This window comes from Brevundimonas sp. (assembly GCF_027487935.1).
Taxonomy (GTDB): Bacteria; Pseudomonadota; Alphaproteobacteria; order Caulobacterales; family Caulobacteraceae; genus Brevundimonas.
In genome coordinates this window covers 1-55,699 of record NZ_JAIYCP010000030.1, presented here as the reverse complement: position 1 = coordinate 55,699, position 55,699 = coordinate 1, and the positions used below count along the sequence as shown (strand labels likewise).

Here is a 55,699-nt window from a genome sequence, read left to right as displayed (position 1 = left end):
TCGCCCCAGCAGATCTCGGCCTTCACCCTCGGCAAGATGAAGGAGGCCGCTGAGGCCTATCTCGGCGAGACCGTGACCCAGGCCGTCATCACCGTTCCGGCCTATTTCAACGACGCCCAGCGTCAGGCGACCAAGGACGCCGGCAAGATCGCCGGTCTCGAAGTCCTGCGCATCATCAACGAGCCTACGGCAGCCGCCCTCGCCTATGGACTGGACAAGAACGACGGTCAGAAGATCGCCGTCTACGACCTCGGCGGCGGCACCTTTGACGTCTCGATCCTCGAAATCGGCGACGGCGTGTTCGAGGTGAAGTCGACCAATGGCGACACCTTCCTCGGCGGCGAGGATTTCGACCTGCGCCTGGTCGACTACCTGGCCGACGAGTTCAAGAAGGAGCAGGGCGTCGACCTGCGGTCAGACAAACTGGCCCTGCAGCGCCTCAAGGAAGAGGCCGAAAAGGCCAAGAAGGAGCTCAGCTCCACCAGCCAGTATGAGGTCAATCTGCCGTTCATCACCATGAACGCCTCAGGCCCGCTGCACCTGAACATCAAGCTGTCGCGCGCCAAGCTGGAGGCCCTCGTCGAGGACCTCGTCCAGCGCACCATCGAACCCTGCGCCAAGGCGCTGAAGGACGCGGGCCTCAAGGCCTCGGACATCGATGAAGTGGTCCTCGTCGGCGGCATGACCCGCATGCCGATGGTCCAGGAAGCGGTGAAGAAATTCTTCGGCAAGGAGCCGCACAAGGGCGTCAACCCCGATGAGGTCGTGGCCCTCGGTGCCGCTGTTCAGGCCGGCGTCCTTCAGGGCGACGTCAAGGACGTGCTGCTGCTGGACGTGACCCCGCTGACCCTGGGCATCGAGACCCTGGGCGGTGTCTTCACCCCGCTGATCGAACGCAACACCACCATCCCGACCAAGAAGAGCCAGACCTTCTCGACCGCTGACGACAACCAGTCGGCCGTGACCATCCGGGTCTTCCAGGGCGAGCGTCCCATGGCGGCCGACAACAAGGTTCTGGGCCAGTTTGACCTGATGGGCATTCCGCCGGCACCGCGCGGCATGCCGCAGATCGAGGTCGCCTTCGACATCGACGCCAACGGCATCGTCCATGTCACGGCCAAGGACAAGGCGACCAACAAGGAACAGTCGATCCGAATCCAGGCCAATGGCGGCCTCTCGGACGCCGACATCGAAAAAATGGTCAAGGAAGCCGAGGCCAACGCCGCCTCCGACAAGGCCCGCAAGGAGATGGTCGAGGCGGTCAACGCCGCCGACAGCCTGATCCACTCGACCGAAAAGGCCATGGCCGAGCACGGTGACAAAGTCGGGGCCGACGAGAAGGCCGCGATCGAGACCGCCCTGGCCGACCTGAAGACGGCGAAGGACGGTACGGATCCGGAAGACATCCGGGCGAAGACCAATACCCTGGTCCAGGCCTCGATGAAGCTGGGCGAGGCCATGTACGCCTCCCAGCCGGGCACCGGCGACAGCGATGACGCCACAGCCACCGCCGACGACGGCGTGGTTGACGCCGAATTCGAGGAAGTCCCGGGCGACGACGACGGAAAGAAGAGCGCGTAAGCCACTCCGTCTCCTCCCCGTTGCGCAGCAATGGGGAGGGGGACCGCGAAGCGGTGGAGGGGTAACCGCTCCGGATGCGGGACCGAAAAGGTTCGTGCGACGGGACCAAACCCCTCCACCACGCTGCGCGTGGTCCCCCTCCCCATCGCAAAGGGCGACGGGGAGGAGACAGCTTGCATCATCGGACCGGGCACCCATGTCAGCCCGGATCAGCCGATCCGGCCCGTCGCCCGGGAAGAGGCGTCGACCGGCGGCAGGGTAAGGGGACGAACGCCACATGGCGACGCGTGACTATTATGAGGTCCTGGGGGTCGAGCGGACCATCGACGCCGCCGGGCTGAAGTCGGCCTATCACAAGCTGGCGATGCTGCACCATCCTGACCGTAACGGCGGGTCCGAGGACTCCATGGCCCGGTTCAAGGAGATTTCCGCAGCCTATTCGGTGCTGTCCGACGAGCAGAAGCGGGCTGCCTATGACCGGTTCGGCCATGACGGGGTCAACGGCGGCGGCGGGTTCGGCGGCCAGGGCCAGGGCTTCACCGACGTCAACGACATCTTTTCCCAGGTCTTCGGCGACGCCTTCGGCGATGTGTTCGGCGGCCGCGCCGGCGGCGGGGCGCGCCAGAACGGTCCGCGCCGCGGCTCGGACCTGCGCTACGACCTCGAGATCACCCTGGAGCAGGCCTACAAGGGCTCCGACGTCGAGATCGCGGTCCCGACCACCGCCGCCTGCGAAACCTGCGAGGGCACCGGAGCCCGCAAGGGTGCCAAGGCGACGACCTGCTCCACCTGCCAGGGCGCCGGCCGTGTGCGCTCGGCCAACGGCTTCTTCCAGGTCGAGCGGACCTGTCCCCATTGCGGCGGTCAGGGCTCGCGCCTGGCGGCTGCGGACACCTGCACCGGCTGCGCCGGTCATGGCCAGGTCCGCAAGAACCGCAAGCTGCAGCTCAAGATCCCGGCCGGAGTCGATGACGGCTCGCGCATCCGCCTGTCGGGCGAGGGCGACGCCGGGACGCGCGGCGGCCCGCGCGGCGATCTTTATGTCTTCATCTCGGTAACGCCCCACGAACTGTTCGAACGGGACAATCTCGACCTGCTGGTCACCGTGCCCGTACCCATGACGACGGCGGCCCTCGGCGGCGAGATCGAGGCACCCTGCCTGACCTCTGAGGCCTGCGACGGCCGCTGCCGTGCACCCGTCAATGTCCCTGCCGGGTCCCAGACCGGCAAGACCGTCCGGATCAAGGGCAAGGGCATGCCGCATCTCAACGGCAAGAACCGCGGCGATCTGGTGGTCGAGCTGTTCGTCGAGACCCCGACCGATCTGACGGCCCAGCAGAAGGCCCTGCTTCAGGAGCTGGCGGCCTCGCTGGGCGAGAGCCAGACGCCGAGAAACTCGTCCTTCACCGGCAAGGCCAAACGCTTCTGGGCCGACATTCTGGGCTCGGACACACCGCAGTAGCCGCCGTCACCCTCGGGCTTGACCCGAGGGCCAGACCGTCAGGTCCGCCGTCGATCGTCTGGCGGACAGCAGCGGGAGGGCCCTGGCCGGCGCACAGCTCGCCGCCGCATCTGATCCTCGGGTCAAGCCCGAGGATGACGGTTGTGGAGAAACGCTTCACAATGCGAGTGAACTGACAGGGGTCCGAATTGAGCGCCATCTTTCACGCCGGCATCTCGGGAGCCCGCGGCCGTATGGGCCGGGCGGTTTCGACCGTTCTGGACGCGCGCGAGGACGTGGTCGTCGCGGCCCGTTTCGACCGGGGCGAGATGCCCGACCTGTCGCTGTGCGACGTGATCATCGACTTCTCGACCCCGGACGCCTCGGTCGAGCTGGCCCGGACCTGCGCCGAACGTGGCGGCCCGGGCCTGGTCATCGGCTCGACCGGACTCACGGCTGAACAGGAGGCCGAAATCCACGAGGCGGCCGAAAAGATCGCCATCGTCCGCAGCGGAAATTTCTCGCTGGGAGTCAACATATTGATCGGGCTGGTGGAACACGCGGCACAGCGGCTCGATGCGGCCGACTGGGACATCGAGGTTCTGGAGACCCACCACCGCCGGAAGGCTGATGCGCCGTCCGGCACTGCCCTGATGCTGGGTGAGGCCGCCGCCAACGGCCGCGACGTCGACCTGGCCGACGTCCGCTCCGCGCCTTACGACGGCATCACCGGGGTGCGGGAAACCGGCAGGATCGGCTTCGCCTCCCTGCGCGCCGGCGGCGTCATCGGCGAACACACGGTGCTGTTCGCCTCGGAAGACGAAACCCTGACGCTCAGCCATTCCGCCATCGACCGGTCCCTGTTCGCCAAGGGTGCCGTCGCCGCCGCCGCCTGGGTCCGCAGCCGCAAGCCGGGCCTTTACGACATGCAGGATGTGCTGGGGTTTCGTCAGGCCTGACGGGAGACCCGGGGGCCCTAGCGCCCCGTAGAACCGAAGCCGCCTGTGCCGCGCGCGGTCTCGTCCAGGGCGGCAACCTCGACGAGGGCCGCCTGCGCATGGCGGGCGATCACCATCTGGGCGATGCGTTCGCCGCGGCGGATCACGAACGGCTCCTGTCCATGATTGATCAGGATGACCCCGACCTCGCCGCGATAGTCGCTGTCGATCGTGCCGGGTGAATTCAGACAGGTCAGGCCGTGCTTCAGCGCCAGACCCGAGCGCGGCCGCACCTGGGCTTCAAAACCGGCCTCCAGGGCGATCTTCAGGCCGGTGGGGACCAGGGCCCGGGCCCCCGGTTCCAGGGTCACCGGCGCGTCTTCCGGCACCGCTGCGCGCAGGTCCATCCCGGCCGAGCCGCCGGTCTCATAGGCCGGCAGGGGCAGGCCCTCGGCATGGGGCAGGCGTTCGACGCGGACGGTGGTCATGCGGGCGCGGCTCTCAGGACTTGAAATGATCGGCGATGCGGGCGGCGAGCTTTCTCGCCACCTCGGCCTTGGACTGGCGCGGCCAGGTCTCGGCGCTGCCGGTGCGGGTGAACAGGGTGACCGTATTGCCGTCCGCCCCGAAGACGTCGTCGGAGACGTCATTGCCGACGATCCAGTCGCAGCCCTTGCGCGACAGCTTGGAGCGGGCATTGGCCTCGAGGTCGGTCGTCTCGGCGGCAAAGCCCACCACCAGTTTCGGCCGCTTCTTCCCGGGCGCGGAAATGCCCGCGAGGATGTCGGGGTTTTCGATCAGGGACAGGGACGGCGGACCGCCCGGAGCCTTCTTGATCTTGCCCGAGGCGACGCCGTCGACGCGCCAGTCGGCGACCGCCGCGCTCATCACGGCAATATCCGCAGGCAGGGCCGCCACCACCGCGGCCTGCATCTCCCGCGCCGTCTCGACCCACACCCGCTCGACGCCGACCGGCGCAGCCAGGGCGACAGGGCCGGACACCAGCGTCACCTGCGCGCCCAGTCGGGCCAAGGCTTCGGCGATGGCATAGCCCTGTTTGCCGCTGGAGCGGTTGGTCAGGCCCCGCACCGGATCGATCGGCTCGAAGGTTGGACCGGCGGTCACCACGGCCCGGCGCCCGGCCAGGGGACGCCCGTCCGGACCGGCCAGCAAGGCCTCGATCGCGCCCAGGATCGCCGCCGGTTCGGCCATCCGGCCGGGCCCGAACTCGCCGCAGGCCATTTCACCCTCGTCGGGTCCGACCACGGCCACACCGTGGAAGCCGTCAAAGGCCTTCAGCCGCGCCATATTGGCCTGCACCGCCGGATGCAGCCACATGCGCACATTCATGGCCGGGGCCAGCAGCACCCGCTTGTCGGTGGCCAGAAGGGTGGTCGAGGCCAGGTCGTCGGCCATTCCGTTGGCCGCCTTGGCGATCAATCCCGCGGTCGCCGGCGCCACGACCACCAGATCGGCCCAGCGCGACAGCTCGATATGGCCCATGGCCGTCTCGTCGTCCGGCATGAACATTTCGCTGCGCACAGGATGGCCCGTCAGGGCGGCCAGGGACATCGGGGTCACGAAGGCAGCACCGGCTGCAGTCAGTACGCTCATGACCTCCGCCCCGCCCTTTTTCAGCAGGCGCACCAGCTCCAGCGCCTTGTAGGCGGCGATTCCGCCGCCGACGATCAGCAGGATCTTGCGTCCGGACAGCGAGGCTGGGGTCATGTCGACGGTCTAGCGACGGGACCGGGCGGCGTCGAGAGGGGTCCCGGCAATCAGGAACATTGCACGAACAGATGACCTGTGGTTATCTTCATATCCGTCCAGCACAACCAAGGGAGAGCATCATGGCGAACGGGCAGGGCAGGATATGGATTGCGGCGGCGTTTTTGGGGCTGACCGCGTGCGGCAATGGCGGCTCGGCCGTAGAGACCCGGGATCGGTCGGGCGACGGGTCGGAGGCAGCGCTCACGGCGGCCGGGGCCGGGGCCAGCCCCGAAACGGAGGGCACGAGTGTCGCGCGGGAAGGGCCGCAGCCCGGCCTGACCGCCAACCGGCGCGAAACGGTCGACGCCAAGGCCGCGCGGCTGTTCGAGCGAAACGGCGCCGATTTCGGCGCAGCGACGGCCGAGGACTATCTGGCCAAGGTCCGGGCCTTCACGACCCGTCCACCGGCCGGAACAGAGCGGGTGGAGCGCCCCAATGGCGACGTGCTTCTGTATCAGGCGTCGACCAACACCTTTGCCGTCGTATCACGCGACGGCATCGCCAAGACCATGTTCAAGCCGCGCGACGGCGCCGCCTACTGGGCCGAGCAGAAGGCTGCCGCTCCGGAGTTCGGGCGACGACGGGCGGAGCCTTCGGGGGAATAGCCGCCGGATCGGGGGAGGGTCAGGCCTCGTCCGTCTCGCTGCGATCAGCCAATTCGCGGATCAGCTCCAGGGCCAGCTTCTGCTGTCGGGTCGACAGCTGGGGAGCCAGACGGCTGATCTCGATGGTGTAGCGGGTGGCCGGAAAGTCGTGCTCGAAATCACCACCGCCCTCGGCCATGCCCGCGATCTGGGCGCCGGTCAGGCCTTCGAAGAAATAGCCGATGTCGACCTTGAAGAACCTTGCGATGTCCCAGAGTTTGGATGCCGAAATCCGGTTGGCACCTTTTTCGTATTTCTGGATCTGCTGAAACGTCAGGCCGAGGGCCCGACCCAGATCGCTTTGATTGTATCCGAGTGCGAGACGCTTCTCGCACACACGCCGACCTACATGCCGGTCTACGGGATGAGGACCATCCTCGCCCTTACCTCTCGCCATCGTCCGCTTATCCTTCGGTTTCATCGAGCCGAGCCTGAATGCGCTCGCGATTCGTCCGTGTCACCAAAAATTGCAAAAACGGCCTCGCCACGCACAGCAACGGTTGAGCAATCGGCCCCGCCGCGCGCGTTAGGCGTGAAATTTTGCCGGCATGGGACGAATCAACCGGCCGGGTCGGCCCGCCGGAGACCGCGCATCCGGGCCCACGGCACGGCGGTCGCCAGCCCGGCCAGCACAGCCAGCCAGAACAGCAGGTCACCGAAGCGCCCGTAGAGCGTCTTCGTCGTCGGCCTGGGCAGCCGGGCGTCGATGACACCGCTCTCGCCGGGCTCCAGCCGCTGATCGTCGATCACCCGCCCCCAGGGATCGATCATGGCGGAGACGCCTGTGGGCGTGGACCGCACCACCGGCAAACCTGTCTCGATGGCCCGGTAGCTGGCCAGGTTCAGGTGCTGGATCGGCCCGGAGCTGCGGCCGAACCAGGCGTCGTTGGAGATGTTGACGATCCATTCCGGTCGCCCGGCGGCGGCAGGCGTGAAGCCCGGATAGAGGCTCTCGTAACAGATCAGCGGTTGCGCCCGCGGCGCACCCGGAATGTCGATGGGCGCCGGACGGGGGCCCGGGCTGAAGTCGGTCGGCATATGGGTCAGGCTGCGCGCGCCAAGGGCCCCCAGAAGGCCGCCCGCCGGCAGGAATTCGCCGAACGGGACCAGCCGGTATTTGTCATAGACGGCGCTGATCCGGAGCCCGTCGCCGCCCTCGTCCGTCAGCACGAACAGGCTGTTGAAATAGCGCTCGTTCCCGGGCGCCGAGGGATCGGCAAGACCCCGTCCCAACCCCATGATCAGGCTCTGACCGGGCTGAACCGCGCGGGCGATGGCCGCTGCCTCGGGCGAGTCGGGCGCGAATACCCGGTTGGCCGAAGCCGGCAAGGCACCCTCGGGCCAGATGATCAGATCGGGCAGGGCTGCGCCCGGTCGGGCGGTCAGATTGACGTAGCGGTCTACGATGCCGCGATAGGCTTCAGGCGTCCATTTGGATTCCTGGTCCACATCGGCCTGAACAATGCGAACCACGGTCGCGGTGAGCTCCAGCCTGGCCTGCGCCAATCGCACCGCCCCGCCGATCACCAGACCCGCGAGGGCGAGGGCACCCAGCGCCGCCGCCGCGATACGCTCCTTGCGAGGACCCGCGCCCAGCAGAGGGCCGAAGGCCGACGCCGCAGCCACGGTGACGAAGCTGAGACCGTAGACCCCGGCCACGGCCGCGAACTGTGACGCTGCCGAGCCGGCCTTCCAGCTGGCACCCGCCGGGTTCCAGGGGAAGCCGGTCAGGACGTGACCGCGCAGCCACTCCAGCAGGCAGAACAGGGCGGCGAAGAACAGGGCCCGCCTGACCCCGCCCGGCAGGAACCGACGGTAAAGGGCCGTCGCCGTGCCCCAGAACAGGCCGAGGCCGATCGGCAGAAGGCTGGCCGCAAAGGGTGCCATCCAGGCCTGGGCCGGATTGATGAGGAAGGCCTCAGCCACCCACCAGCAGCTGATGAAGAAATAGGCGAAGCCGGCGAGCCAGCCCATCCAGAAGGCACCGCGCACCGAGGTCGCGCGCTCGGCGAGGAACATCAGCAGGGCATAGCCGAGCAGGCCCGGCAGGAAGCCGAACGGCGGATGGGCCAGGGCCGTCGCCGCGCCCGCCGCCAGCGCCAGGCCGATCCGGCCGAAGCGCAGGATCAGCCGCGCGCGCGGCCCGTCATCATCAAGCGTTGCCGTGAGCAGGGTCATGGGGCCTGTATGGGTCCGCGACGCCAAGGCTGGCAAGAAGGGTTCGCTCCTCCGCTTCCATCGCCTCGGCCTCGACCTCTTCGACATGGTCGCGACCCAGCAGGTGAAGCACGCCGTGGACCGTCAAATGCGTCAAATGATCCGCCAGACTCTTGCCCTGCGCCGCTGCCTCGGCGGCACAGACACCAAGGGCCAGCACCAGATCGCCCAGATGCGGCGCAGCGCTTTCCGCGGCCGGAAAGGACAGGACATTGGTCGGCCGGTCCCGGTCACGGAAACGGAGGTTGAGATCGTGAATGGCCGCATCGTCGGTCAGCAGGACGACGACATCGCCCTCGACCGCCCCCAGGGCCACAGTGGCCGCCCGCTCTACCACGGCGACCGCATCCGGCAGGGCGACGGTCCAGGCCTCGTCCTCGATCTCGACCTCGATCACAGGTCGGGGTCCTCGAGATCGGCGGCCGGGCGCCGGCTGGCCGCGTCGGCGTCATAGGCCCGCACAATCCGCTCGACCATGGCGTGCCGGACCACATCCTGGGCCTCGAACCGCTGGACCCCGACACCCTTGACGTCCTCAAGGATGCGCAGGGCGTGCTTCAGGCCGGAATCCCGCGGATTCAGCAGATCGACCTGGGACGGGTCGCCGGTCACCACCATGCGCGCGCCCTCACCCAGCCGGGTCAGGACCATCTTCATCTGCAGCCGCGAGGTATTCTGGGCCTCGTCGACGATGACATAGGCGTGGGCCAGGGTACGGCCCCGCATGAAGGCGATCGGTGCCGCCTCGATCTCACCCTTGTCGCGCCGCCGGCGCACGTCATCAGGGCCGAGGATGTCGTTCAGCGCCTCCCAGATCGGAGCCAGATAGGGATCGACCTTTTCATTCAGGTCGCCCGGCAGGAAGCCCAGCTTCTCGCCCGCCTCGACCGCGGGCCGGGTGATGACCAGCCGGTCCACCTGTCCCCGTCGCAGCAGGGAGGCGCCGTAGGCGGCCGCGAGAAAGGTCTTGCCTGTCCCGGCCGGACCGACACCGAAGGTCAGTTCCCGGCTGGCGAGCAGGGCCAGATAGTTGGCCTGGGCCGCCGTCTTGGGCGCAATGGCCCCGCGTCGGCCGACCGGCAGGGCGATGGCGTCGGGGACCATACTCCCCTGCCCTGCCCGGGGCTGGGCCATGGCCGCCCCCAGGGCCGTGCGGACATCGGCCTCGGTGATCTCGGCCCCTGTGTCGGCGCGGTCAGCCAGGGTTTCGATGACCCGTTTGGCCTGGGCCCGGTCGCGGGCCGAGCCGTTGATCGAAACGCCGCCACCGGGGGTCTCGACCAGCACCTTGAAGCGGTCCTCGATCAGGGCCAGGTGACGGCTGCCGGGGCCGATGACGGCCCGCAGGGCGAGGTCGCCGAGGGCCAGGAACTCACTGTCACGCGCCATGGACAGGCTCTTGCGGCACCGCGCCCGCCGAATGAGACGTCGCCGCTGCGGGACGACCGGGTTCAGCGAGGCGGCCCTTCAGCGAATTCTGCTGGCCGTGCTCGATCTCTACAGGAACGATCCGGCCGATCAGATGATCGGCGTCATCGACATGCACGGACTGCAGCCAGGGTGAGCGGCCGATGGCCTGGCCGGGCTGACGGCCCCTCTTCTCGAACAGGACATCCATGGTCCGTCCGGCCATGGCGACGTTGAAGGCGGTCTGCTGTTCCCACAACAGGGCCTGGAGCGCGTGCAGGCGTTCGCGCGCAACCCCGGCCGGCACCTGGCCGGCCATGCCGGCGGCGGGGGTGCCGGGACGTGGCGAATACATGAAGGAGAAGGCCGAGGCGTAGCGGACGCGCCGGACCAGATCCATGGTCTGTTCGAAATCGGCGTCGGTCTCGCCGGGGAAGCCGACGATGAAATCCCCCGACAGGGCGATGTCCGGCCGCGCCGACCGGACGCGATCAATCAGCTCGAAGTATTTCGCCCGTCCATGCTTGCGGTTCATCGCCCGCAGGATGCGATCGGAGCCGGACTGAACCGGCAGGTGCAGCCAGGGCATCAGGGCCTCCAGCTCGCCATGGGCCGCGATCAGATCGTCGCTCATGTCGTTGGGATGGCTGGTCGTGTAGCGGATCCGGTCGATGCCCGGGATTTCCGCCAGCGCATACGCCAGCCGCGCCAGGGTCGAGGGTGCCCCGTCGGCCCCCTCGCCGTCATAGGCGTTGACGTTCTGGCCCAGCAGGGTGACCTCGCGCACCCCCTTCCCGGCCAGCTCCCGGGCCTCGGCCAGCACCGCCGCCACCGGCCGCGACCATTCCGCCCCGCGGGTATAGGGCACGACGCAGAAGGTGCAGAATTTGTCGCAACCCTCCTGCACGGTCAGGAAGGCGGTCGGACCATCGACGCCACGGGCCTGCGGCAGTGCGTCGAATTTGTCGACCGGGGCGAAGTCGGCGCCGATCCGCTCGCCCCGCGCCCGTGCGGTTCGGGTCAGCAGTTCGGGCAGTTGATGATAGGCCTGCGGGCCGACCACCAGATCGACGGCCGGCTGCCGGCGCATGATCTCCTCGCCCTCGGCCTGGGCGACACAGCCGGCCACGGCGATGGTCATGGCCCCCTGCCCTGCCGCAGACCGTTCTTCCTTCATCGCCCGCAGCTTGCCGAGTTCGGAATAGACCTTTTCGGCCGCCTTCTCGCGGATGTGGCAGGTGTTCAGGATGACGAAATCGGCACCCTCGGCCGTATCCGTCGTCGCATAGCCCAGCGGGCGCAGCACATCGGCCATGCGCTCGCTGTCATAGACATTCATCTGGCAGCCGTAGGTCTTGATGAACAGGCGTTTGGGCGCGACCTGCGGGTCCTGCGGCGAGGTGAGGGTATCGGTCATGGGGCTGGGTAAATAGCGCGACGAGGCGCGGCAAGCTACCGGAACGAAGCGCCAGGCCGCATCAGGTCACCAAGACGGAGCCTTCTGACCGCAGCCAGCCTCAGACGTCCAGCTTGTCCGGATCAACCCGGCGTGCGGTGCGGCTGAAGATCAGGCCCTCACGCTTGGACGGCTCGGCCCCGGCGATGGCCTTGCCGTAGAGCTCCAGCTTGTGGCCGATCAGTTCAAACCCCAGCCGCTCGGCGATTTCGGTCTTCAGCCGTTCGATCTCGGCGTCGAAGAATTCGATGACCTCGCCCGTGCGGGTGTCAATCAGATGATCGTGGTGGTCGTCACCGGCTTCCTCATAGCGGCTGCGACCATCGCCGAAGTCGTGTTTCTCGACCACGCCGGCCTCTTCGAACAGCCGGACGGTGCGATAGACGGTGGCGATCGAGATATGGGGGTCGATGGCGGAGGCGCGGCGGTACAGTTCCTCGACGTCCGGATGGTCGTCGGCGTTCGACAGGACGCGGGCGATCACCCTTCGCTGCTCGGTCATGCGCATGCCGCGGTCGGCGCAGAGTTTCTCGATCCGGTCCATGGCGGCAGAATAGGCGGGCAGGCCGCCCTAGGGAAGCTTCACCGGCAAGTTTAGGGCCAGGATCAACGCATCCTGCCGACCACCGTCAGGGCGGGCATAGTATCCCGGGCGGCGACCGGCTTCGGAGAAGCCTGCCCGGGCATAGAGCGCAAGCGCCGCGGCGTTGTCGTCAGCGACCTCGAGGAACAGCCGCGCCGCGCCCCGCGCCGCCGCGCCGGCCACCCCCTCACGGACCAGCCGGGCCCCGAGACCGCGCCGACGGGCCCCCGGGCGGACGGCCAGGGTCAGGATCTCCGCCTCATCGGCGACGGTGCGCAACAGGATGAAGCCGTCCGGCTGCTCGACCGCGAAGACCCCGGCCTGGGTCAGCAGGTCGGCCAGGGCCGCGGCGTCCCACGGCGCCGGAAAAGCCGCCGCATGGATCCCGGCCAGACGCTCGGCGGTGTCGTCGTTCATGGGGTCCCGGCCGGTCCGCGGGCCTGTCCGGGCAGGCGGGTGGGCGGTTTGGCGTCGGGCGCGCGCAGATAGAGCGGGCGCGGCAGGGCCAGGGCCGGATCCGCGGCTGCCGCGAGTCGGGCCAGGGCGCCGGGGTCCGGCCCCTCCAGGGCCATGACCGTCCGGCCCGCAGCGACCTCCGCAAACAGGACAGCGCCGGAACCGACCAGGATCGCCCCGTCGGCCAGGGTCGCAATCCGGTCCGCCGCCGCCTCGAGCGTCAAGGCCTCGGCCGGGCCGTCGGCTGCGCGATCGCGCCAGAAACGCGCATAGACCTGTCCGCGCCGCGCATCGATCAGGGCCGCAACCTCGGGAGCCTCGCCGGCTGACGCCGCGAGCGCATCCAGCCCCGAAAGGCCGACCAGGGGCCGGTCCAGCGCTGCGGCCAGGCCCTGGGCGAAGGCCAGGCCGACCCGCAGGCCGGTGAAGGAGCCGGGTCCGACCGTCACCCCGATCCGGTCAAGTTGGGCGAACGACACCCCGGCCGCGCTCGCTGCGTCGCGTGCGAAACCGGCGATACGCTCGGAATGACCCTTGGTCATCGGCTCGGACCGCAGGCCCAGACAGGACGCGCCCGCGCTGTCGACCTCGAACACCCCGACCGTGCACAGGCCGAGCGATGTATCGACGACCATGAGTTTCATGACGCCCCCCCGGGGCTACAGACTTTCAGGCCTCGCGGGCCAGGCCATGAACGATCCGGGCCACCGCCCGGCGAAGGTCGCGGTTCCCGATCCGGGGAAACTCTGCGGCCACGGTGCGGCCTTCGGCCGTGGCCGTGATGGTGCGCATCTGCCGCCAGCTGTCGTCGGCCGCACCGCGGGCCGTCTCGACCGGGGGGAAGAAGGTCTCGACCGAGGTTCCGAGAACCGTCGCCGCCCGGTGCAGGCGCGAGGCGGAGATGCGGTTCTGGCCGGTTTCGTATTTCTGGACCTGCTGGAAGCTGATGCCGAGCTGCTGGGCGAGTGCGCTCTGGGACAGGCCCAGCGCCGACCGCCGCAGCCCGATGCGCGCCCCGACATAGACGTCGACCTCGTCCCGTCCGCTGATCCTGGCCATGGCTGTCTCCCCGCTCCCTTTCGAGCGCAGATCGTTTCATGGAAACGAAAACGTTGCAAGATTTTCGTTTCATCACGGCTCCAGCCGGGCCGTGACGGCGGAGACGATCCGGGTGTCGGAGCGGGCGATCCGCTCCCGGGTCCCGAGGCCGCCGGGACCGCCGCGAACGGTCAGGGTCTCGGCGTCAGCCTGCTCATAGACCCGCACCCGAAGCGCACCGTCCGCCATTTCGATCACACAGCCCTGGTCACGGCGAGGCCAGCGACCGGGCTCATATTCCACGACCACGCCCGAAACCCCCCAGGGGGCGAGGTCGTCATTCGACAACGGCAGGCGTCGGATCGGCCCGGCCGCATGGACAAAGGGTCGGCCCTCACTGGCCATGCCGGGAAGGGCGGGAGCCTCGAACAGGGCCAGATCCGCCGGTGTCGCGTCGAGCGCCGCCGTCAGCCGACGCTGGACGTCGGGACGGAACAGGCCGGATCGTTTGCCGGTTTCGTACAGGCCCCAGCCCTGGCTCGTCATGCCGGCCCTCCGGCCCGCCTCGGCCTGGGAGAGTGCACGGTCACGTCGCAGGGCAGCGAGGGCTTCGCCAAGACGCCGGACGTCGCTGTCACTCTGGAAACGGGGCATGGGCCGATGATGGCGCCGACCGGCCCCGGAAGCGAGGACAGATTCGTTTCAGGCGCGATCGCGCCAAGGCCGTGAGCCGCGGCGTGGCGAACGACAGCGCGTCAAAAAGTCAGATCACCTGTTCGACCGAGGTCACTTCCGGGATGTAGTGTTTCATCATCTGCTCGACCCCGGATTTGAGGGTCGCGGTGGAGGAGGGGCAGCCGGCGCAGGCCCCGCGCATGCGCAGGGTCAGCACCCCTGTCGCCTCGTCAAAGGCGTCGAACAGGATATCGCCGCCGTCCTGGGCCACGGCCGGGCGGACGCGGCTGTCGAGCAGTTGTTTGATCTCGAGCACAATCTCGGTGTCCTCGCCGGCTGCGGAGGCGGCCGCTGTCGATCCGTCGCGCAGCAGCGGTGCCCCGGAGACGAAATGATCCATGATCGCCGCAAGCACCGGCGCCTTCATCACGGCCCAGTCGGGCCCCGAGGGACTCCGGGTGACGGAGACATAGTCATAGCCGAAAAAGACACCCGCCACGCCGTCCAGCGCGAACAGGGCCTCTGCGAGGGGCGAGGCCTCGGCCTCCTCACGGTTCACAAAGTCGCGCGGATCGGACGCGACATCGCGCCCGGGCAGGAATTTCAGCGCATTGGGGTTCGGGGTCGGTTCGGTCTGGATGAACATGGCGCTCAAGTGCACTCGCGAGGCGGTGGGTTCAAGGGCGGAGGCGTGGTGGGTGGCTAGTGGCTAGTGGCTAGTGGCTAGTGGCTAGCCGACGCCAGCATCCGGCTTGGAAAACAAGTCACGCAGGCCGTAACTGCCGATCACTAGCCACTAGCCACTAATCACTCGCCACCTTCCCTACGCCAGATCCTCGATATCCGCCTCGGTCAGGTCACCCGGCACAATGGTCACCGGCATCTTGCGTCCGGTGAAGGCTGCGCCCTGTTTGACCACGGCCGAGACCAGGGGGCCGGGACCGCGCCCGCCGCCACCCGCCGCCAGAACCAGAATCTTGATCTCGGGGTCCTCGCCGACGACCTTGCGGATGGCGTCCTGCGGCTCGCCGCGCTCGATCAGCAGCACAGGCACAGAACCGGACCGTTCCGCGGCTTCACCGGCCCATGTGTTCAGTGAGGCCTCGGCCTCGACCCGCGTCTGCCGTTCGATCTCCTCGCGGACGCCGGACCAGTGGGCATCGGAGGCGGCGGCGGGGATGACACGCAACAGGGCCACGCGACCGCCGGTCGAACGCGCCCGCCGGGCGGCATAGCGCAATGCCGTCCCGAACTCCGGACTGTCATCGACGACCACCAGAAATTTGCGCGGCATCAACCTCTCCCTCGGCCCCGCACGCTAGCAGAAGCCGAACGCGGACGCGAAACGCCGGGCCGACGACCGCTGCCCGACAGGACGGCCTGCTCAGTTGGCTGACGCAGCGATCTCGCGGATGACGCTGTTGGCAATGGTCAGCTTGGCGAAGGTCCAGCCCGTGCCGGAGGCGACGATCTCGTCCACCGAGGCGCGCAGACCCTCGACGATCTCCAGACGGGAGCCGATCCAGGCGTCAACCGCAGCCTCGGCCGCCGCCTCACCCGATCCGGCCGACAGGGTTGTGCTCGCGGCCACGGCCCGGGTCAGGGTCATCTGCTCGACCATCAAATCCTCGATCAGACGCCGGACCGCCAGACGGTCGAAATGATCCGCCGAGGGGACTGCGCCTGCGCCGGCCCGCAGCCGGTCGAAGTCGAAGGCCGCGCCGACCTGGTGATAGAGGGCGGCCATGGCCGGCTCGGGCCAGCCCGCCTGCCGGGACAGGTCGCCGATGTCGGCGGTCGCCACCAGCGGCCGCAAGAGGCCGACGTTCCGGGCCATGGCCTCCGGCGCGCCGAGGCTGACGAAGGTCTGGACCCGGGCCTCGAGACGGCTCTGCTCGAAGCGCGACAGGACCGAACCACCGACGGCGCGCAGGGCGTCCGCGGCCGGCTGATAGGCGCCGATCAGGGCCCGCACGGTCGCGCCGGGCCGCACCGCGCGACGGGCCAGCCAGAAGGTCTGGCGGCGGAGCACGGTCGAAATCTCCTGATAGAGGGCTGTCTGGGCCGCCGCCGGGATTTTCAGGTCCAGGGCCGAAACCTCGTCCCACGCCTGGTCCAGCCGGAAAATCTGGCGCGACGCCTCGAAGGCCAGGACCATGGCGGCCGTGTCGCAACGGGCCGACTGGCGCAGCCGCTCGGGGAAGGTCGGACCGCACATGTTGACGATCTCGTTCGACAGGATCGTCGAGACGATCTCGCGCCGCAGGCGGTGGCGCTGCATGTCGGCCTCGAATTTCGCCAGCGGGGCCGGGAAATAGCGCACCAGGGTCTGTTTGAAGAAGGCGTCGTCCGGGGCCGCCGAGGCCACGATCTCGTCGAACAGCTCCAGCTTGGAATAGGCGGTGAGAACGGCGAGTTCGGGCCGGGTCAGGGCCTGGCCGGCGAGCTTGCGTTCCGCCAGTCTTGCGTCGTCGGGCAGGCCCTCGACCTTGCGGTCCAGCCGGCCCCTGGCCCCCAGCCACAACATGAACTGCTGCTGGGCGTCGAGGGCACCGGGTCCGTCATCCTCCTGAAGCGAAACCGCGAGGGTCTGGTCGTAGTTGTGCGCCAGGACCTTGAGGCCGACCTCATCGGTCATGGAGGCCAGCAGGGCGTTGCGGTCGGCGACCTTGAGGGCACCGGAGGCGATCGCCGCCCCGGTCAGGATCTTGATATTGACCTCGTGGTCGGAGCTGTCGACCCCGGCCGAGTTGTCGATAGCGTCGGTGTTGATCCGGCCGCCGCTGAGCGCAAAGGCGATCCGGCCGGCCTGGGTCAGGCCGAGGTTGGCACCCTCGGCGATGACCCTGGCGCGCACCTCGGCACCGTCGATGCGGATGGCGTCATTGGCCTTGTCGCCGACCTGGGCGTCGGTCTCGTTCGGCGCCTTCACATAGGTGCCGATGCCGCCAAAATAGAGCAGTTCAGCCGGGGCCTTGAGGATGGCCTTCATCAGTGCGGCTGGATCGAGCACATCCTCCTGGATATCGAGCGCGGCCTTGATCTCCGGGGTCAGCTGGATCGACTTGGCCGAACGCGGGAAGATGCCGCCGCCCCTGGAAATCTTCGAGCTGTCGTAGTCCTGCCATGACGAGCGCGGCAGTTTGAACATCCGGTCGCGCTCGACCCAGCTGGTCGCCGGATCGGGATTGGGGTCGATGAAGATGTCGCGGTGGTCAAAGGCGGCGACCAGTTTGATCGCCTTCGAGAGCAGCATGCCGTTGCCGAAGACATCGCCCGACATGTCCCCGACCCCGACCACGGTGAAGGGTTCGGACTGGATGTCCTTGCCCATCTCGCGGAAATGGCGTTTGACCGCCTCCCAGGCGCCGCGGGCCGTGATGCCCATGACCTTGTGGTCGTAGCCGACCGAGCCGCCCGAGGCGAAGGCGTCATCCAGCCAGAAGCCGTAGTCCGCCGAAATCCCGTTGGCGATGTCCGAGAAGGTGGCCGTGCCCTTGTCGGCGGCGACGACCAGATAGGGGTCGTCACCCTCGAACCGGACCACCGACGACGGCGGCACGACGGAGCCGTCTCCGGCAATATTGTCGGTGATGTCGAGCAGGCCGGACAGGAAGGTCCTGTAGGCCCGGATGGCCTCGGCCTGCTGGGCATCGCGGTCGCCCCCGGCGCGCACGATGGCCGCCAGGTGTTTGGGGAAGAAGCCGCCCTTGGAGCCGACCGGGACGATGACGGCATTCTTGACCTGCTGCGCCTTGACCAGTCCCAGCACCTCGGTGCGGAAATCGTCACGGCGGTCAGACCAGCGCAGGCCGCCCCGTGCGACCGGGCCGAAGCGAAGATGCACACCCTCGATATGCGGGGCCCAGACGAAGATCTCCCGGAAAGGCTTGGGCAGGGGCAGATCGGCCAGTTCGCGCGAGGCGATCTTGATCGAGATATGGGCCTTGGGCCGGCCGCCGGGGCCGGCCTGATAGTAGTTGGTGCGTTTGATCGCCTGAACGAGCAGGACCATCCGACGCAGCGCCCGGTCGTGGTCGAGGCTCTTCACATCCTGCAATTGGGCGTTGATCGTCTCGACCAGCGCGCCCACGGCGGCCTCGCGGCTGGCCGCATCGCCCCCCGTCGCGGGATCGAATTTGGCCGCGAACAGGGCCAGCAGGCCCCGGGCCACAGCCGGATAGTCGCGCAGCGCCTCTTCCTGCACCGCCTGGCTGGGGTCCAGCCCCGTCTGCTGGCGATAGCGGGCGAGGGTCCGCACCAGCGCCGCCTCGCGCCAGTCGACGCCCAGCTCCAGCACCAGACGATTGAAGCCGTCGCTTTCGGTCAGACCGGTCCAGACCGCCGAAAAGGCCGCCTCGAACGGGCCCTTCACATCCGCGAACTGAAGATCGTTGCCGCGCGGATCCTCCAGCAGGAATTCATGCACATGGATCTCGGCCTCTCCCGCCGGACGCAGGGCGTGGCCCCATTCCTCAAGCGTCTTCAGCCCCATGTCGGCGAGGATCGGCAGCACGTCCGAAAGCGGCACCGCAGCACCGCGGCGATAGAGTTTGAAGCGGAAATTCAGTGACCCTTCGCCGTCCAGCCGGAAGGCGCGAACCGCCACCGGTTCGCCGCCGTCGGCCAGGCCGCTGTCGTTCAGGGAATCGACCGCCTGCAGGTCCCGCACGGCCTCGGCCGCATCATAACGGGCGCGATAGGCGACATCGAACGCCTCGGCCCACCGGGCGCTGAGCGGCCCGACGGCGACATCGTCCACATCGGCGCTGCGCAGGGCGCTTTCGAACCGATCGATCCAGCTGCGGCCGGCCTCGGCGATTTCAGCGTCGAGCGCGGCCTGATCCGGGCACGGATGGTCTCCGGGGGTCACGCCGATGATGTAGTGAATCCGGACCAGGGGCTGGTCCGAAAGCTGCGGATACCAGGCCGAAAGCCGCCCGCCCCAGGCCCGGGCGAGGATGGCCCCGATCCGTTCACGGACAGAGGCGTCGAAACGCTCGCGCGGGATGAAGGCGAGCACGGAGACAAACCGGTCGAAGGGGTCCTGGCGGGTGAAGGTCTTGATCCGCGGACGGTCATGCAGATGCAGGATGCCGAGCGCGATGCCGAGCAGCTCGCTCTCCCCGATCTGGAAGAGTTCGTCGCGGGGATAGTTTTCGAGAATGTTCCGGAGCCGCTTCTCGCTGTGACTCCCGGCCACCTTTCCGGCGCGGGTCAGGGCGTTGGCGACCTTGCGCCGGACCAGCGGCACCTGGGTCGCCGTCTTGTCATAGGCCTCGGCGGTGAAGAGGCCGACGAACCGGGTCTCTCCGGAGGGCCGGCCATCGGGGCCGAACCGCTTGACCCCGATATAGTCCATATAGGCGCGGCGATGGACGCGGGAGCGGACATTGGCCTTGGCCACGGTCACCGGCTCGGACAGGTCCAGCTGCTTCTTCATGGATTTGGTCAGCACGGCCGGCTCATTGGCGCGGCGCAGCACGGTTCGCTCGGGATCGGCCAGAACCCCCAGACCGACCCCCGCCTGCGACAGGGGCGCCTCAGCCTGATAGCCGCCGTCCTTGCTGCGCGGGTAGTCGTAGTCCCGGGCCCCGAGAAAGACGAAATGGTCGTCCTCGAGCCATTTCAGGAAGTCGATATGCTCCGCCAGGACATCGGGCGCGACCCCATGAGGGTTGGCCTCAAGATGGGCGATCGACCGATGCATCAGCGCCGCCATGCCGGCGTGGCCTTCCACCGCACTGGACACGTCCTTCAGGGTCAGGGCCACGCCTTCGCCGAGGGCATCGCGCCGCTCCTGCGGCAGGGGATCCATGACCACGATGATGGTGGACTCGCGCCCGCCGTCTTCCGGAGTGACCGGATGGTACATGGACCGGACCGTCACGCCGGCGTCGGCCAGCTCGCCCATGACGCTGTCGACGAGAAACGGCCGGTCGTCCTGGATGACGATCAGAACATCATAACCCAGCGGGACACCCTCCACGCTGTGAAGCGGCGACAGGGTGATGCGCGCGGGTTCGCCGTGGGCCCGGCCCTCGGCCCCGCGCCAGGCCATGGCGAGCAGGCCGGCCATGTCGCGCCCGCACAGGTCGGGCGTCTCGTCGGCGGCATAGTCTTCCCAGGCCTGACGCAGGAAGTCCTTGCCCGCGCCGGCCAGTGCGCCGGGGGACAGCTGGTCGAAGCTGGCTTCCAGCGCCTCCAGGGTGATGGCCTGAGGATGCGCGGGGGCCGTTTCGCCGGACATGGGCAGGTCTCTTGTGGACGCGACCTCTCAAACAGGTCGCCGGAGATAGGGGGCAGACTAGGCCGCTTCGCCGCTTCGGCAAGGGGTCTGTCCAGGCCGCGCTGACCAGCGCCGTCCCGCGCGCCACGGAAACCCCCAAAACAAGGGTACCGGACCCGTTTCGGAAACCGGCGCGCCAAAGGCCTCGCCACCCAAGGCCGGAAACGACAAGGCCGCCGAACTTGCGTCCGGCGGCCTGCTTCGGACCGACGCCCAGGAGGGGGGGGGTGGCACCGATCCGTAGCGCCGCAGCTTGGGGGAGGGGAGGGGCTGCAGCGACCTTTTGGAAGTAGGCGCCGGTTGTGGCCAATCAAGGGCAGCGGAGGGAACTCACCCCACCCGGGGCTGTGGCGGGTTGACGCGGCCCCGCTTCGATCCCGGGGCAGCCTCTTCCTCGTCGGCATAGGGCTCGCCGTCGCCGGACAGGAGGATCGCCATCCAGCGCGAACCCTTGAACTCGGCCAGGATGGCCATGGCCATGACCGCCAGCGGCGTCGACAGGAACATGCCGACCACGCCCCAGAGCTGACCCCAAAGCGCCAGGGACAGCAGCACCACCACCGGGTCGATATTCTGGTTGTCGCCCTGCATGCGCGGCTGGATCAGATTGCCGCTGATGAACAGGATGCTCTGGAGACCCACCAGCAGGATGGCGGCCGGCCAGTAGCTTTCGAACTGGACCAGGGCAAACATCGGCGGCGCAAGGCCGGCCACCGCCCCGCCCAGGACCGGAATGAAGCCCACGACAAAGATGACGAAGGTCCAGAACTCGGCATTCTGCAGGCCCACCGCCCGCATCAGCAGCCAGGCCGCGGCGCAGATCATCCCCCCGGTCACGGTCTGGACCCAGAGATAGCCCTCGACCCCGCCCCGCACGCGATCGAACACCCCCATGGCCTCGGACCGGGCGGCGCGCCCCGGGAACAGGGCCACAATCTTGCGTCGGAAACCCAGCTGGGCCGCCAGCAGAAAGCCGAGATAGACGAGCACGAAGAAGGCGCTTGAGAGCACGCCCGAAGCCTGGCTGGCCGCCTCGGTCAGATAGGCGCGGATATCGAGCTGGGCGATCAGCTGGGTCGCAGTGGGGGCCGTATCGATCCCGAACAGCTGAGAAACGTCGATCAGGATCTGGTCGATGCGGGGCCCGAGGCGGGTCGACACCCCGGACGCCTCGCTGAAGAAATTCAGGGCCCCGTTGGTGATGATGGCGATGGAGGCGAAGAAGCCCAGCACCACCAGCAGCAGAGCGGCGACACCGGCCCAGCGACCGGGGACGGCGGTGCGGGTTTCGATACCCCGCTTCAGCCCGTCGATCATGATCATCAGGAAGATGGCCATGGCCAGGGGGGTCAATATGCCCCTGAGCCAGTACAGGGCCGCACCGGCGGCCACGACGGCGATCAACACCAAGGCGTTGCGGGATACAGTCGAGGAGGGAAGGCTGATCGGGGGTTTCATAGCCGCATCGTCAAGGTCCGGGCCGTCGGCGTCAATCCAGCCTTGAACCATCCGCGCGGCCGGTAGAGCATGAGCGCCGCCCCCCGCCCGGAGTTCCCCCGATGACTGATGGTGCCGCCGCTGCCCCCGGCCTGTTCCTCGGCCAATCCGCCGACAGCGGGGCCGACAGGCCCGAACAGCTTCTGTTCCACCGCGCCAACCGTCATGGCGTGGTCGCCGGCGCCACCGGCACCGGCAAGACGGTCACCCTGCAGATCATGGCCCAGGGCTTTTCGGATGCGGGCGTTCCGGTCTTCTGCGCCGATGTGAAGGGCGATCTGTCGGGTATGTGCGTGCCGGGATCACCGAACGAGAAGCTGCTGGCCCGGGCCGCCTCCATGGGGCTGACTCTGACGCCGAAAGCCGCACCCGTGGTGTTCTGGGACCTGTACGGCCTCAAGGGCCACCCGATCCGCACCACGGTCAGCGAGATCGGTCCCGTGCTGCTGGCCCGCATGTTGAACCTCAATGAGGTGCAGGAAGGGGTGCTGTCGGTCGTCTTCCATGTCGCCGATACCGAGGGCCTGCTGCTGCTCGACCTCGATGACCTGCGCAGCATGCTGGTCCACGTCGGGGAGAATGCCGAACGGATCGGCCGCGAGGTCGGCAATGTCGCCCCCGCCTCGATCGCCGCCATCCAGCGCTCCCTGCTTCAGCTGGAACAGCAGGGCGGCAAGGCCTTCTTCGGTGAACCGGCCCTGCGGCTGGAAGACATGATACGCACCGGCCTCGACGGCCGGGGGCAGGTCAATGTGCTGGACGCCACGAAGCTGATGAGCAGTCCGCGCCTGTATGCCGCCTTCCTGCTCTGGCTTCTGTCGGAGCTGTTCGAACAGCTGCCCGAGGTCGGCGACCCGGAAAAGCCTCGCCTCGTCTTCTTCTTCGACGAGGCCCATCTGCTGTTCAACGACACCCCTGATGCGCTCCGGGAAAAGGTCGAACAGGTCGTGCGCCTGATCCGGTCCAAGGGAGTCGGGGTCTATTTCGTCACCCAGAACCCGGCCGACATTCCCGACAGCGTCCTGGCCCAGCTGGGGAACCGCATCCAGCATGCCCTGCGGGCCTACACCCCGGCCGAGCAGCGCGGGCTGAAGGCCGCGTCCAACAGTTTCCGCCCGAACCCGGCCTTCAACACCGAAGAGGCGATCCAGGGACTGGGCGTGGGCGAGGCCCTGGTCTCGACCCTCGACGAGAAGGGCGCGCCCAACATCGTGACCCGCACCGCCATCCGTCCGCCCGACAGCCGCCTCGGCCCCGCCACCGATACCGAGCGCGCCGCCGTCATGGCCGCCAGCCCGGTGCGCGGCCTGTATGAGACCGTGGTCGACCGGGACTCCGCTTCGGAAATCCTTGCCGCCCGCCGCGGTGAGGCCGATCAGGCGACGGCCGAGGCGAAACTGGCGGAGGCCCGGGCGAAAGCCGACGCCCTGGCCGCGAAGGACGCGGAAAAAGCCGCCGCCGCCCGGGAGAAGGAACAGGCCCGCCATGAGCGCGAGGCTGCCCGCGCCCGCGCCCCGGCCCGGCGCTCGTCCCGCGAAACCCCGATCGAGGCGGTGACCAAATCGGTCCTGCGCACGGCGGGCAGCACGATCACGCGGGAACTGCTGCGGGGCCTGCTCGGCGGGTTGCGCCGGCGATGACGTCCGACCAAAAACTCAATCAGCCAACGACACTTCAGCGAGCGACCAGTGGTCGGCTCGGTGGCATCAGTTGGCGAGCCCTGCTGGCCCAAGATGTCAGGGCCGGGGCGTTACCAGGCCTGGTCTTGGTCGGATTGCTGGTGGCGGCGTTCATCGGGCAATGGTTCATCGGAGGCCCTGAGCAACTCGGCCTGTCGCGGCAGGCGGTGTCGGAGGGGCGATGGCTGACCCTTGCGACCCACGCCGTCACTCACGGCGGACACCTGCACCTTTGGATGAACAGCGCCGCCATCTTGTCCATGACCTTACCTGTCAGGCTGCTCGTCGGCAGCGGGGCGGAAGGTTGGTGGCGCTATCTGTCGCTGCTTGTTGGCGCGGCGATCTTGTCGGCCGCCATGTTCCTGCTGATTCACCCGAACGACGGCATCCCAATGGTCGGGGCGTCCGGTGCGATCTGCGGCCTTTGGGGTTTACTGGTCAGAAGCGATTTGGAAACGCGGAGGCTTCGGCCACTTTTGTCCAAGCCTGTGATGATCGGGATGGGCGAATTCGCCATCACCAATGGCGTACTCTTCGCCATTCTCTTCTTCGCCGCGCGCTCAACAGGCTCGCAGGGAGGTTTGGCTTGGGAAGCTCATCTTGGGGGCTTCCTGTTCGGTTTGCTCTTGGCACCCCTCTTCGTCAGAAGGCTCAGTCTCTCGGAACCAGCCGCCACATCCTGAGCGGATGGCGGACCGCACCCGCCTCTTCACCCGCTGCGTCGCCTCGACCCATGTAGAAGTCGGCTCTCACCGGACCGCGAATGGCCGAGCCGGTGTCCAGGGCCACGACCAGCCCCTGATAGCTGGCCCGGGCCCCGACCAGATTGCCGCCGTCGGCACTGATCCAGACGAGGTCGCCATAGCGCCAGTGGGCGGGGTCGACGGCGATCGAGCGACGGGCCGTCAGGGGGATGCCGGCCGCCCCGTTTGGCTGGCCGCCGTCATCGGGGTCCATGGCGAAGAAGATGTAGCGGGGGTTCAGGGCCATGACGGCCCGGGCCTCGGGCCCGCGATGGGCCTCCAGCCAGGCGCGGATGGCCTCGCCCGAGGTGCCGTTGGCCGGCAGCAGCCCCTGGTCCGCCATCGGCCGGGCAATGCCCGTAAAGGGCTGGCCGTTGTCGGCGGCATAGGCGGCACGGGCGGTCGAGCCGTCTTCGAAGGTCAGATAGCCCGAGCCCTGGATCTGCATGAAGAACAGGTCCTCGGCCCGCATCCAGGCGAGGGCGTCGGTCGGCGGCGCGGCCTCGATCTCGGCGCGCACGGCCCCGACGGTGCCGCGGGTCCAGCCTTCGGGACGGGGCCGGACGGGCATGTCGAACTCGGCGTCCGGCGTCCGCCGGGCGGCATATTCGGGCGCGAAATAGGACGTCAGCAGGCCCGGCCTGCCGTCCGCCGTCCCGGCCGCCACGACGGTGAAGCCGCTCTCGAGGAAGGCGCGCGCCAATGAGGGTGTCACCGGCCTCGAGGTCTGTTTGATCAGCATGGCCCGATTGCACTGGGTCCGCGAGGCGGCGTCGCGGGCCACGGTGCAGCCGACGGCCCAGGCCTCGAAGGCGGCCAGATGGTCCTCGTCATTCCAGCCGGGCAGGGTCGCCGGGCTCAACCCCTCGGGTGCTGGAGCTGGAGCTGGAACCGGAACCGGAGCGGGAGCCGGGTCGGGTATCGGTGCGGGAACGGCCGGGGCGGGCTCCGGCGGAACCGGTCGGGCGACGGGCGTCGAGGCGCAGGCGGCGAGCGTCAGGGTCAGGCCGACAAGGACGGCCGTTGCAGAAAGACCCCGACGGCGTGCGCCGTCCCTGATCATGCAGAGGCGGGTTCGGTGCGGGCCAGGACCCAGTTGGGATCGCTGGCGCCGAGGGTGCGTTCAAAGGTCCACAGCTCGGCGACCCGACGTTCCTCGATCTGGGGCTCGGCAGCGGCGTCGGCAGTGGTCACCGTATTGCGCAGTTCGGCCAGGAAGCGAACCTTGGCGGTAGCCCGGTTCTCCTCGGCCGAGGCCTCCTCCAGATCGGCACGGGCCGGCTGCAGGAATTCGACGACCTCTGTCTCGCCGCGGGTCTCACGGGCCGCGATGCCCGCTTCGAACGAGTCCATGACCGTCGGGGTCAGCAGGGGCTTCAGCGTCTCGCGGTCGCCGCCGGCATAGGCGCGGACGATGGTCTCGTGCGCCTGGCGCGCGCCCTCAAGGAAGCGAACCGGGTCAAAGGCCGGGTCACGCGCCTTCAGCCCGGCGATCGAGGCCAGGGTGACAGCATCCAGCACGTTCGGGCGACCGGCTGGCTGGTCCGACGCGGCCGCCGTCGGGCCGGGTTTTGCGCGGGCGTCCTCCTCCGGCTGACGGCCGACCTTCTTGCCCAGCACATTATAGAGCTGGAACAGGACCACGGCCGCGATGACGGCGAAGATGACGATCTGGATTTGAACCGGCGGCACTGGCGAACCTTGATGGGCGAACGGCGAGGGGACCCGACGCAACAACAGACGATTAGGGACTGATATGGGGACGCGCAACCGGAACCGCCCTTCCGGCAGGCGAGCATCGTTGCCGCACCCTGCGCCTCGTGCTAGTCGCCGCGCCTTCACGGTGTCTCAATCCGACACCGCCCACTCTTCCGGACAGACCGACCGATGACCGACGCCGTGCCTCCTTCCGACGCCAAGACCGCCGCCCCGCAGGGTCCGGTCGGTCCCGGCTTCCGCATCGTCGCCCAGTACGTCAAGGATCTGTCCTTCGAGAACCCGAAGGCCCCCGACAGCCTGCGCGTCGAAGGCAAGCCGGCCATCGACATGGGTGTCGAAATGAACGCCCAGGGCCGCCCTGACGGCCTGTTCGAAGTCGATCTGCGCCTCACCATCAAGGCGACGACCGACGCCATGACCGTGTTCAACGTCGAGCTTCTGTACGGGGGCCTGTTCGCCCTGCAGGGCGTGGCCGAACAGGATATCGAGCCGCTGCTGCTGATCGAATGCCCCCGCTACCTGTTCCCGTTCGCCCGCGAAATCATCACCCGTGCGACCTCGGACGGCGGCTTCTACCCGCCCTTCATGCTGGATCCGATCGATTTCGCCGGCATCTATGTCGCCCGCCAGCAGTCGATCGCACGCGGACCGGCCGAAACCGGACAGGCCTGAGGATCGGGGTCTGGTCTACGACCGCTCTTCCAACTCCAGCCCATACCCCTGCCACAACGACCGGTCCTTCAGAGTGGCCTGCAGGAAAGCCTGATGCGCCGCCCGTTCGGTCTCGCTGGTCCGCACCGGCAGAGGCCGCGGGCGAGGGCCATGGCCCTGGGCGGCCACCGCCGCCGCCGCGGCAACCGTGGCGCGTGAAGCCGACAGGTCCAGCCGGCGTTCCTTGCCGCCCTTGAGCTCCAGATAGACTTCGGCCAGCAACCGGGCATCGATCAGGGCCCCGTGCAGGGTGCGTTCCACAAGCGAGACCTTGAACCGCTTGCACAGGGCGTCCAGCGAATTGGCCATGCCGGGAAACCGGGTCTGGGCCAGTTTCAGCGTGTCGATCCAGCGATCCTCGGGGAACAGCGGCCGGCCGCAGCGGCCAAATTCGTGATCGATGAAATTCCGGTCAAACTGCGCATTGTGGGCGATGATCGGGGCGTCGCCGATGAAGTCGCACAGGTCGATGACGATTTCGGCGAATCTCGGCGCGTCCTTGACCCGGTCGTCGGTGATGCCATGCACCCGGATGGCGTCGGCGGGGATCAGGCGATCGGGATTGATCAACCGGTGAAACGTCCGCCCGGTCGGCAGCAGATCCTCGATCTCGATACAGCCGACCTCGATCATCCGGTCGCCGGTACGGGGGTCGAAGCCGGTGGTTTCCGTGTCGAGGACGATTTCGCGGGACATGGACCCTTACTGCGTTGGTTCGCCGGTTTGCGGAAGACTGCGCCGGGGCGGCGTCCACCCTTCGGCCAGAACCATCCCCACGATTTCGTCGACCCGCGCCCGGGCCGCTTCCAGCCCCGCGCCCGTATCGATGACGAAGTCCGCCCGGCGACGCTTCTCCGCGTCGGGCAATTGGCGCGCCAGGATGGCCTCGAACCGTTCGCGGGTCATGCCGGACCGGGCCAGCACCCGTTCTGCCTGAACGGCAGCCGGGGCCGTCACGACCACCACCGCATCCACAGCTGCATCACCGCCGGTCTCGAACAGCAGGGGAATATCCAGCACGGCCAATCTCACACCCCGGGCCTCGGCCGCGGCCAGGTCCGCCTGCCGGCCGATCAGGACCAGGGGATGGACGATGGCCTCCAATCGTTGGAAGCCGTCGCGATCCTGTCCCAGGACCTCGGCCAGCCGGTTCCGGTCGACGGCCCCGTCCCGAACGACGCCGGGAAAGGCCTCGCCGACGGGGCCAACCGCCGCTCCTCCCCGGGCATAGAGCCGGTGCACAGCCGTATCGGCATTCCAGATCACGGCGCCCGCGTCCGCAAACATGGAAGCCGTGGTCGACTTGCCCATGCCGATAGAGCCGGTGAGGCCGAGAACAATCATGCTTCGCTCCCCAGCGCACGCAAGGCGATCCGTCGCACATCCACATCCGGCGGCTCAATGCCAAACAGGGCGCGGAACGACGGCCGGGCTTGACCGATCAGCATCGCAAGGCCGTCCACCACCGTCAGGCCTCGCGCCCGCCCAGCCGTCAGAAAGGGGGTCATCAGGGGGCGGTAGGTCATGTCCATCAGGACAGTTTCCGATCCAAGGAGCGACAGGTCGATGTCCGGTGAGACACTCAATGCATTGACAACCAGAGAGGCCTCGCCCAGCGCCCCTGGCTGGACCACGGTCCCGCCGATGTCAGCGACGAGACCTTCGGCCCGGGCGGCGGTTCTGTTCAGCACCCCGACACGGGCTCCGGCCGCAAGCAGGGCTGCCACTGCTGCCCGGGCTGCGCCGCCCGCGCCCAAGACCACCACCAAACGATCCTTGACCGACAGGCCGGGCGCCTGATCGGCGAGGGCAGCCATCAAACCGGCGCCATCGGTGCTGTCGGCGCTGACCCGGCCGCCCTCGAACAGCAGCAGGTTGGCAGAGCCGCACCTTCGCGCCGTCGTGGAGGCTTCGTCTGCCAAGGCCAGCGCCTGCTCCTTGAACGGGGCCGTCACGTTGAACCCGCGCAGGAGACCGGCGCGCCCCTCAGCGACGAGCTTGGCAAACTCCGCCGGGTCCGCAGGCCCGAACGCGCGATAGTCGGCCTCCAGCCCCGCAACCGCGATCCAGGCCCCATGGATCAGGGGGCTGAGCGAATGGGTGATCGGCTGGCCTGCGACACCCGCCTGAATCCTCATGACGGCAGCACCCCCGCCCGGCGCAATTCAGCCAGAACGGGCCACAGCGGCAGGCCGAGGACAGTGAAATAGTCGCCGTCTACCGCCTCGAACAGCTGCGCCCCCATGCCCTCTAGCCGGTAAGAACCGACGCACGCCAGCAGGGCCTCGCCCTCGGCCTCCAGATAGGCGTCCAGAAAGCTGTCGGAGAAGCCTCGCATCCTCAGGCTTGCCGTATCGAGTCCTGACCAGACGATCTGGCCGTTGCGGGCGAGGGCCGCGCCGGAATGGAGTTGGTGGACCTTGCCGCGCATGGCCGCCAGCCGCGCGCGCGCCTCACCGAGCGAAGCCGCCTTGGAGACCAGGCCGCCGTCGAAACCGAGAGTCTGGTCAGCGCCCAGAACCCAGGCATCCGGGTCCTGGCGCGAGACCGCCAGAGCCTTGGCCTGCGCCAGTTCAAGGGCGAGGCCGGCCGCATCCGCCGGGTCATGAACGGCCTTGACGGCATCTTCGTCCACATCAGCGACCCGGACCGAGAAGGCCACACCGGCCTCCGTCAGCATCGCCCGCCGCGCGGCGCTTTTTGATGCGAGGACCAATCGTTCCGGAGAGGCTTTCACCAGCTGGTTCCCAACCGGCGGGTCCGGCGCTCATTCAACAGGTTGATGATTGCCGCGGCTGTCTCCTCGACAGAACGGCGGGTGACGTCGATCACCGGCCAACCGCGGCGTTCGAAGGCGCGGCGGGCCCTGACTGTTTCCTCGCGCACGGCGTCGTGGTCGACATAGGCGCTGGCCCGGTTGGCGTTCAGCCCGTCGAGCCGGTTTCTGCGGATTTGCACCAGCCGGTCTGGTGACACCGTGAGGCCGACCACCAGAGGGTTTTTCAGCCCGACGAGACGTTCACCGTCTTCCTGACCCGGCACCAGAGGCACATTGGCGGCACGAATGCCGCGGTGAGCCAGATAGATGCAGGTCGGTGTCTTGGAGGTGCGACTGACACCGCACAGGACCACATCGGCCCCCTCCAGCTGGACCGACGACCCCTGGCCATCATCATGGGCCATGGCATAGTCGAGGGCAGCGATGCGGTTGAAGTAATCTGTATCGAGCGCATGCTGGGCTCCGACCCGCGTGGACAGGGCGGCCCCCAGATATCTGGACAGCGCGCTGACCAGAGGGTCCAGCGCGGCGATCTGCGGCATGTCGAGCTTGCGGCACCCTTCTTCAAGCTGCTCACGGAGTTCCCGGTCCACGAGCGTATGCAATACCACCCCCGGCGAAGCGGCCACCTCCTCCAGCACCCGCTCCATCTGTTTGCCGGAACGGACCAGGGCATAGATGTGCTCGATCGGAATGACACCGTCGAAGCGAGCGACCACCGCCTTGGCCATGGCGTTCAGGGTCTCGCCGGTTGAGTCGGAGACCAGATGGACGTGGAAATAGGTCGCCAGTCGCGTCGGACCTGCCGCTCGTCCAGATGAACCGGGGGTCATCGGCGGCTGTCCATGACTGCGAGACTCCTGTGGATGAGCCCCGGCGCCGTCGGGGCGCCGTCGGGGCCGACGGGTGCATCATTTCCTATAGCCGGGCACTGCGTCCGCTGCGAGCCGGGACGGAGGTGGATGGCTGATCTGTTGCCGGGCGGATTCATCCCAAGGTCGCTGCCGGCTCAAGACCGGCCTGTGGAAATCCTTAACGGGAGGTTAACGGCGCCCAGGCCGGGCACCCGCTCTCCGGTCGCGAAACCGCTTCGTTAAGGGATCGTTAGGATTTATCCCCGGTTTCACCAAACCTGCTCGGGGATGCACCGGCGACTGTGACTGTTTGCGGAAAACCCGTCCGATGTCGGTCAAACCGGCCTGTTTGTCCCCGCCATCCCCGGCCCTGCCTTCTTCTTCCAGACTTCAAGACTCTTTTATTGAGAAGGATGGAAGGGTGCGACACGTCTCGGGCTTGAGCGGAACCGAGGCCCCCGGTAGGACCGGTGTCAGATGACCGTTTCCCCCGCCTCTTCCCTGATTCTCAAGGTTCTCGCTGGAGAATCGGGCGCTCGACCGCCCGTCTGGTTCATGCGTCAGGCCGGGCGCTACCTGCCGGAATACCGGGCCCTGCGTGCGACGACACCCGATTTCATTTCCTTCTGCGTGGATCCTGAGAAAGCCGCTGAGGCGACCCTGCAGCCGATGCGGCGGTTCGGCTTCGATGCCGCGATCGTTTTTGCCGACATACTGCTGATTCCCCGGGCCCTGGGGCAGGAGGTCTGGTTCGAGGCTGGTGAGGGACCACGGCTGGGTCGCCTGCCGCCGGTCGAGGCCATGCGCGACCTCACGTCGGGGGCCGGTGATGCCCTGAAACAGGTGGGTCAGACCCTGTCGCTGGTTCGATCGCAGCTTGAGCCGGACCGGGCATTGATCGGCTTTGCCGGAGCCCCCTGGACGGTCGCGACCTATATGCTGGACGGCGAGGCGCGCAGCATCGGAAAGGGCGAGCGCGCACAGGCCCGGACCTATGCCTACGCCGAGCCGGACAAGGTTGCCGCCTTGCTTGAGGTACTGGTCGAGGCCACGGCCCATTATCTGAAGATGCAGGCTGATGCCGGGGCCCAGGTGCTGAAGATCTTCGAGAGCTGGGCCGAGGGTCTGCCGGAAGATCTGTTCGAAAGCCTGGTCCTTCGCCCACATCAAAAACTCGTCAGGCGGGTCCGCGAACTGGGGGTCACTGTGCCCCTGATCGGTTTCCCACGGGGTTCGGCAGCGCTGGCAGAAAGATATGCCGCAGAGGTCGAGGTACAGGCCGTGGCGCTGGATACGGCCTGTCCATTGGAGATTGGACGGCGCGTGCAGGCGATCAAGCCGATTCAGGGCGCGCTTGATCCGCTGTTGTTGCGTGCGGGAGGCGCCATTCTGGACCGGCGCGTGGATCAGCTGCTGGAAGCCTGGGGGCAGGGGCCCTGGATCTTCAACCTCGGGCACGGCATCCTGCCGGACGTGCCGATCGCCCATGTCGAACAGGTTCTGAAGCGGATTGGTGCGCAATGAGTGGGCCGGCAAAAGCTCGGAAACAGGGTCGCCGGATCGCGGTGGTGCTGTTCAATCTCGGTGGTCCGGATGACCAGGCGTCGGTCAAACCCTTCCTGTTCAACCTGTTCAGCGACCCGGCTATCATCGGTCTGCCCAATCCGTTTCGGGCCCTGCTCGCAAGACTGATCTCCAGCCGTCGCGAGACCAGTGCCCAGGCCAACTATGCGCTTATGGGCGGTGGTTCGCCCCTGCTGCCGGAGACCCGGCGCCAGGCTGCGGCCCTGGCGGAAACCCTGTCCGGGCTTCTGTCGGGTGACGTCGTCGAGGCCTTCATAGCCATGCGCTACTGGTCACCGCTGACCGAGCAAACCACGGCTGAAGTCGCCGCCTTTGCCCCCGACGAGATCATATTGCTGCCGCTGTATCCGCAGTTCTCGACCACCACGACCCAGTCGTCACTGAAGGCCTGGCGCGAAACCTATGAGGGTCCCGGGGTCAGCCGGACTGTGTGCTGCTATCCGGAAGCACCGGGATGGATCTCGGTCCAGGCGGACGGGGTGAGAGCGAAGCTCGTCGAGGCCGGCGATCGACCGGTCCGCGTTCTGTTCTCGGCCCACGGCATCCCGGAAAGTCTGGTGAGCAAGAAGGGCGATCCCTATCAGGACCAGATAGAATCGACCTGCGCCGCGATTGCGTCACATGCCGGTCTGACGGACTGGACCATCTGCTACCAGAGCCGGGTCGGGCCGATGAAATGGCTCGGTCCGTCGACCCCGGATGCCCTGGCTCAGGCCGGGCGCGACGGGATCGGAGCCGTGGTGGTCCCGGTGGCCTTTGTTTCTGAACATATCGAGACCCTGGTCGAACTCGATATCGAATATGCGGAACTGGCTCACGAACTGGGCGTCGCACCCTATCTGCGCAGCCCGACGGTCGGCGTTGCCGCGCCGTTCATCCGGACCCTGGCCGATGCGGCGGTCGAAGCCCTGTCACGGACCGGAACAGCACCCTTTGGTCCCGGTTGCCGGGCCGGCTGGAAGGCCTGCCCGCGGACCTGCCCGGGGAACCCTGCATGACCTTCGAGATCGTGCGGGGTCTGCATATTCTCGCGGTCATCGCCTGGATGGCCGGTATGCTGTTCCTGCCGCGGCTCTATGCCTATGACGCCGAACAGGCGGACAAGACTGAGCCGCTGCGGTCGGAGATGCGGGACCTGTTGCGGACATGGCAGCACCGGCTGCTGAAGATCATCGTCAACCCCGCCATGGTGCTTAGCTGGGTGTTCGGTGTCTGGATGATCGGCATCCACGTGTTCGAATACGGCGAGGGCTGGGGCTTCCTCGCCCAGCCGTGGATGATCGCCAAACTTGCCGGTGTCGTTGCGCTTTCGGCCTGGCACGGTTTCCTGGCCGGGGAGCTGAAACGCATTGAGGCCGGGACCTCGAGCCGAACCGGCAAATTCTGGCGCATGACCAATGAGATCCCGTTTGTCATCGCCGTGGTGATGGTGCTTTCGGTGACCACGCAATGGACATTCCGATAAGCCGCCCTGCTTGACCTGAGCTCCCCCGCGTGGTTTCGCTCGGGCCAGCCGCCCTGCAGGAGTCTGGGGCGGTCCCACTCTTTGCGACGCCCGCCGATCTCGCCGGGACGACCCGTCGCCTTCCCACCCGGCCGCAAGGCCAGACATTGCTGACTTTTCCGCCCGCGAGACGCCCTGTCTCGCGGCGATGCTTTTGATTGCACGCCATGATCGACATCACTGATACCCCCGAGACCGATGACGCCGCCGGCGCCGAAACGCCCGAGGCCGGCAATGAAATGGCCGCGGCCGACCTGCCCATGGTCGATCAGGAGCACGGCGACGAGGACGATGACGGCGAGCCGATCGTCCCCAACGGCCGCATCACCCTGCAGGAGCTCAACGAGAAGACACCGGAAGATCTGGTCGCCTTCGCCGAGAGCCTCGAGATCGAGAACGCCGGCAATCTGCGCAAACAGGATCTGCTGTTCGCCATCCTCAAGACCCTGGCCGATGAGGAAGTCGAGATCATCGCTGATGGCGTGCTCGAAATCCTGCCGGACGGGTTCGGCTTCCTGCGCAGCCCGGACGTGAATTATCTTCCGGGGCCTGACGATGTGTATGTCTCTCCGTCCCAGATCCGCCGCTTCGGCCTGCGCTCGGGCGACACCATTCACGGTGCCGTCCGCGGCCCGCGCGAGGGCGAGCGGTATTTCGCCCTGCTCAAGGTCGACACGATCAATTTCGAGGACCCGGAGACGGTCAAGACCAAGGTCCTGTTCGACAACCTGACGCCGCTCTATCCGGAGGAGCGGCTGCATATGGAAATCCAGGACCCGACGCTGAAGGACCGGTCGGGCCGGGTCATCGATATCGTCGCCCCGCTCGGCAAGGGCCAGCGCTGCCTGATCGTCGCCCCGCCGCGGGTCGGCAAGACGGTGATGCTGCAGAACATCGCCAAATCGATCGAGAAGAACCATCCCGAGGTCTTCCTCATCGTCCTGCTGATCGACGAGCGGCCCGAGGAAGTGACCGACATGCAGCGCACGGTGAAGGGCGAGGTCATTGCCTCGACCTTTGACGAACCGGCCACCCGTCACGTCGCCGTTGCCGAAATGGTCATTGAAAAGGCCAAACGGCTGGTCGAGCACAAGAAGGATGTCGTCATCCTGCTCGACTCCATCACCCGTCTGGGCCGCGCCTACAACGCCACTGTGCCCTCATCGGGCAAGGTCCTGACCGGTGGTGTCGATGCCAATGCCCTGCAGCGGCCGAAGCGTTTCTTCGGTGCAGCGCGCAATGTGGAGCAGGGCGGTTCGCTGACCATCATCGCCACCGCCCTGATCGATACCGGCTCCCGGATGGACGAGGTGATCTTCGAGGAGTTCAAGGGCACGGGTAACTCGGAGATCGTGCTGGACCGCAAGGTGGCCGACAAACGCATCTTCCCGGCGATCGATGTGCTCAAGTCGGGCACCCGCAAGGAAGAACTCACCACGCCGAAGGATCAACTGGCCAAGACCTATGTCCTGCGCCGCATCCTCAATCCCATGGGTCCGCAGGACGCGATCGAGTTCCTGATCGACAAGCTGCGCCAGTCGAAGAACAATGCGGACTTCTTCCAGTCGATGAACACCTGACGGCGGTATGGCCGCTGTTTCACGTGAAACAGGAGCGGGTCTATGAAGGTAAAACTCGAGGTCGACTGCACCCCGGCAGAGGCCCGGGCCTTTCTCGGCCTGCCCGATGTCGAGAGTCTCAACGACCATCTGGTCACCGAGATGAAGCGCCGCATGGACGAGAACATTACGGCCATGCAGCCCGACGAACTTATGAAAACCTGGACCAGTTTCGGCCTTCAGGCGCAGGACCAGTTCCGAAAACTGATGGAAGCAGCGGTCAAGCCGTGACGATTGCCTCCTCCCCACGTCTTGGGGAGGGGCGCCATCCGAACGATGGTGGCGGGGTAAGGTCCCGGGCACCGTTTGATGTGGCCAGGCCTCTCCGCCGCTTCCCGGTCCTGCCGCCCCCTGCTTCCGGGTATACCGTTCGCCATGACCGACACCATCTTCGCCCTCGCCACGCCACCCGGCCGCGGGGCCATCGCCATCCTGCGCCTTTCCGGTCCGGGTACGGACACCGCCCTCCGTTCGCTCGGTGCCGACGGGCTCAAACCCCGAACGGCATCATTGCGAGACCTCGCCCATGGCGGCAGGGCGATTGACCAGGCTTTGGTTCTCCGTTTCCCGGCCCCGAACTCCTACACCGGCGAGGACTGTGCCGAACTGCATCTGCACGGCGGTCGGGCGGTGGTGGAGGGGGCTAGTCTGGCGCTGGTCGATCTGGGCCTGCGTCCGGCGGAGCCGGGTGAGTTCACCCGCCGGGCGTTCCAGAACGGTCGTATGGACCTGGCCCAGGCCGAGGCTGTCGCCGACCTGATTGATGCCGAGACCGAGGCCCAGGCCAGCCAGGCGCTCGGCCAGCTCGAGGGGGCGCTGAGTCAGGCCTATATGGGTTTTCGCAGGGATCTGACGAGCGCCCTCGCCCTGATTGAGGCCGAGATCGATTTCCCTGACGAGGAGGTCCCGGAAAATCTGGCCCGGTCCGCCGGACCCCTGCTCGATCGTTTGATCGCTGACCTGAAGGCCGCCTTGGCCGACGGCCGGCGTGGCGAGCGGGTGCGCGCCGGCTACCGGATCGTCCTGATCGGCGAGACCAATGCCGGCAAGTCCTCGCTGTTCAATGCCCTGGTCGCGCGCGAGGCGGCCATCGTCACCCCCATCGCCGGTACGACCCGCGATGTGCTCGATGCCGACCTCATCATTGGCGGCTATGCCGTGACCCTGTCCGACACCGCCGGCCTGCGCGACAGCACCGACCCTGTCGAGGCCGAGGGTGTGCGGCGCGCCCGCGCCCGGGCAGAGGCGGCCGACCTGCGGCTGTGGGTCCGGGGTCCGGACGATGTCGAGGGCGATGCTGCCGAATTTGCCCGACCCGGCGATCTTCTGGTCCTGACCAAGGCTGATCTCGGGACAGCCCCGGCGGTGCCGGGGTTCGAGACCCTGACCCTGAGCACGATGACCGGTAAGGGCCTGGGCGATCTGCTCGGCTGGATTTCGGCGCGACTGTCCCGTGACCTGGCCGGGACGGATTTTCCGGCGGTGACCCGCGAGCGGCACCGGCGACGGCTAGTCGAGGCGCTTGCGGCTGTCGAGGCCGGGCGGGCAGCGCTGGAGGCCTCACCGGAAATGGCCGGGGACGATCTGCGCCGGGCTGCCGAGGCCCTCGCCCGGGTCACCGGTGCCATCGGCGTCGAGGATATACTGGGCGAGGTCTTCTCGACCTTCTGCATCGGCAAATAGGCGGTTTCACGTGAAACAGCCCGGCGGCGGAGGTGGCGAAAGGGGCGGTTTTGCCCTATGTGCCCGCCCATGAAGGGTTTTGACGTCATTGTCATCGGCGGCGGGCATGCGGGCTGCGAGGCGGCGGCGGCGTCAGCGCGCGTGGGCGCTCGCACTGTGCTGCTGACCCAGAAACTCGAGACCATCGGAGAAATGTCCTGCAACCCGGCCATCGGCGGGCTGGGCAAGGGCCATCTGGTCCGCGAGATCGATGCCATGGACGGTCTGATGGCCCGATTGGGCGACAAGGCCGGGATTCAGTTCCGCCTGCTGAACCGTTCCAAGGGGGCGGCCGTGCGGGGGCCGCGTAGCCAGATCGACCGGCGGCTTTACCGCGAGGCCATGCAGGCCGAACTGGCGCAGACCCCCAACCTGGCCCTGATGGCCGGGACAGCGGAGCGGCTGATCCTGAACGGCGACCGGGTCGTTGGGGTGGTGACGGGGGAGGGCGTCGAGCTGCGCGCCGGGGCTGTGGTCCTGACCACCGGCACCTTCCTGAACGGTGTCATTCACAAGGGCGACCAACGCATCCCGGCCGGACGTCACGGCGAGGCCCCCTCCACCGGCCTGGCGGCTGACCTCTATGGTTCCGGCCTGCAGATGGGCCGGCTCAAGACCGGCACGCCCGCGCGCCTCGACGGCCGGACCATCGGCTGGGACCGGCTGGAGATGCAGCAGGCCGACGCCGAGCCGGTGCCGTTCAGCTTCCTGACCGACCGGATCGAGGTGCCCCAGATCGCCTGCGGCGTGACCCATACGACCGAGGCGACACACAGGATCATCGCCGATAATCTCGGCGACAGCGCGGTCTATGGCGGCCATCTGTCCGGTCGCGGTCCGCGCTACTGCCCTTCGATCGAGGACAAGGTGGTCCGGTTTTCGGACAAATCCTCGCACCAGATCTTTCTTGAGCCCGAAGGCCTGGACGATCCGACCGTCTATCCCAACGGCATCTCGACCTCTGTTTCGGATGCGACCCAGTTTGCCTTCCTGCGCACCATCCCGGGGCTGGAATCGGTCGAGGTCTTCCGGTTCGGCTATGCCATTGAATATGACTATGTCGACCCGCGCGCCCTGACCCCGGCGCTGGAGGTCAAGCGGTTGCCCGGTCTCTATCTGGCGGGTCAGATCAACGGCACCACGGGCTATGAGGAGGCCGGAGCGCAAGGTTTGCTGGCCGGGCTGAACGCGGCCCGCGCTGCCTCTGGCTCTGATCCGGTCATCTTCGGACGGGACCAGGCCTATACAGGCGTCATGGTCGACGATCTGGTTACGCGTGGGGTGACCGAGCCCTACCGGATGTTTACCAGCCGGGCTGAGTACCGCTTGACCCTGCGGGCCGACAATGCCGATCAGCGGCTAACCCCGCTCGCGATCAACAGTGGTCTCGTGTCCAGCGATCGGGCCAGGGCTTTTGCAGCCAAGGCCGCCCAGCTGGCGGAGGCCTCGGCTGTTTCACGTGAAACCGTGTTCACACCCAAGGAGGCCGCAGCGCTTGGGATCCACGTCAATGCCGACGGCCAGCGCCGCTCCATCCGTGATCTTCTGGCCTTCCCGGGCGTGACCCTGTCCACCTTTGCATCCATCCGGCCCGAGGTCGTCGGCTGGTCCGCCCAGGTACGGGAGCAGGTTGAAATCGATGCCGGCTATGCGGGCTATCTTGACCGTCAGGCCTCGGATGCCGCAGCACTTCGGCACGAAGAGTCCCTGGCCCTGCCTGTCGACCTCGACTACGCCGCCATCGGCAGCCTCTCCAGCGAGGTGCGCGAGAAGCTGACCCTGGTGCAGCCACGGACGCTCGGTCAGGCGGGACGCATAGAGGGCATGACGCCCGGGGCCCTGACGGCCCTGCTTTCGTATGTAAAGAAGGCGAAGGTGCCGGTGTGAGCACGCTCGATGCGGCCGCCTTTCAGGCCCTTCGCGGCGCGACTCCGGCGCAGATGGCCGATCTCGAAGCGATGATCGAGCGTCTGACCGCAGCCAATGCGGTCATGAACCTGATCGGCCCCGACACCCTGCCGGATGTCTGGAACCGACATATCTTCGATTCCGCCCAACTGCTCGATCTGGTGCCCGCTGCCTCAACCTGGGCGGATCTGGGTGCCGGTGCCGGCTTCCCCGGCCTGGTTCTGGCTATCCTGCTCAAGGACCGCGCCGACAGTCATGTCTGGCTGGTCGACAGCCTCGGCAAGCGCTGCCGGTTCCTGCAGGAGGTTGTCGACGCCCTGTCGCTTCCAGCCACTGTGGTCAATGGCCGGGCCGAGGACCAGCGTCTGAAGGTCGAGGTTGTCACGGCTCGCGCCCTGGCTCCGATGGACCGGCTCCTGGGCTATGCACAGCCTTATCTACAGCGTGGCGCACAGGGCCTGTTTCTCAAGGGGGAAAAGGCCGAGGCTGAGTTGATCGAAGCCCGCAAGGTCTGGCAGTTCGATAGCCTGCTTTCTGTCTCGCGCAGCGATCCGCGCGGCCGTATCGTTTCCGTCCGGAGCCTCCGTCGTGTCCAAAGCCGGTAAGACCTCCCAGGCACGTACGAGAGTCCTTGCGGTCTCCAATCAGAAGGGCGGGGTGGGCAAGACCACCACGGCGATCAACCTCGGCACGGCCCTGGCGGCGATCGGTGAAAAGGTTCTGATCGTTGACATGGACCCCCAGGGAAATGCCTCCACCGGCCTGGGTGTTCCACGTGAGACGCGCCGGGTCACCATCTACGACGTGATTGTGGACGGGCGTTCGGTCGATGATTCCGCTGTTCCGACGACGGTGCCGGGCCTCGATATCGTGCCTGCTGACGCTGATATGTCGGGCGTCGAGATCGAGCTCAGTCAGGCCGATCGTCGCTCCTTCCGACTCCGTGACGCCCTGCGGGGCCAGGGCGCTGAGGGTCAGCCCCGGTATGACTATGTCCTGATCGATTGCCCGCCGTCGCTCAATTTGTTGACCCTGAACGCCATGGCTGCCGCTGACGCTGTCCTTGTGCCGCTGCAGTGCGAGTTCTTTGCTCTCGAGGGCCTGACCCAACTCATGAAGACCATCGAGATGGTCCGGCAGAGCCTGAACCCGACCCTGGAGATCCAGGGCCTGGTCCTGACCATGTACGACCGTCGCAGCACCCTCTCCGGACAGGTCGCGGCGGATGTGCGCAGCCATTTCGGGGACAAGGTCTATGATGCCGTGATTCCGCGAAACGTCCGGGTTGCCGAGGCCCCGTCGTTTGGCAAGCCTGCCCTGATCTATGATCTGAAATGCGCAGGCAGCCAGGCCTATCTGCGCCTCGCCCGCGAGGTCGTCGCCCGCGAGAAATCCCGTCGGCTCCAGGCCGCATGACCATGAATAAAAGAACGGAATCAGTCAGGTGAGTGAACGTCAGCGCGGGCCACAGAATCGCGGTTTGGGTCGAGGCCTCTCCGCACTTCTCGGAGAACAGGTGGCCGAGAGCGCGGCGGTCGACGGGGCTTCCGCGCCCGCCGGCGTCCAGATGGCTCCGATAGAAAGCCTCAGGCCCAACCCGGATCAGCCACGGAAGATCTTCGACCGCGACGACCTGGAAGAGCTGGCCGCCTCGATCCGGGACAAGGGGGTGCTTCAACCCATTCTCGTCCGGTCTCATCCGAAGGAAGATGGTGTCTGGCAAATCATCGCCGGCGAGCGTCGCTGGCGCGCGGCCCAGTTGGCCCGCCTGACCGAGGCCCCGATCATCGTCAAGGAGATGGACGATGTCGCTGTGTTCGAGGTCGCCATCATTGAGAACGTCCAGCGCGCGGATCTCAATCCGCTCGAGGAAGCCGATGCCTACCGGACGCTGATGGAGCGGTTCGGCCGGACCCAGGATGCGGTCGCCGGCGTGGTCGGCAAGAGTCGCAGTCATGTGGCCAACATCCTGCGCCTGTTGCAGCTGCCTGAAGGGGTGCTGCAGCATGTTCGCACGGGCAAGCTGAGCGCCGGACACGCCCGTGCCCTGATTACCGCGCCGGACCCCGTCACCCTTGCCGACCAGATTGTGTCGGAGGGACTGAACGTTCGTCAGGCGGAGGCCCTGGCCCGCCGGGCCGCAGAAGGGTCCAGGGGCCGCAAGCCCGGAAACGCTGCCTCGGGCGGCGAAGGTTCGGCTGACGTCGCTGCACTGGAGCAGGACCTGGCAGACGCTCTCGGCCTCCGGGTCCAGTTGGCCGACCGGGGCGGCAAGGGCGAGTTGACCATCACCTACAGCAACCTAGAACAGCTGGACGACCTGTGCCGCCGATTGATGCGCGGCTGAGCTCAGCCTGTGCTAGGCTGGCGCGATGACCGACCAGCCTTCCAATCCGACCGCCGAAGCCATGAAGCGCGCCCTTGCGGCGAAGAAGGCGGGTAGTGGCCGTGCCCACACCGGCCTTCCTGCCTCGGCGCGCGCTGAGGAAAAGGCTCAGCAGGCCCGCAGCGCGGCCCTCGCAAAGCCGGCCTTCCGCAAGGCGTCCAAGCGCGGCTGACCGGTCCGGACTGAAATCGACCGGAACAGGAACAAGTCAGGTCCCGGGTGTCTGACAGGACGAATGCCGGAGGCTGATAGACCGCATTGGTGGACCTCTCCCGGCGGGATCGGGCTCTAGAGCCCCAGCCGTCTGGCCCGGGCTGAAATCTCCAGCAGCAGGCGTTCGGCGATCAGTTGGTCGGGCGAACCCGTGGTCTTGGTCGCTACATCGGCCGCATTCACACTGTCCAGGACCCGGTCGAGGTCATCCAGCCGCCAGCTGCGGGCCTGACGCAGCATTTCGGCCTCCTGTTTCCAGAACACACCGGCTGCCTTGGCCGCCTCCTTGGCGCCGGCGCCATTGGCCTGAAGCAGATGGATCCGACGCAGCTTGCCCAGGTGCACAGACGCTTGTCTCACTGCCATGACAGGCGATTCGCCCTCGGCGAGGGCGCGGCGAAGGCCGGACTGGGCGGGCGCGGGCCGGCCGCCGAAGGCCTGAAGCGCCGCATCCTGCAAGGAGGCGTCGGCCTCCACCCCGAGGTGACGCTCCAGCTCTTCCAGATCCATGGTCTTGCCCGATCCGGGGCCGATATAGAGCGCCAGCCGCTCGATCTCCTGCCGCATCAGGCCACGCTCACGGGGCAGACGGCTGACGAAACAGTCGAGGGCGTCTCCGGTCAGTCCGACCTTGTCGGCGGCCAGGGCCTCGCGCGTCATCCGGGCGACGTCGCCGGTCTCGTCCTCATAGCAGGCGATGCCCACGGCCCCCTCGGCCGCTTCGGCAGCCTTGCGTAGGGCCGAGTCCCGGCCCAGCGGCCCCGCCTCGATGACCAGCATGGCATCGGGATTGTAGCCACCCTCGGCATGGACCTTGAGAGCGGTCGCAAGGGCCTTGTCGACCGCGACCTTCTCTGAGCCCAGCCGGACCCGAACGAGACGCCGGCCGCCGATCATGGAAAGGGCGGTCAGAGCCTCTTCAAGCCGGGCTCCGTCACCGTCGATGTCGCTGTCTGTCAGCAGGGTGACATTGAAGGGGTCGTTGAGGTCCGGTGTGACGGCCTTGCACAGGATATCGGCCCGCTCCCCCACGCCGGACCGGTCCTTGCCGTGGATCACGGCCGCCCGGACGCCCCGATCCGGTGCCTTCAGGAAGCGATCGACCTCCGGGCGCTTTGCCAGAATCATCGACGCCCCGCGTACGTGAGAAGACTCCGGCGCAGCCATGGAGAGGAGGTGGGCGTCACTGGTCGGCCAGGGCTCGCATCAGGTCGAGCCGGATCAACCGGGCCAATTCGTCGGCGGCCCTTTCTTCCCCGTCCTGCTGGGCGGCGATGGCCGCGAAAGGCTGGTCGGCCGAGGCATAGGTGATTGTGACGGTCTGGACGCCGGACGCGGCCGGGCCTCCCCCGGTCGGGGTCAGGGTCCAGGCTCCGCGCACGGTGAGCTCATAGCGGGTCGCCGTGTCGTCGATACGCCGACCCAGCGGACGCCGTGACTGCTCCAGCACGGTCTCCAGCCGCCAGAGGGGCGCTTGTGCGCCGTCGCGGCCGAGCACGTCCTCAAGCTGTTCGCGCACCCGATAGCCGAGCCGGTCATCCTGGGTCGTCACAGCGATGCGCGCGAGGGAGGCGCCCACCCCGGTCTCGCCGTAAAGAGGCGTGAACCCGCAACCGGCTAGTCCCACAAGCGAGACAGTCGCCAGGACGAGGCGGCGCATCAGCCGACCACCAGATTCACGATGCGATCCTTGACCACCACGATCTTCCTCACCGTCTGACCCTCCAGCCGCGCCTGAACATCGGCGTCCGCCATGACGAGGGCCTCGACCTCTGCCGGCTCCAGTCCGCGGGCGACCCGGATTTCTCCGCGCCGCTTGCCGTTGACCTGGATGGGCAGGGTCACCTCATCGTCGGTTGCCAATGCCGGATCGAAGGCCGGCCAGGGCGCATCCAGCACCATCCCCTCTTCACCGATGCGCGTCCAGCATTCCTCGGCCAGGTGGGGGGTGAAGGGGGCGACCAGCCGGATCAGGGCCGAAAGGGCCTCGCGTCGCGCGACACTCCCCGCCGTCCCATGATCCCGGACCACGGCCACGAAGGCATAGAGTTTGGCAATGGCCGAGTTGAAACGGAAGCCGCTGACGCCTTCCGAGACGGCCTTGATGGCCTTGTGGGTCTCGCGGATCAGGGCGGCGTCGGATTCATGGGGAGGGGCGTCAGGGTCGAAACTGTCGACCTCGGTCCAGACGCGCTGAACGAAGCGGGACGCGCCCTCGACGCCTCCGGGCGTCCATTGCACGTCACGCTCCGGCGGGCTGTCTGACAGGACGAACAGCCGGCCGGCGTCCACGCCATAGGTGTCGACGATTTCCTGCGGGGCGACGACATTCTTCTTCGACTTGGACATCTTCTCGATGTCACCGATCGTCAGCATCTCTCTCGTGGACAGTTGCCGCGCCGCGCGGTTGCCGGCGTCATTGGTGAGCTCGACATCCGTGGGCTCGACCCAACCGCCGTCGGCCCGGCGATAGGTCTCGTGGACCACCATCCCCTGGGTGAACAGGCCGGCGAAGGGCTCACGCACCGACATCAGCCCGGCGTCCGAAAGTGCGCGGCTGATGAACCGGGCATAAAGCAGGTGCAGGACCGCGTGCTCGACACCGCCGATATACTGGTCGACCGGCAGCCATTTATCGGCAGCGGCGCGCGAAATCGGCTCGGCGGCCGTCGGATCGGTAAAGCGGGCGAAATACCAGCTGGAATCGACGAAGGTATCGAGGGTGTCGGTCTCGCGGACGGCCTCTTTTCCGCAGGATGGGCAGGCGACTTGCTTCCAGGTCGGATGACGATCCAGCGGGTTGCCCGGGGTGTCGAAGGTCACGTCCCTCGGCAGTTCGACGGGAAGCTGATCGGCTGGAACGCCCACGGGGCCGCAGGTCGTGCAGTGGATCACAGGAATGGGACAACCCCAGTACCGCTGGCGGCTGACGCCCCAGTCGCGCAGCCGGTAGAGGGTCGCCCCCTCGCCCTGGCCGGCGGCCTCGAGGCGGGCGATGGCTTCGGCCTTCGCGGGCTCGACCTCCATCCCGTCCATGAAGCCGGAGTTGAACAGCCGCCCCGGCCCCACATAGGCCTCTGATCCAACGGAGAAATCAGCGGCCGCGTCATCAGGTCTCACGACCGGGATGACCGGCAGATCGTATTTGCGCGCGAAGTCGAGGTCCCGCTGATCGTGCGCCGGGCAACCGAAGATGGCCCCGGACCCATAGGTCGACAGCACGAAATTGGCCGCCCAGACCGGCACGGTCCGGTCGGCGTCGAAGGGATGGCGGACGCGGACGCCGAGATCGACCCCCAGCTTCTCGGCCTTCTCGATATCGGCCTCGCTGGTTCCCGACTGGGCGCAGGTCGCCATGAAGGCCGCTACATCCGGTCGATGGGCGGCGATCGCCCGGGTCAGGGGGTGGTCGGGCGCGAGCGCCAGGAAGCTGGCTCCGAACAGGGTGTCCGGCCGGGTGGTGTAGACCTCGACCGGATCGCGAGCGTGGTTCGGCTCTCCCGGCGCGGACGCCGTCAGGAAGGCGGGGGCCTCGGCGATCTCCCACCAGAGGGTCGCGCCGCGGCTCTTGCCGATCCAGTTCTCCTGCATCAGCCTGACCTTGTCGGGCCAGCGGCCTTCCAGCTCCTTGAGGCCCTCGATCAGGTCGTCGGCATAGTCGGTGATGCGCAGGAACCACTGGTTCAGCTTGCGCTTTTCGACCACGGCGCCCGAGCGCCAGCCCCGACCGTCGACCACCTGTTCATTGGCCAGAACCGTATTGTCGACCGGATCCCAGTTGACGACTGAGTCCTTGCGATAGACCAGCCCCCGCTTGAGCAGTTCGAGAAACCAGGCCTGCTGCTTGCCGTAATAGGCCGGGTCGCAGGTGGCGAACTCCCGGCTCCAGTCAAGGGACAGACCCAGCAGCTTCAGCTGGTCGCGCATGGCGGCGATGTTGGACCAGGTCCAGTCGCCGGGATGGATTCCCCGCTCAATGGCGGCGTTCTCGGCAGGAAGTCCGAAAGCGTCCCAGCCCATGGGATGCAGGACATCAAAACCCTGCGCCCGTTTCGACCGGGCCACGACGTCGCCCATGACGTAATTCCGTGCGTGGCCCATGTGGATGGCCCCGGACGGATAGGGGAACATCTCCAGCACATAGTATTTGGGCCGTCCGGTCCCTTCGGTGGGAATACGGAAGGCGTCGGCGGCCGCCCAGCGGGCCTGCTGGCGGGGTTCTGCGATCTTGGGTTCGTAGCGAACCGGTGTCTTGGCCACGGGAGTCTTTCAGGCTGCTCCTTCAGGAACAGGCCCGACGGAGGCTAGGCTATGGGAGGGATTTTCAGCCGGCGTTCGAAAGGTTGAGCTGGCGCGCCTTGGTCAGGATGGCGTTTTCGAGGTCCGTTTCCGTCTGGGCCGAGACCCGGGCACCGGTCCAGCAGCCGGCGGTGTCGACCTCGGCGTCGGCGTCAGCCGGATTGGGGGTGCAGCCGGGGCGGATGACCTGTTTGGTGATGCTGACATTGAGAGCGTCGGCACGCAGGCGGCGATCAAGGATGAAGACGGTCGCCTTGAAACGCTCATTCGGCGTCTGGGGGTCGATATACCAACCATAGTTGATCACCCCGCCCCACGGATCGGCATTGGCCAGCGGCATGAAGCTCAAGGTGTCCAGGGTGGCGCGCCACAGGAAGGCGTTGACGCCGATGCCCGTCTGCGCCTCGGCGGCAGCCCGCGCGCTGCCCACACCGCTGAAAACCTCGCCCACTGTGGGGCCGAACGGGCGGTTGCCGCCACAGCTGCTGAGCAGAACACACGAGGTGATCAGGGCGACCGTCGCGCCGCGAACCAGCACCATCGGGACTTCTCCATAAGAATGTGACGTACCGCGGACCCGTTCCAAGGCACGCGGTGACCCTGACCGAACACGAACCGGGCAGATGCGATGCTCTATAACACGGCGAAAAGGGGCCATGACAAGGCGAAGACGCATTAGGACCCCGAGTGATCAGAACGGATCGCGTGTAACCGGAGCCCCGGGGCGGATTCGCGTGATGCTCGCGCCACAGGAGTCTTCCTGAGTCGCAATGAACCCTCCCGGTAGTGCAGCGTTTCGTTGACCGGACTGTCCAGCGGTGTCTTAGTGAGCGAAGCCATGACTTCGGGTTTTGGCGCAAAAGGGCAGGATATGCGCCGCACGACGCGCAAGATGGGCGCTCAGATCGCCGGACTGGCCGGGGCAGTTGCTCTCCTGGCCATGGCGGACGTCGCCTCGGCCCAGGCGGCCGGTGCCCAGGCGCGCACCCGCGCGCCGGCGCTTTCCCTGTCCGAGGCCCAGGCCGCCCGTGCCGCCGCGGCCCAGCCCGGCTCTTCGCGCCTGCGGTTCACGGAACGCGGCCGCTGGGGTCTGGATTTCAATCTCAGCCAGCCGGTCGGCCGCGAAAGCAATCTCGGCGACGTTGAGGCTGGAGCCTATTACCGCGTCAACCCGCGCCTGCGGGTCGGCGCCGCCGCCGGTCTGGCCGAGACCGAGAGTGACCCGGCCCGCGCGCCCCAGACGGACCGCCGCGCTGCGCCGCGCTTCAGGCTGGAATCGATCTTCCGCTTCTAGTCCGGCTCGAAGGCCGCCTGGAACGCTGACACGCCGGCAATCCCGCATGCGCCCGAGCCCGCAAGGCTGCTGACATTGCCGCTGTCGATCCCGCCGAGGGCGTACACCGGACAGGGGGCAGCCCCGACCCATGCCGTAAATCCTTCCAGACCCAGGGCCGGGCGAACTGACGAGGGGCCCCCGGCCGGAAACACCGGCGATACGATCAGGGCCGTCAGACCCGGCGTGTCCAATGCAGGCCGGGAATGGGCCGCGCCCGTGATCATCCAGTCCGGCCGGGACACGGCCAGCCCCCGCGCCAGATCCAGCGCTCGCCCGGGCAGGTGGACCCCGTCGGCCCCGACCCTCTCGGCAAGGTCCGTGTCCAGTCCGATCAACAGCAGGCCATCGCGAGCCCGCGTCGCCTCCCGCAGCCGCAGGGCCGTCTCAAGGGCGTCAGCCCGGCCGAAATGCCGGAACACCACGCCAGAGCCTGCCGGCAATCGCGCCGCCGTCTCCCAGGGCCGCGGCGTCCGGTCCGGGTCGGTGAAGAACAATAACGGAGGCAGGTTCAGCCCCGCCCGATGGCGTGACCGGCTGACTTTGGCGGCGTCCCGTGCGAGGACGCTGGCGGCTTCCCACAGGATTTTGGCGTCCGCCCGGTTCATGACCCTCTCTTCTCCCGATCCCGCTCCGCCGTCCAGCGCGGTCGCCGCCCGGCTTGAGCGTGTCCGGCGCGGCATATCCGATGCCTGCGGTGTCGCGGGCCGGGATCCGGGCAGTGTGACCCTGACCGCGGTATCCAAGACCCAGCCGCCCGGGGCGATCGATGCGGCGCTCGCCGCCGGCCAGAGGGTGTTTGGTGAAAACCGGGTGCAGGAGGCGCAGGGTCGCTGGGACGGGCGTCGCAACAGCGTCCCGGGCCTTGAGCTCCGGCTGATCGGGCCCTTGCAGTCGAACAAGGCCGCCGAGGCCGTGGCCCTGTTCGACGTCATCGAGACCCTCGACCGGCCGAAGCTGGCCGATGCCCTTGCGGCGGCGGGCGCCCGCGCCGGCAAACCGGTTCATGTGCTGATCCAGGTCAATACCGGTGCTGAGCCCCAGAAGGCCGGCGTCCTGCCCGCCGGGGTCAGCGAACTGCTCGACCATGCCCGCGCCGCCGGCCTGATCGTCGAAGGCCTGATGTGCATTCCTCCTGCCGACGAGGCACCGGGACCGCATTTCGCCCTGCTGCGCAAGCTTGCCCATCGTCATGGGCTGGAGGCCCTCTCAATGGGGATGAGCGGCGATTATGAGACCGCGATCCGCTTCGGCGCGACCCATGTCCGCGTCGGTTCGTCGCTTTTCGGGGAACGAAAGCCCCCTGAATCGCCCTGAAGGGACTGAAAACCGCACTGCTTCGGGTCCAACCCTTGGCGGATCGGGCAACGCCCTCCATTCTGGTATCCATGCCTACGCCCAAGACCATCCTGATCATCGACGACGACGACGACCTGCGCGAAGCCCTGGCCGAGCAGCTGGCCTTGCATGAGGCGTTTCGCCCGGTCCAGGCCTCGACCGCGACCGAGGGCGTTCGCATGGGCCGCGAGGTCCGGGCCGATCTGATCCTGCTGGATGTCGACCTGCCCGACATGGACGGCCGCGAGGCCTGCCGCCTGCTGCGCAAGGACGGGGTTTCGACCCCGATCATCATGCTGACCGGCCAGTCTTCCGATTCCGACACCGTTCTGGGGCTGGAGTCGGGGGCCAATGACTATGTGACCAAGCCGTTCCGGTTTGCGGTCCTGCTGGCCCGGATTCGCGCCCATCTGCGCAGCCACGAACAGTCAGAGGACGCGGTCTTCCGGATCGGCCCCTATGAGTTCCGCCCGGCGGCCAAGGTCCTGATCGACGACAAGGCGAAGAAGGTCCGCCTGACCGAGAAGGAAACCAACATCCTCAAATACCTCTATCGCGCCGGGGCCAAGGCCGTGTCGCGCGAGGAACTGCTGACCGAGGTCTGGGGCTATAACGCCGGGGTCACCACCCACACCCTGGAAACCCACATCTACCGCCTGCGCCAGAAGATCGAGCCCGAGCCGGGCCAGGCAAGGCTTCTGCTGACGGACGCTGGCGGATACCGGCTGCAGCCGTGAGGGTGGCGGCCGGGCTCGGTTGCCTGCTGCTGGCCTGCGCGCCCATGGGTGCGACGGCCCAGTCCGCGACGCACGAGGACCGGACGCCCGACAGCCCGCTTGAGGCTCTGTTGCAGTATGCCGTGCACAGTCAGTCAGGGCAGCAGCGCTTCGAGGCGGCGTTCATGGAGCAGAAGGTCTATGTCCGCATCACACAGCAATCCTTCGAAGCGTTACAGGCAGCGCTGGGTCCGGACGGTCGACTGACTGCCAGGACGCAGATCGAGCTCTGGTCCGTGACGTCCGAAACACCATCGCCCCTGGTCCCGATGTTCACCAGTGAAGCCGCGTTCCGGCGGGCCTATCCGGAGCATCCATGGTTGAGCATCTCGGGCCAGCAGGCTCTATCTCTTATGGCCGAACCGATCGCCGTCAGGGTGAGTGACGGCGCCGGGCACATAGTCACCTGGAGCAAGTCCGAGGTGGAGGTACTGAAGGCCCGCTACCCCGCGCCGACGACCTGATCAGACCTCCAGATCCATCGTCACCGGCGCGTGGTCGCTGGGCTGGGTCCATTCGCGGACGGTGTCATGGATGCGGGCGCTGCCGGCCTTCACCGCAGGGGTCAGGCCGGGCGAGGTCCACAGATGGTCGAGGCGCAGGCCGCGGTTGGATTTGCGGAAATCGGCCGCGCGATAGCTCCACCAGCTGGCCAGTTTGGTCGGCTCCGGGATCTGGTCGCGCACCACATCGGCAAAACCGCCGGCCGCCTGAAGCCGGCGCAAGGTCTCGACCTCGACCGGGGTGTGGCTGACGATCTTCGACATATAGCGGTGGTTCCAGACGTCGTTCTCGCCCGGCGCGATGTTGAAATCGCCCGCCAGCACGAGGGGCCGCTGTTTGTCCCGCCCTGCCATTTCGGCGGTCAGGCGTTCGTAGAAATCCATCTTGTGATCGAATTTCGGGTTCAGGGCCCGGTCGGCGATGTCGCCGCCAGCGGGGATGTAGAAATTCTGCACCTCGACGCCGTCGACCATCACCCCGACGCAACGGGCGTGTTTCTCGCGGCAGACATCGAGAACCGGCGCCTCGGTGATCGGTTTGCGGCTGGCGATCGCCACCCCGTGCCAGCCCTTCTGCCCGCCGATCTTGAGGTAGGGCAGGCCCATGGCCTCAAAGGCTCCACGAGGGAACTGGTCCTCCAGGCATTTGATCTCCTGCAGGCACAGGACGTCGGTCCCGCTCTCGGCGACGAACCGCGCGACCTGGTCGATGCGCAGGCGGACGGAGTTGATGTTCCAGGTGGCGATACGAAGCATGGAGGTGGCTCTAGCATCTTCGGGTAGGGATCGTTGACCCCCTGCTTTCGTCATTCCGGGCGGAGCCTCGCTTGCGAGGCGCAGACCCGGAACCCAGCGGCGCGCGCGAGCGCGAACCTGTCGGGAGCGCGGGCGTCCGCCTTTCCGGCGGTTTTTCGCCGCCTTCGCGGCGCCGCTGGGTTCCGGGTCTCCGCTGCGCTGCGCCCGGAATGACGAAAGCACAAAAAAGCGCCCGGTCGGGGGGGACCGGGCGCTGGAAGGTTTGTCTCTCTTGCCGCCGGGAAGGGGATGAAATCCGGAGCGGTTCAGTTCGGCTCCCGCCGACCTGTGATGAAAGTGCCACGGTTGACGAAAAATGTCAAACGTATGTTCGCCCCTCAGGCGAAATCAGTTCCGGCCCGGGCGGCGGGTCGGGTCGCGCAGCTGGAACAGGCTGGCGGCCAGGTTGGAGGCCGGGGTCAGGGTGGTCAGCTGGGTCCGGGTACTGCCGCCCTGGGCGTCACGGATGGTCCATTCATGCAGCCGAATGGGATTGCCCGCGAAGGACAGAATGACAGAGCCCTCCTCCGGACGGCGGGCGTCCCGGGCGGTGATGGCAAAGGCGCCCGACGCCATCCGGGTGACCCGGTCGATGCGCACCCCCTGATCGAAGCGGACATTGCGGGCCAGGAAGGTCGACAGGGGCGTCGCGCCCAGCGGCACCTGACGGAAGACATTGAGGCGCGGGTCATAGCGTTTGACGTTCGACCCGTCGGATACGACCAGCAGGCCGGCCGGGCTGGTGTATTCGAACCGCATCTTGCCGGGCCGTTGCAGCCAGAACCGGCCTTCGCGGCGCTGGGCCCCCGAGGTCTCGACGAAATTGCCCTGGGCCGAGGTCAGGCCCTGCAGATAGGTCTGGGCCTGGGCCAGAGTCGCGCGGTCCTCGGCCGACAGTTCACCCTGGGCGGCGGCAGGCATGGCAGCGACGGCCGCGATGGCGGCGGTTCCGAGTGCAAAGGCGCGGCGTGAGACGGTCATCAGGGTCTTCTCCTCCGTCATCCCGGGGTTATGCCGGGGTCAGGATGGTTGTTGGTCTTGCCGTCATGCGATCCGTGAGTGGCGGCAGCATGACGCGAGCCTGACCATATTCCGGCACCCCGATGAAGCCCTGTTCAGCTTCGAAGCGAGGACGACGGGTCCCGAACGCAGCGGGGACTCCGACGTTGCCGGCTACATCGGCGGCGGGCCGGCAAGGATATCGCGCTTGCCCGCATGGTTGGCGGGGCTGACCACGCCTTCCTGTTCCATCCGCTCGATCAGGGAGGCGGCGCGGTTGTAGCCGATCTGCAGGCGCCGCTGGATGTAGCTGGTCGAGGCCTTGCGGTCGCGGGTGACCACAGCCACGGCGCGGTCATAGAGGTCGTCGCCCGAGCCACCGCCTTCGTCATCGAACCCGGCCGCGTCGCCGTCGCCGTCCGGATCGTCGGTGATCAGGTCGAGATAGTCGGGCTCGCCCTGGCTGCGCAGGTGTTTGCAGACCTCATCCACCTCATGATCGGTCACGAAGGGCCCGTGCAGGCGGGTGATGCGGCCGCCGCCGGCCATGTAGAGCATGTCGCCCTGGCCCAGCAGCTGCTCGCCGCCCTGTTCGCCGAGGATGGTGCGGCTGTCGATCTTCGAGGTGACCTGGAAGCTGATCCGGGTCGGGAAATTGGCCTTGATCGTGCCTGTGATGACGTCGACCGAGGGTCGCTGGGTGGCCATGATCAGGTGGATGCCGGCGGCGCGGGCCATCTGGGCCAGACGCTGGACGGCACCTTCCACATCCTTGCCGGCGACCAGCATCAGATCAGCCATCTCGTCCATGACGACGACGAGGAAGGGCAGGGGCTCAGGCCGGATTTTTTCGGATTCATAGACCGGGCGGCCCTGCTCATCGAAGCCGGTCTGGACGGTGCGTTCGAAATGCTCGCCCTTGGCCACGGCCTCGCGGGCGCGCTCGTTATAGGAGGCGATGTTGCGCACGCCGAGCTTGGACATCCGCCGATAGCGGTCCTCCATCTCGCGCACGGTCCATTTCAGCGCGACGACCGCCTTCTTCGGGTCGGTGACGACCGGGGCCAGCAGGTGCGGGATGCCGTCATAGACCGACAGCTCCAGCATCTTGGGATCGATCATGATGAAGCGGCATTCCGCCGGGCTGTGCCGGTAGAGAATCGACAGGATCATGGCATTGACCCCGACCGACTTGCCCGAGCCGGTGGTGCCGGCGATCAGCAGGTGGGGCATGCGCGCCAGATCGGCGACATAGGGCTCCCCGCCGATGGTCTCGCCCAGGGCCAGGGGCAGCAGGTGAGCCGGCTTGTCGTATTCGGTCGAGGCCAGCAGGTCGCGCAGATAGACGGTCTCGCGGCGGGCGTTGGGCAGTTCGATCCCGATGGCGTTGCGTCCCGGCACGACCGAGATGCGGCAGGCGCGGGCGGACATCGAGCGGGCGATGTCGTCGCTCAGGGCCACGACCCGCCCGTGTTTCACGCCGGGGGCGGGGACCAGTTCGTACAGGGTTACGACGGGGCCGGGACGGATCTGGTCGATCACGCCGCGCACGCCGAACTCCTGCAGTACGCCCTCCAGCATCTTGGCGTTCTGTTTCAGGGCCTCCTCATCGACCGAGGCGACCCGTTTGGCCGGCTTTGTCAGCATCGACAGGGGCGGCAGGTCGAAACCCGTCGAGGGGCGGGCGAAATCGAAGGCGGCCTGGCTGTCGTCGGCCTCGCGGCGTTGCTTCGGGGCCTTGGCCGCGGCGACCTTGGGCTCCGGTGCCGTACGGACGGATGCCGGCGTCTCCCATGGCGGGGATGGTTCGAGCGCGCCGGGCTCGTCGTCCAGCTCCAGCGCCGGGCGCGGGCGCGGCGGGGCCTTGACGGCGGCGCGGCGAGATTTCGGGGCCGGGGGCGCCGGGCTGCGAATGCCCCTGGCCCAGGCGAGGCCTTCACGAAGGTCTGAGGGTCGCAGGCCGATCGCATAGGCGATGCCCCACAGGCCGAGCGGCAGGAACAGCAGGCCGGCGAAGACCGGCGCACCGGGCAGGCGAAGACCGTCGCAGATCCATTCGATCACACCGACGGTCGCGTCACCCCACAGGCCGCCGAGGCCCGCGGCCAGCGGCCAGGCCGCCGGCGCCGCCAGGGCCGACAGGGCCGCCGAAAGCGCCAGGACGCCGCCCGTTGCAGACAGGGCCTTGAGCGGCGAGGGCTTCAGCCTTTGCTGGATGGCGTCGCCGATGGCGGCTGCCAGACCGAAGGCAATGAGCAGGACGGCGGCGGGCCAGGCTCCCAGACCCAGTGACTGCATGAAAAGATCGGCGAACAGGGCCCCGTTCAGGCCCAGCCAGTTGGTCGGGGCGGCCCCCGATGCCGCGTTGAGGCTGGGATCCGCAGGGTTCCACGAGATCAGGGCCACCAGCAGCAGGGCTGCCAGCAGGGCCTGAAGCACGCCGCGGAATTTCACCGAGACCGGCGCGCCCCACAGGATGCGGGCGCTGACCCAGGCACGCTGGCCGATGGCGAGGGCGGCGGACATGCGGCGACGAACTCCGGATGGACGGGACAGTTGCCTGTTGTCGCGCAGGGAGGGTTAAAGGGCTGTTTACCAGCGACTCTGCCGCACTGGACGTTGCGCTCCTGCGGCGCGACAACGGCCCCATGAGCCAGACCGACCGCTATGACGTCATTATCGCCGGTGCCGGCCTCGCCGGAGCGACCTTTGCACTCGCCGCAGCGCAGGGCGGGCTGAGGGTCGTTCTGGTCGATCCGCAGCCGTTCGACGCCCAGCTGGCACCGACCTTTGACGGGCGGTCCACCGCCATCGCCTTCTCGACCTTCCGCATGCTGGACGCCCTCGGCGTCGGTACGGCTCTGCGGCCCCATGCCTGCCGCATGGATCGGATTCTGGTCACGGACGGACGACGGCCCGGGGCGGCGACGCGTTCGCAGTCCCCCGCCTTCCTGCGTTTCGACGCTGACGAAATCGGTGATCGGACGGACGGCGAGCCGCTCGGCTATCTGGTCGAAAACCGTCGTATCCGCCTTGCCCTCTCCGAAGCGGTGGCGGCGGCCGGGATCGAGGTCCGGGCCCCCGCATCGGTGGTCAAGGTCGAGGCGGGCGCGGCCCTGTCGCGGGTGACTCTCGCGGACGGCGCTGTGATCGAGGCCTCGCTGGTCGTGGCTGCGGAAGGCCGTGCCTCTGCCGTCCGCAAGGCTGCCGGTATCGAGACGGTCGGCTGGGGTTATGAACAGAGCGGCGTCGTCGCGACGGTGTCTCTCGGGCGGGACCATGGGAATGTCGCCCATGAGTATTTCCTGCCGTCCGGCCCCTTCGCCATCCTGCCGCTGACCGGGCGTCGGGCCAGCCTGGTCTGGACGGAATCGACCCGGCGGGGCGAGGCGCTTCAGGCGGCTTCGGACGAGGCCTTCCTGTCCCACCTGATGCGGCGGTTCGGCGACTTTCTGGAAGACGTCACGGTGTTGGGACCACGTTTTGTCTATCCCCTCTCCCTGCAGCTGGCCGAACAGCTGACCGCCCCGCGCACCGCCCTGATCGGTGACGCGGCCCATGCGGTGCATCCGGTCGCGGGCCAGGGGCTGAATATGGGACTGAAGGACGCCGCCGCCCTCGCCGAGGTGCTGGTCGGTGCCCTGCGGCTGGGGGAGGATATCGGCTCGGAGACGGTGCTGGACCGCTACGCCCGCTGGCGCCGGTTCGACAATGCCGCCCTCACCGCCGGCTTTGACGGCTTTGTGCGGCTGTTCTCCAACGACATCGCGCCCTTGCGTCTGGCCCGCACCCTCGGCATGGCTGCCGTCAACCGCATCGCCCCCCTGCGCCGTGCCTTCATGCACGAAGCGGGCGGCGCGACGGGGGATCTGCCGCGGTTGCTACGGGGAGAGGCGGTCTAGTCCAGCGCCCGCGCTTCCTCCGGCAGCATGATCGGCACGCCGTCGCGGATCGGAAAGGCCAGCTTCGCGCCCTTTGAGACCAGCTCCTGCTTCTCGCGATCATAGGTCAGCTTGCCGCGTGTGACAGGGCAGACCAGCACCTCGAGCAGGCGCGGATCAACAGAGGCCGGGGTGTGGAAGACGTCGGACATGGGGGAAGGTTACAGGGATCAGGGATAAGGGACTAGGTGTTCAGTCCCGAAGTGAGGTGGATTGGATCGTATCGGAAGCGATCTGGCTCGTCAGCCCACGCCTTGCAGATGGCTTCGTAGGGCGTGAGGCCTTGTAGGGTCTTGAGCCGC

General features: G+C 67.5%; 55 protein-coding genes and 1 pseudogene (1 of these 56 cut by a window edge). 23 read left to right on the top strand and 33 right to left on the bottom strand.

Going from position 1 to position 55,699, the window contains the following annotated elements:
• The 3 genes from dnaK to dapB form a co-directional block, all read left to right on the top strand.
• Positions 1-1,581 carry the 3' portion of a molecular chaperone DnaK gene (gene dnaK / locus Q0053_RS11405; RefSeq protein WP_298100223.1) on the top strand. Its footprint begins 330 nt before the window's first position, so the window shows 1,581 of its 1,911 coding nt (coding positions 331-1,911); its start codon lies off the left edge, out of view; the stop codon is at positions 1,579-1,581.
• 277 nt (positions 1,582-1,858) lie between these two features.
• Entirely contained in the window at positions 1,859-3,043 is a 1,185-nt protein-coding gene (gene dnaJ / locus Q0053_RS11400; RefSeq protein WP_298100221.1) for a molecular chaperone DnaJ, read from the top strand.
• A gap of 188 nt (positions 3,044-3,231) precedes the next feature.
• Positions 3,232-3,981 carry a 4-hydroxy-tetrahydrodipicolinate reductase gene (gene dapB, locus Q0053_RS11395; protein WP_298100219.1) on the top strand — a complete coding sequence of 250 codons (750 nt, stop codon included), beginning with the start codon at positions 3,232-3,234 and terminating at the stop codon, positions 3,979-3,981.
• A 17-nt stretch (positions 3,982-3,998) separates the two neighbouring features.
• On the opposite strand, the gene dut is transcribed toward dapB, so the two are convergent.
• Entirely contained in the window at positions 3,999-4,448 is a 450-nt protein-coding gene (gene dut, locus Q0053_RS11390) for a dUTP diphosphatase (protein ID WP_298100217.1), read from the bottom strand.
• A gap of 13 nt (positions 4,449-4,461) precedes the next feature.
• Entirely contained in the window at positions 4,462-5,688 is a 1,227-nt protein-coding gene (gene coaBC, locus Q0053_RS11385; protein WP_298100215.1) for a bifunctional phosphopantothenoylcysteine decarboxylase/phosphopantothenate--cysteine ligase CoaBC, read from the bottom strand.
• 122 nt (positions 5,689-5,810) lie between these two features.
• Between coaBC and Q0053_RS11380 the strand changes: the two genes are divergently transcribed.
• Positions 5,811-6,335 (top strand): S-type pyocin family protein, encoded by a 525-nt coding sequence (locus Q0053_RS11380; RefSeq protein WP_298100213.1) that lies wholly within the window; start codon positions 5,811-5,813, stop codon positions 6,333-6,335.
• Between the two features lie 19 nt (positions 6,336-6,354).
• On the opposite strand, the gene Q0053_RS11375 is transcribed toward Q0053_RS11380, so the two are convergent.
• From Q0053_RS11375 to Q0053_RS11310, 14 genes are all read right to left on the bottom strand, one after another.
• Positions 6,355-6,771: a helix-turn-helix domain-containing protein gene (locus Q0053_RS11375; protein WP_298100211.1), complete on the bottom strand. Its 417-nt coding sequence runs from the start codon at positions 6,769-6,771 to the stop codon at positions 6,355-6,357.
• A gap of 161 nt (positions 6,772-6,932) precedes the next feature.
• A complete protein-coding gene (gene lnt, locus Q0053_RS11370; protein ID WP_298100210.1) occupies positions 6,933-8,552 on the bottom strand; it encodes an apolipoprotein N-acyltransferase in 1,620 nt (539 codons plus the stop codon).
• The gene (gene ybeY / locus Q0053_RS11365; protein ID WP_298100208.1) at positions 8,527-8,988 is read right to left on the bottom strand and encodes an rRNA maturation RNase YbeY; all 462 of its coding nucleotides are present in this window, start codon (positions 8,986-8,988) and stop codon (positions 8,527-8,529) included. The genes lnt and ybeY overlap by 26 nt, the downstream gene beginning before the upstream one ends.
• Positions 8,985-9,980, bottom strand: coding sequence for a PhoH family protein (locus Q0053_RS11360; RefSeq protein WP_298100206.1), 996 nt, complete (start codon positions 9,978-9,980; stop codon positions 8,985-8,987). The genes ybeY and Q0053_RS11360 overlap by 4 nt, the downstream gene beginning before the upstream one ends.
• Positions 9,970-11,415 carry a tRNA (N6-isopentenyl adenosine(37)-C2)-methylthiotransferase MiaB gene (gene miaB / locus Q0053_RS11355; RefSeq protein WP_298100203.1) on the bottom strand — a complete coding sequence of 482 codons (1,446 nt, stop codon included), beginning with the start codon at positions 11,413-11,415 and terminating at the stop codon, positions 9,970-9,972. The genes Q0053_RS11360 and miaB overlap by 11 nt, the downstream gene beginning before the upstream one ends.
• A gap of 100 nt (positions 11,416-11,515) precedes the next feature.
• The gene (locus tag Q0053_RS11350; protein ID WP_298100201.1) at positions 11,516-11,998 is read right to left on the bottom strand and encodes a Fur family transcriptional regulator; all 483 of its coding nucleotides are present in this window, start codon (positions 11,996-11,998) and stop codon (positions 11,516-11,518) included.
• A 27-nt stretch (positions 11,999-12,025) separates the two neighbouring features.
• A complete protein-coding gene (locus Q0053_RS11345; RefSeq protein WP_298100199.1) occupies positions 12,026-12,454 on the bottom strand; it encodes a GNAT family N-acetyltransferase in 429 nt (142 codons plus the stop codon).
• Complete coding sequence (gene tsaB / locus Q0053_RS11340; protein ID WP_298100197.1) at positions 12,451-13,137, bottom strand: tRNA (adenosine(37)-N6)-threonylcarbamoyltransferase complex dimerization subunit type 1 TsaB; 687 nt, start codon at positions 13,135-13,137, stop codon at positions 12,451-12,453. Before tsaB ends, Q0053_RS11345 begins: the two co-directional genes overlap by 4 nt.
• 25 nt (positions 13,138-13,162) lie before the next feature.
• Entirely contained in the window at positions 13,163-13,552 is a 390-nt protein-coding gene (locus Q0053_RS11335; protein ID WP_298100196.1) for a helix-turn-helix transcriptional regulator, read from the bottom strand.
• Positions 13,553-13,624: 72 nt separating this feature from the next.
• The gene (locus tag Q0053_RS11330) at positions 13,625-14,185 is read right to left on the bottom strand and encodes a helix-turn-helix transcriptional regulator (protein WP_298100194.1); all 561 of its coding nucleotides are present in this window, start codon (positions 14,183-14,185) and stop codon (positions 13,625-13,627) included.
• A gap of 109 nt (positions 14,186-14,294) precedes the next feature.
• Positions 14,295-14,852, bottom strand: coding sequence for a NifU family protein (locus Q0053_RS11325; protein ID WP_298100192.1), 558 nt, complete (start codon positions 14,850-14,852; stop codon positions 14,295-14,297).
• 177 nt (positions 14,853-15,029) lie between these two features.
• On the bottom strand, positions 15,030-15,500 hold the full coding sequence (locus Q0053_RS11320) for a universal stress protein (RefSeq protein ID WP_298100190.1): 471 nt from the start codon (positions 15,498-15,500) through the stop codon (positions 15,030-15,032).
• Positions 15,501-15,590: 90 nt separating this feature from the next.
• Positions 15,591-20,456 (bottom strand): NAD-glutamate dehydrogenase, encoded by a 4,866-nt coding sequence (locus Q0053_RS11315; protein WP_298100188.1) that lies wholly within the window; start codon positions 20,454-20,456, stop codon positions 15,591-15,593.
• Positions 20,457-20,825: 369 nt separating this feature from the next.
• Positions 20,826-21,953: an AI-2E family transporter gene (locus tag Q0053_RS11310; RefSeq protein WP_298100186.1), complete on the bottom strand. Its 1,128-nt coding sequence runs from the start codon at positions 21,951-21,953 to the stop codon at positions 20,826-20,828.
• A 101-nt stretch (positions 21,954-22,054) separates the two neighbouring features.
• Here Q0053_RS11310 and Q0053_RS11305 point away from each other — a divergent pair, with 101 nt between their 5' ends.
• On the top strand, positions 22,055-23,632 hold the full coding sequence (locus tag Q0053_RS11305) for a helicase HerA-like domain-containing protein (protein WP_298100184.1): 1,578 nt from the start codon (positions 22,055-22,057) through the stop codon (positions 23,630-23,632).
• Positions 23,629-24,354: a rhomboid family intramembrane serine protease gene (locus tag Q0053_RS11300; RefSeq protein ID WP_298100182.1), complete on the top strand. Its 726-nt coding sequence runs from the start codon at positions 23,629-23,631 to the stop codon at positions 24,352-24,354. The genes Q0053_RS11305 and Q0053_RS11300 overlap by 4 nt, the downstream gene beginning before the upstream one ends.
• Here the strand turns inward: Q0053_RS11300 and Q0053_RS11295 are convergent.
• Both Q0053_RS11295 and timA read right to left on the bottom strand, forming a co-directional pair.
• On the bottom strand, positions 24,323-25,477 hold the full coding sequence (locus Q0053_RS11295; protein WP_298100180.1) for an MltA domain-containing protein: 1,155 nt from the start codon (positions 25,475-25,477) through the stop codon (positions 24,323-24,325). The two genes, Q0053_RS11300 and Q0053_RS11295, sit on opposite strands and share 32 nt — an antisense overlap.
• Positions 25,474-26,106 (bottom strand): TIM44-related membrane protein TimA, encoded by a 633-nt coding sequence (gene timA, locus Q0053_RS11290; RefSeq protein WP_298100178.1) that lies wholly within the window; start codon positions 26,104-26,106, stop codon positions 25,474-25,476. The genes Q0053_RS11295 and timA overlap by 4 nt, the downstream gene beginning before the upstream one ends.
• Positions 26,107-26,301: 195 nt before the next feature.
• Here timA and secB point away from each other — a divergent pair, with 195 nt between their 5' ends.
• The gene (gene secB, locus Q0053_RS11285) at positions 26,302-26,805 is read left to right on the top strand and encodes a protein-export chaperone SecB (RefSeq protein WP_298100176.1); all 504 of its coding nucleotides are present in this window, start codon (positions 26,302-26,304) and stop codon (positions 26,803-26,805) included.
• A gap of 15 nt (positions 26,806-26,820) precedes the next feature.
• Here secB and dnaQ read toward each other — a convergent pair whose 3' ends face one another.
• The 5 genes from dnaQ to Q0053_RS11260 are packed head-to-tail and all read right to left on the bottom strand — an operon-like array spanning position 26,821 to position 30,456.
• The gene (gene dnaQ, locus Q0053_RS11280) at positions 26,821-27,540 is read right to left on the bottom strand and encodes a DNA polymerase III subunit epsilon (RefSeq protein WP_298100174.1); all 720 of its coding nucleotides are present in this window, start codon (positions 27,538-27,540) and stop codon (positions 26,821-26,823) included.
• Positions 27,541-27,546: 6 nt separating this feature from the next.
• Positions 27,547-28,188: a dephospho-CoA kinase gene (gene coaE, locus Q0053_RS11275; protein WP_298100172.1), complete on the bottom strand. Its 642-nt coding sequence runs from the start codon at positions 28,186-28,188 to the stop codon at positions 27,547-27,549.
• Complete coding sequence (locus tag Q0053_RS11270; protein ID WP_298100170.1) at positions 28,185-28,982, bottom strand: shikimate dehydrogenase; 798 nt, start codon at positions 28,980-28,982, stop codon at positions 28,185-28,187. Before Q0053_RS11270 ends, coaE begins: the two co-directional genes overlap by 4 nt.
• On the bottom strand, positions 28,979-29,524 hold the full coding sequence (locus Q0053_RS11265) for a Maf family protein (protein WP_298100327.1): 546 nt from the start codon (positions 29,522-29,524) through the stop codon (positions 28,979-28,981). The genes Q0053_RS11270 and Q0053_RS11265 overlap by 4 nt, the downstream gene beginning before the upstream one ends.
• Before the next feature lie 53 nt (positions 29,525-29,577).
• Positions 29,578-30,456: a pyruvate, water dikinase regulatory protein gene (locus tag Q0053_RS11260; protein ID WP_298100168.1), complete on the bottom strand. Its 879-nt coding sequence runs from the start codon at positions 30,454-30,456 to the stop codon at positions 29,578-29,580.
• A 498-nt stretch (positions 30,457-30,954) separates the two neighbouring features.
• Here Q0053_RS11260 and hemE point away from each other — a divergent pair, with 498 nt between their 5' ends.
• The 11 genes from hemE to Q0053_RS11205 all read left to right on the top strand — a co-directional run bounded on the left by hemE (position 30,955) and on the right by Q0053_RS11205 (position 41,372).
• A complete protein-coding gene (gene hemE / locus Q0053_RS11255; RefSeq protein WP_298100166.1) occupies positions 30,955-32,001 on the top strand; it encodes a uroporphyrinogen decarboxylase in 1,047 nt (348 codons plus the stop codon).
• Positions 31,998-33,059 carry a ferrochelatase gene (gene hemH, locus Q0053_RS11250; RefSeq protein WP_298100164.1) on the top strand — a complete coding sequence of 354 codons (1,062 nt, stop codon included), beginning with the start codon at positions 31,998-32,000 and terminating at the stop codon, positions 33,057-33,059. The genes hemE and hemH overlap by 4 nt, the downstream gene beginning before the upstream one ends.
• Positions 33,056-33,526 carry a CopD family protein gene (locus Q0053_RS11245; RefSeq protein WP_298100161.1) on the top strand — a complete coding sequence of 157 codons (471 nt, stop codon included), beginning with the start codon at positions 33,056-33,058 and terminating at the stop codon, positions 33,524-33,526. The genes hemH and Q0053_RS11245 overlap by 4 nt, the downstream gene beginning before the upstream one ends.
• Before the next feature lie 206 nt (positions 33,527-33,732).
• Positions 33,733-35,145: a transcription termination factor Rho gene (gene rho / locus Q0053_RS11240; RefSeq protein WP_298100159.1), complete on the top strand. Its 1,413-nt coding sequence runs from the start codon at positions 33,733-33,735 to the stop codon at positions 35,143-35,145.
• Positions 35,146-35,187: 42 nt separating this feature from the next.
• Positions 35,188-35,415, top strand: a complete 228-nt coding sequence (locus Q0053_RS11235; protein ID WP_298100157.1) for a DUF6489 family protein — start codon at positions 35,188-35,190, stop codon at positions 35,413-35,415.
• A gap of 144 nt (positions 35,416-35,559) precedes the next feature.
• A complete protein-coding gene (mnmE, locus tag Q0053_RS11230; protein WP_298100154.1) occupies positions 35,560-36,867 on the top strand; it encodes a tRNA uridine-5-carboxymethylaminomethyl(34) synthesis GTPase MnmE in 1,308 nt (435 codons plus the stop codon).
• 69 nt (positions 36,868-36,936) lie between these two features.
• Positions 36,937-38,793 carry a tRNA uridine-5-carboxymethylaminomethyl(34) synthesis enzyme MnmG gene (gene mnmG, locus Q0053_RS11225; protein ID WP_298100152.1) on the top strand — a complete coding sequence of 619 codons (1,857 nt, stop codon included), beginning with the start codon at positions 36,937-36,939 and terminating at the stop codon, positions 38,791-38,793.
• A gap of 53 nt (positions 38,794-38,846) precedes the next feature.
• Entirely contained in the window at positions 38,847-39,419 is a 573-nt protein-coding gene (gene rsmG, locus Q0053_RS11220) for a 16S rRNA (guanine(527)-N(7))-methyltransferase RsmG (RefSeq protein ID WP_298100325.1), read from the top strand.
• Positions 39,403-40,230, top strand: coding sequence for a ParA family protein (locus Q0053_RS11215; RefSeq protein WP_298100150.1), 828 nt, complete (start codon positions 39,403-39,405; stop codon positions 40,228-40,230). The genes rsmG and Q0053_RS11215 overlap by 17 nt, the downstream gene beginning before the upstream one ends.
• Before the next feature lie 100 nt (positions 40,231-40,330).
• Positions 40,331-41,161, top strand: a complete 831-nt coding sequence (locus Q0053_RS11210; RefSeq protein WP_298100148.1) for a ParB/RepB/Spo0J family partition protein — start codon at positions 40,331-40,333, stop codon at positions 41,159-41,161.
• Between the two features lie 25 nt (positions 41,162-41,186).
• Entirely contained in the window at positions 41,187-41,372 is a 186-nt protein-coding gene (locus tag Q0053_RS11205) for a hypothetical protein (RefSeq protein WP_298100146.1), read from the top strand.
• Between the two features lie 116 nt (positions 41,373-41,488).
• Here Q0053_RS11205 and holA read toward each other — a convergent pair whose 3' ends face one another.
• From holA to Q0053_RS11185, 4 genes are all read right to left on the bottom strand, one after another.
• Positions 41,489-42,541, bottom strand: a complete 1,053-nt coding sequence (gene holA / locus Q0053_RS11200; RefSeq protein ID WP_298100144.1) for a DNA polymerase III subunit delta — start codon at positions 42,539-42,541, stop codon at positions 41,489-41,491.
• Between the two features lie 55 nt (positions 42,542-42,596).
• Positions 42,597-43,073 carry an LPS assembly lipoprotein LptE gene (lptE, locus tag Q0053_RS11195; protein WP_298100142.1) on the bottom strand — a complete coding sequence of 159 codons (477 nt, stop codon included), beginning with the start codon at positions 43,071-43,073 and terminating at the stop codon, positions 42,597-42,599.
• Positions 43,073-45,673, bottom strand: a complete 2,601-nt coding sequence (leuS, locus tag Q0053_RS11190; RefSeq protein WP_298100140.1) for a leucine--tRNA ligase — start codon at positions 45,671-45,673, stop codon at positions 43,073-43,075. Before leuS ends, lptE begins: the two co-directional genes overlap by 1 nt.
• Positions 45,674-45,737: 64 nt before the next feature.
• Complete coding sequence (locus tag Q0053_RS11185; RefSeq protein ID WP_298100138.1) at positions 45,738-46,253, bottom strand: DUF3576 domain-containing protein; 516 nt, start codon at positions 46,251-46,253, stop codon at positions 45,738-45,740.
• A gap of 330 nt (positions 46,254-46,583) precedes the next feature.
• Between Q0053_RS11185 and Q0053_RS11180 the strand changes: the two genes are divergently transcribed.
• Entirely contained in the window at positions 46,584-47,006 is a 423-nt protein-coding gene (locus Q0053_RS11180) for an NtrZ family periplasmic regulatory protein (RefSeq protein WP_298100135.1), read from the top strand.
• Here Q0053_RS11180 and Q0053_RS11175 read toward each other — a convergent pair.
• Positions 47,003-47,653: a thiamine phosphate synthase gene (locus Q0053_RS11175; RefSeq protein WP_298100133.1), complete on the bottom strand. Its 651-nt coding sequence runs from the start codon at positions 47,651-47,653 to the stop codon at positions 47,003-47,005. The two genes, Q0053_RS11180 and Q0053_RS11175, sit on opposite strands and share 4 nt — an antisense overlap.
• Between Q0053_RS11175 and Q0053_RS11170 the strand changes: the two genes are divergently transcribed.
• From Q0053_RS11170 to Q0053_RS11160, 3 genes are all read left to right on the top strand, one after another.
• The gene (locus Q0053_RS11170) at positions 47,652-48,362 is read left to right on the top strand and encodes a YggS family pyridoxal phosphate-dependent enzyme (protein WP_298100131.1); all 711 of its coding nucleotides are present in this window, start codon (positions 47,652-47,654) and stop codon (positions 48,360-48,362) included. The genes Q0053_RS11175 and Q0053_RS11170 overlap by 2 nt on opposite strands.
• Positions 48,363-48,433: 71 nt before the next feature.
• Complete coding sequence (locus Q0053_RS11165) at positions 48,434-49,120, top strand: response regulator transcription factor (protein ID WP_298100129.1); 687 nt, start codon at positions 48,434-48,436, stop codon at positions 49,118-49,120.
• Entirely contained in the window at positions 49,117-49,623 is a 507-nt protein-coding gene (locus Q0053_RS11160) for an SseB family protein (RefSeq protein ID WP_298100127.1), read from the top strand. The genes Q0053_RS11165 and Q0053_RS11160 overlap by 4 nt, the downstream gene beginning before the upstream one ends.
• Here the strand turns inward: Q0053_RS11160 and Q0053_RS11155 are convergent, their stop codons facing one another.
• The 3 genes from Q0053_RS11155 to Q0053_RS11145 all read right to left on the bottom strand — a co-directional run bounded on the left by Q0053_RS11155 (position 49,624) and on the right by Q0053_RS11145 (position 53,982).
• Positions 49,624-50,418 (bottom strand): exodeoxyribonuclease III, encoded by a 795-nt coding sequence (locus Q0053_RS11155; protein ID WP_298100125.1) that lies wholly within the window; start codon positions 50,416-50,418, stop codon positions 49,624-49,626.
• Between the two features lie 387 nt (positions 50,419-50,805).
• Complete coding sequence (locus Q0053_RS11150; protein WP_298100123.1) at positions 50,806-51,438, bottom strand: outer membrane lipoprotein carrier protein LolA; 633 nt, start codon at positions 51,436-51,438, stop codon at positions 50,806-50,808.
• A 192-nt stretch (positions 51,439-51,630) separates the two neighbouring features.
• A complete protein-coding gene (locus tag Q0053_RS11145) occupies positions 51,631-53,982 on the bottom strand; it encodes a DNA translocase FtsK (protein ID WP_298100121.1) in 2,352 nt (783 codons plus the stop codon).
• Between the two features lie 122 nt (positions 53,983-54,104).
• Between Q0053_RS11145 and Q0053_RS11140 the strand changes: the two genes are divergently transcribed.
• Positions 54,105-55,358 carry a UbiH/UbiF/VisC/COQ6 family ubiquinone biosynthesis hydroxylase gene (locus tag Q0053_RS11140; RefSeq protein WP_298100119.1) on the top strand — a complete coding sequence of 418 codons (1,254 nt, stop codon included), beginning with the start codon at positions 54,105-54,107 and terminating at the stop codon, positions 55,356-55,358.
• Here Q0053_RS11140 and Q0053_RS11135 read toward each other — a convergent pair.
• Together Q0053_RS11135 and Q0053_RS11130 are read right to left on the bottom strand one after the other, a co-directional pair.
• Positions 55,355-55,549: a Trm112 family protein gene (locus Q0053_RS11135; protein ID WP_298100116.1), complete on the bottom strand. Its 195-nt coding sequence runs from the start codon at positions 55,547-55,549 to the stop codon at positions 55,355-55,357. The genes Q0053_RS11140 and Q0053_RS11135 overlap by 4 nt on opposite strands.
• A gap of 32 nt (positions 55,550-55,581) precedes the next feature.
• A pseudogene (locus Q0053_RS11130) lies at positions 55,582-55,699 on the bottom strand (IS481 family transposase); the annotation flags it as partial.

Coding starts and splice junctions, on each gene's coding strand:
- dnaJ (WP_298100221.1), top strand. CDS start 1,859: ATGGCGACGCGTGACTATTATGAGGTCCTGGGGGTCGAGCGGACCATC.
- dut (WP_298100217.1), bottom strand. CDS start 4,448: ATGACCACCGTCCGCGTCGAACGCCTGCCCCATGCCGAGGGCCTGCCC.
- coaBC (WP_298100215.1), bottom strand. CDS start 5,688: ATGACCCCAGCCTCGCTGTCCGGACGCAAGATCCTGCTGATCGTCGGC.
- Q0053_RS11380 (WP_298100213.1), top strand. CDS start 5,811: ATGGCGAACGGGCAGGGCAGGATATGGATTGCGGCGGCGTTTTTGGGG.
- Q0053_RS11375 (WP_298100211.1), bottom strand. CDS start 6,771: ATGGCGAGAGGTAAGGGCGAGGATGGTCCTCATCCCGTAGACCGGCAT.
- lnt (WP_298100210.1), bottom strand. CDS start 8,552: ATGACCCTGCTCACGGCAACGCTTGATGATGACGGGCCGCGCGCGCGG.
- Q0053_RS11360 (WP_298100206.1), bottom strand. CDS start 9,980: ATGGCGCGTGACAGTGAGTTCCTGGCCCTCGGCGACCTCGCCCTGCGG.
- miaB (WP_298100203.1), bottom strand. CDS start 11,415: ATGACCGATACCCTCACCTCGCCGCAGGACCCGCAGGTCGCGCCCAAA.
- Q0053_RS11350 (WP_298100201.1), bottom strand. CDS start 11,998: ATGGACCGGATCGAGAAACTCTGCGCCGACCGCGGCATGCGCATGACC.
- Q0053_RS11345 (WP_298100199.1), bottom strand. CDS start 12,454: ATGAACGACGACACCGCCGAGCGTCTGGCCGGGATCCATGCGGCGGCT.
- tsaB (WP_298100197.1), bottom strand. CDS start 13,137: ATGAAACTCATGGTCGTCGATACATCGCTCGGCCTGTGCACGGTCGGG.
- Q0053_RS11335 (WP_298100196.1), bottom strand. CDS start 13,552: ATGGCCAGGATCAGCGGACGGGACGAGGTCGACGTCTATGTCGGGGCG.
- Q0053_RS11330 (WP_298100194.1), bottom strand. CDS start 14,185: ATGCCCCGTTTCCAGAGTGACAGCGACGTCCGGCGTCTTGGCGAAGCC.
- Q0053_RS11325 (WP_298100192.1), bottom strand. CDS start 14,852: ATGTTCATCCAGACCGAACCGACCCCGAACCCCAATGCGCTGAAATTC.
- Q0053_RS11320 (WP_298100190.1), bottom strand. CDS start 15,500: ATGCCGCGCAAATTTCTGGTGGTCGTCGATGACAGTCCGGAGTTCGGG.
- Q0053_RS11315 (WP_298100188.1), bottom strand. CDS start 20,456: ATGTCCGGCGAAACGGCCCCCGCGCATCCTCAGGCCATCACCCTGGAG.
- Q0053_RS11310 (WP_298100186.1), bottom strand. CDS start 21,953: ATGAAACCCCCGATCAGCCTTCCCTCCTCGACTGTATCCCGCAACGCC.
- Q0053_RS11305 (WP_298100184.1), top strand. CDS start 22,055: ATGACTGATGGTGCCGCCGCTGCCCCCGGCCTGTTCCTCGGCCAATCC.
- Q0053_RS11300 (WP_298100182.1), top strand. CDS start 23,629: ATGACGTCCGACCAAAAACTCAATCAGCCAACGACACTTCAGCGAGCG.
- Q0053_RS11295 (WP_298100180.1), bottom strand. CDS start 25,477: ATGATCAGGGACGGCGCACGCCGTCGGGGTCTTTCTGCAACGGCCGTC.
- secB (WP_298100176.1), top strand. CDS start 26,302: ATGACCGACGCCGTGCCTCCTTCCGACGCCAAGACCGCCGCCCCGCAG.
- dnaQ (WP_298100174.1), bottom strand. CDS start 27,540: ATGTCCCGCGAAATCGTCCTCGACACGGAAACCACCGGCTTCGACCCC.
- coaE (WP_298100172.1), bottom strand. CDS start 28,188: ATGATTGTTCTCGGCCTCACCGGCTCTATCGGCATGGGCAAGTCGACC.
- Q0053_RS11270 (WP_298100170.1), bottom strand. CDS start 28,982: ATGAGGATTCAGGCGGGTGTCGCAGGCCAGCCGATCACCCATTCGCTC.
- Q0053_RS11265 (WP_298100327.1), bottom strand. CDS start 29,524: ATGCTGACGGAGGCCGGTGTGGCCTTCTCGGTCCGGGTCGCTGATGTG.
- Q0053_RS11260 (WP_298100168.1), bottom strand. CDS start 30,456: ATGACCCCCGGTTCATCTGGACGAGCGGCAGGTCCGACGCGACTGGCG.
- hemE (WP_298100166.1), top strand. CDS start 30,955: ATGACCGTTTCCCCCGCCTCTTCCCTGATTCTCAAGGTTCTCGCTGGA.
- hemH (WP_298100164.1), top strand. CDS start 31,998: ATGAGTGGGCCGGCAAAAGCTCGGAAACAGGGTCGCCGGATCGCGGTG.
- Q0053_RS11245 (WP_298100161.1), top strand. CDS start 33,056: ATGACCTTCGAGATCGTGCGGGGTCTGCATATTCTCGCGGTCATCGCC.
- rho (WP_298100159.1), top strand. CDS start 33,733: ATGATCGACATCACTGATACCCCCGAGACCGATGACGCCGCCGGCGCC.
- Q0053_RS11235 (WP_298100157.1), top strand. CDS start 35,188: ATGAAGGTAAAACTCGAGGTCGACTGCACCCCGGCAGAGGCCCGGGCC.
- mnmE (WP_298100154.1), top strand. CDS start 35,560: ATGACCGACACCATCTTCGCCCTCGCCACGCCACCCGGCCGCGGGGCC.
- mnmG (WP_298100152.1), top strand. CDS start 36,937: ATGAAGGGTTTTGACGTCATTGTCATCGGCGGCGGGCATGCGGGCTGC.
- rsmG (WP_298100325.1), top strand. CDS start 38,847: ATGGCCGATCTCGAAGCGATGATCGAGCGTCTGACCGCAGCCAATGCG.
- Q0053_RS11205 (WP_298100146.1), top strand. CDS start 41,187: ATGACCGACCAGCCTTCCAATCCGACCGCCGAAGCCATGAAGCGCGCC.
- holA (WP_298100144.1), bottom strand. CDS start 42,541: ATGATTCTGGCAAAGCGCCCGGAGGTCGATCGCTTCCTGAAGGCACCG.
- lptE (WP_298100142.1), bottom strand. CDS start 43,073: ATGCGCCGCCTCGTCCTGGCGACTGTCTCGCTTGTGGGACTAGCCGGT.
- Q0053_RS11185 (WP_298100138.1), bottom strand. CDS start 46,253: ATGGTGCTGGTTCGCGGCGCGACGGTCGCCCTGATCACCTCGTGTGTT.
- Q0053_RS11180 (WP_298100135.1), top strand. CDS start 46,584: ATGCGCCGCACGACGCGCAAGATGGGCGCTCAGATCGCCGGACTGGCC.
- Q0053_RS11170 (WP_298100131.1), top strand. CDS start 47,652: ATGACCCTCTCTTCTCCCGATCCCGCTCCGCCGTCCAGCGCGGTCGCC.
- Q0053_RS11175 (WP_298100133.1), bottom strand. CDS start 47,653: ATGAACCGGGCGGACGCCAAAATCCTGTGGGAAGCCGCCAGCGTCCTC.
- Q0053_RS11165 (WP_298100129.1), top strand. CDS start 48,434: ATGCCTACGCCCAAGACCATCCTGATCATCGACGACGACGACGACCTG.
- Q0053_RS11155 (WP_298100125.1), bottom strand. CDS start 50,418: ATGCTTCGTATCGCCACCTGGAACATCAACTCCGTCCGCCTGCGCATC.
- Q0053_RS11150 (WP_298100123.1), bottom strand. CDS start 51,438: ATGACCGTCTCACGCCGCGCCTTTGCACTCGGAACCGCCGCCATCGCG.
- Q0053_RS11145 (WP_298100121.1), bottom strand. CDS start 53,982: ATGTCCGCCGCCCTCGCCATCGGCCAGCGTGCCTGGGTCAGCGCCCGC.
- Q0053_RS11140 (WP_298100119.1), top strand. CDS start 54,105: ATGAGCCAGACCGACCGCTATGACGTCATTATCGCCGGTGCCGGCCTC.
- Q0053_RS11135 (WP_298100116.1), bottom strand. CDS start 55,549: ATGTCCGACGTCTTCCACACCCCGGCCTCTGTTGATCCGCGCCTGCTC.